Source organism: Limosilactobacillus portuensis (assembly GCF_014838735.1).
GTDB lineage: Bacteria > Bacillota > Bacilli > Lactobacillales > Lactobacillaceae > Limosilactobacillus > Limosilactobacillus portuensis.
In genome coordinates this window covers 57672-115342 of record NZ_JABUXQ010000002.1, presented here as the reverse complement: position 1 = coordinate 115342, position 57671 = coordinate 57672, and the positions used below count along the sequence as shown (strand labels likewise).

At 40.6% G+C, this 57671-nt stretch carries 42 protein-coding genes and 1 pseudogene (2 of these 43 cut by a window edge); 35 read left to right on the top strand and 8 right to left on the bottom strand.

The features are described 5' to 3' along the window. On the top strand, nucleotides 1-291 hold the 3' portion of the coding sequence (gene helD / locus HUK49_RS01250; protein ID WP_191912352.1) for an RNA polymerase recycling motor HelD. It extends 2037 nt beyond the left edge of the window; only the last 291 of its 2328 coding nucleotides appear in the window; its start codon lies beyond the left edge, outside the window; its stop codon occupies nucleotides 289-291. 60 nt (nucleotides 292-351) lie between these two features. Here the strand turns inward: helD and HUK49_RS01245 are convergent, their stop codons facing one another. After that, entirely contained in the window at nucleotides 352-1248 is an 897-nt protein-coding gene (locus tag HUK49_RS01245; protein WP_191912351.1) for a DMT family transporter, read from the bottom strand. Between the two features lie 79 nt (nucleotides 1249-1327). Beyond that, nucleotides 1328-2221 carry a DMT family transporter gene (locus HUK49_RS01240; RefSeq protein ID WP_191912350.1) on the bottom strand — a complete coding sequence of 298 codons (894 nt, stop codon included), beginning with the start codon at nucleotides 2219-2221 and terminating at the stop codon, nucleotides 1328-1330. Nucleotides 2222-2817: 596 nt separating this feature from the next. On the opposite strand from HUK49_RS01240, the gene HUK49_RS01235 reads away from it, so the two are divergent. From HUK49_RS01235 to HUK49_RS01165, 15 genes are all read left to right on the top strand, one after another. Further along, the gene (locus HUK49_RS01235; RefSeq protein ID WP_191912349.1) at nucleotides 2818-4908 is read left to right on the top strand and encodes an LTA synthase family protein; all 2091 of its coding nucleotides are present in this window, start codon (nucleotides 2818-2820) and stop codon (nucleotides 4906-4908) included. 262 nt (nucleotides 4909-5170) lie between these two features. Then, nucleotides 5171-6094 carry a type I pantothenate kinase gene (gene coaA / locus HUK49_RS01230; protein ID WP_191912348.1) on the top strand — a complete coding sequence of 308 codons (924 nt, stop codon included), beginning with the start codon at nucleotides 5171-5173 and terminating at the stop codon, nucleotides 6092-6094. Nucleotides 6095-6244: 150 nt separating this feature from the next. Beyond that, nucleotides 6245-7798, top strand: coding sequence for a glutamine-hydrolyzing GMP synthase (gene guaA / locus HUK49_RS01225; protein WP_191912347.1), 1554 nt, complete (start codon nucleotides 6245-6247; stop codon nucleotides 7796-7798). A 167-nt stretch (nucleotides 7799-7965) separates the two neighbouring features. Further along, on the top strand, nucleotides 7966-8394 hold the full coding sequence (locus tag HUK49_RS11530; protein ID WP_191912346.1) for a DUF5677 domain-containing protein: 429 nt from the start codon (nucleotides 7966-7968) through the stop codon (nucleotides 8392-8394). A 150-nt stretch (nucleotides 8395-8544) separates the two neighbouring features. Further along, nucleotides 8545-8826, top strand: a complete 282-nt coding sequence (locus tag HUK49_RS11525) for a hypothetical protein (RefSeq protein WP_191912345.1) — start codon at nucleotides 8545-8547, stop codon at nucleotides 8824-8826. 22 nt (nucleotides 8827-8848) lie between these two features. Then, nucleotides 8849-10900 (top strand): site-specific DNA-methyltransferase, encoded by a 2052-nt coding sequence (locus tag HUK49_RS01210; protein ID WP_191912344.1) that lies wholly within the window; start codon nucleotides 8849-8851, stop codon nucleotides 10898-10900. After that, nucleotides 10900-13545 carry a DEAD/DEAH box helicase family protein gene (locus tag HUK49_RS01205; RefSeq protein ID WP_191912343.1) on the top strand — a complete coding sequence of 882 codons (2646 nt, stop codon included), beginning with the start codon at nucleotides 10900-10902 and terminating at the stop codon, nucleotides 13543-13545. The genes HUK49_RS01210 and HUK49_RS01205 overlap by 1 nt, the downstream gene beginning before the upstream one ends. 168 nt (nucleotides 13546-13713) lie before the next feature. Beyond that, nucleotides 13714-15027 carry an ATP-binding protein gene (locus HUK49_RS01200; protein ID WP_191912342.1) on the top strand — a complete coding sequence of 438 codons (1314 nt, stop codon included), beginning with the start codon at nucleotides 13714-13716 and terminating at the stop codon, nucleotides 15025-15027. A 115-nt stretch (nucleotides 15028-15142) separates the two neighbouring features. Next, complete coding sequence (locus tag HUK49_RS01195; RefSeq protein WP_191912341.1) at nucleotides 15143-16009, top strand: TrmH family RNA methyltransferase; 867 nt, start codon at nucleotides 15143-15145, stop codon at nucleotides 16007-16009. A 136-nt stretch (nucleotides 16010-16145) separates the two neighbouring features. Then, the gene (locus HUK49_RS01190) at nucleotides 16146-17258 is read left to right on the top strand and encodes an AAA family ATPase (protein ID WP_191912340.1); all 1113 of its coding nucleotides are present in this window, start codon (nucleotides 16146-16148) and stop codon (nucleotides 17256-17258) included. A 17-nt stretch (nucleotides 17259-17275) separates the two neighbouring features. Next, the gene (locus HUK49_RS01185; protein WP_191912339.1) at nucleotides 17276-17908 is read left to right on the top strand and encodes a GyrI-like domain-containing protein; all 633 of its coding nucleotides are present in this window, start codon (nucleotides 17276-17278) and stop codon (nucleotides 17906-17908) included. A 58-nt stretch (nucleotides 17909-17966) separates the two neighbouring features. Then, entirely contained in the window at nucleotides 17967-18890 is a 924-nt protein-coding gene (gene glsA / locus HUK49_RS01180; RefSeq protein ID WP_191912338.1) for a glutaminase A, read from the top strand. A gap of 442 nt (nucleotides 18891-19332) precedes the next feature. Next, nucleotides 19333-20826: a KxYKxGKxW signal peptide domain-containing protein gene (locus HUK49_RS01175; protein ID WP_191912337.1), complete on the top strand. Its 1494-nt coding sequence runs from the start codon at nucleotides 19333-19335 to the stop codon at nucleotides 20824-20826. A 100-nt stretch (nucleotides 20827-20926) separates the two neighbouring features. Then, nucleotides 20927-23338 carry a Rib/alpha-like domain-containing protein gene (locus HUK49_RS11735; protein ID WP_235980905.1) on the top strand — a complete coding sequence of 804 codons (2412 nt, stop codon included), beginning with the start codon at nucleotides 20927-20929 and terminating at the stop codon, nucleotides 23336-23338. Then, entirely contained in the window at nucleotides 23331-32066 is an 8736-nt protein-coding gene (locus HUK49_RS01165; protein ID WP_326515706.1) for an MBG domain-containing protein, read from the top strand. Before HUK49_RS11735 ends, HUK49_RS01165 begins: the two co-directional genes overlap by 8 nt. A 138-nt stretch (nucleotides 32067-32204) precedes the next feature. On the opposite strand, the gene HUK49_RS01160 is transcribed toward HUK49_RS01165, so the two are convergent. Continuing rightward, nucleotides 32205-33620, bottom strand: a complete 1416-nt coding sequence (locus tag HUK49_RS01160; protein WP_191912336.1) for a Na+/H+ antiporter NhaC family protein — start codon at nucleotides 33618-33620, stop codon at nucleotides 32205-32207. Between the two features lie 500 nt (nucleotides 33621-34120). On the opposite strand from HUK49_RS01160, the gene HUK49_RS01155 reads away from it, so the two are divergent. Further along, nucleotides 34121-34648 (top strand): GNAT family N-acetyltransferase, encoded by a 528-nt coding sequence (locus HUK49_RS01155; protein WP_102168228.1) that lies wholly within the window; start codon nucleotides 34121-34123, stop codon nucleotides 34646-34648. A 35-nt stretch (nucleotides 34649-34683) separates the two neighbouring features. Continuing rightward, the gene (locus tag HUK49_RS11440) at nucleotides 34684-34806 is read left to right on the top strand and encodes a hypothetical protein (protein WP_268890019.1); all 123 of its coding nucleotides are present in this window, start codon (nucleotides 34684-34686) and stop codon (nucleotides 34804-34806) included. A gap of 220 nt (nucleotides 34807-35026) precedes the next feature. Here the strand turns inward: HUK49_RS11440 and HUK49_RS11105 are convergent, their stop codons facing one another. Beyond that, the gene (locus tag HUK49_RS11105; protein ID WP_235980904.1) at nucleotides 35027-35464 is read right to left on the bottom strand and encodes a transposase; all 438 of its coding nucleotides are present in this window, start codon (nucleotides 35462-35464) and stop codon (nucleotides 35027-35029) included. A gap of 290 nt (nucleotides 35465-35754) precedes the next feature. After that, nucleotides 35755-36681 (bottom strand): magnesium transporter CorA family protein, encoded by a 927-nt coding sequence (locus tag HUK49_RS01145; RefSeq protein WP_191912335.1) that lies wholly within the window; start codon nucleotides 36679-36681, stop codon nucleotides 35755-35757. A gap of 241 nt (nucleotides 36682-36922) precedes the next feature. Between HUK49_RS01145 and HUK49_RS01140 the strand changes: the two genes are divergently transcribed. The 15 genes and pseudogenes from HUK49_RS01140 to HUK49_RS01075 all read left to right on the top strand — a co-directional run bounded on the left by HUK49_RS01140 (nucleotide 36923) and on the right by HUK49_RS01075 (nucleotide 50756). After that, on the top strand, nucleotides 36923-37375 hold the full coding sequence (locus HUK49_RS01140; protein WP_102168226.1) for a MarR family winged helix-turn-helix transcriptional regulator: 453 nt from the start codon (nucleotides 36923-36925) through the stop codon (nucleotides 37373-37375). 18 nt (nucleotides 37376-37393) lie between these two features. Beyond that, entirely contained in the window at nucleotides 37394-38113 is a 720-nt protein-coding gene (locus HUK49_RS01135; protein WP_191912334.1) for a B3/B4 domain-containing protein, read from the top strand. Nucleotides 38114-38204: 91 nt separating this feature from the next. Beyond that, complete coding sequence (gene glyA / locus HUK49_RS01130) at nucleotides 38205-39443, top strand: serine hydroxymethyltransferase (protein WP_191912333.1); 1239 nt, start codon at nucleotides 38205-38207, stop codon at nucleotides 39441-39443. 117 nt (nucleotides 39444-39560) lie between these two features. Continuing rightward, nucleotides 39561-40602 (top strand): annotated as a pseudogene (locus tag HUK49_RS01125) (zinc-binding dehydrogenase). Nucleotides 40603-40707: 105 nt separating this feature from the next. Continuing rightward, nucleotides 40708-41388 carry a matrixin family metalloprotease gene (locus HUK49_RS01120; protein ID WP_191912332.1) on the top strand — a complete coding sequence of 227 codons (681 nt, stop codon included), beginning with the start codon at nucleotides 40708-40710 and terminating at the stop codon, nucleotides 41386-41388. Between the two features lie 79 nt (nucleotides 41389-41467). Next, the gene (locus HUK49_RS01115) at nucleotides 41468-41845 is read left to right on the top strand and encodes a cupredoxin domain-containing protein (RefSeq protein WP_191912367.1); all 378 of its coding nucleotides are present in this window, start codon (nucleotides 41468-41470) and stop codon (nucleotides 41843-41845) included. After that, the gene (locus tag HUK49_RS01110) at nucleotides 41845-43767 is read left to right on the top strand and encodes a copper-translocating P-type ATPase (protein ID WP_191912331.1); all 1923 of its coding nucleotides are present in this window, start codon (nucleotides 41845-41847) and stop codon (nucleotides 43765-43767) included. The genes HUK49_RS01115 and HUK49_RS01110 overlap by 1 nt, the downstream gene beginning before the upstream one ends. A gap of 171 nt (nucleotides 43768-43938) precedes the next feature. Beyond that, nucleotides 43939-44496 carry an elongation factor P gene (efp, locus tag HUK49_RS01105; protein WP_040530735.1) on the top strand — a complete coding sequence of 186 codons (558 nt, stop codon included), beginning with the start codon at nucleotides 43939-43941 and terminating at the stop codon, nucleotides 44494-44496. 315 nt (nucleotides 44497-44811) lie between these two features. Beyond that, nucleotides 44812-45831, top strand: a complete 1020-nt coding sequence (locus HUK49_RS01100) for a hypothetical protein (protein ID WP_191912330.1) — start codon at nucleotides 44812-44814, stop codon at nucleotides 45829-45831. A 52-nt stretch (nucleotides 45832-45883) separates the two neighbouring features. Next, nucleotides 45884-46447, top strand: a complete 564-nt coding sequence (locus HUK49_RS11100; RefSeq protein ID WP_235980902.1) for an ATP-binding protein — start codon at nucleotides 45884-45886, stop codon at nucleotides 46445-46447. A 198-nt stretch (nucleotides 46448-46645) separates the two neighbouring features. Further along, a complete protein-coding gene (locus tag HUK49_RS11095; RefSeq protein ID WP_235980899.1) occupies nucleotides 46646-47086 on the top strand; it encodes an ATP-binding protein in 441 nt (146 codons plus the stop codon). Continuing rightward, nucleotides 47076-47927: a DNA adenine methylase gene (locus HUK49_RS01090; RefSeq protein ID WP_235980897.1), complete on the top strand. Its 852-nt coding sequence runs from the start codon at nucleotides 47076-47078 to the stop codon at nucleotides 47925-47927. Before HUK49_RS11095 ends, HUK49_RS01090 begins: the two co-directional genes overlap by 11 nt. Before the next feature lie 212 nt (nucleotides 47928-48139). After that, entirely contained in the window at nucleotides 48140-49483 is a 1344-nt protein-coding gene (locus tag HUK49_RS01085; RefSeq protein WP_191912328.1) for a TrkH family potassium uptake protein, read from the top strand. Continuing rightward, nucleotides 49476-50144: a potassium channel family protein gene (locus HUK49_RS01080; protein ID WP_102168213.1), complete on the top strand. Its 669-nt coding sequence runs from the start codon at nucleotides 49476-49478 to the stop codon at nucleotides 50142-50144. Before HUK49_RS01085 ends, HUK49_RS01080 begins: the two co-directional genes overlap by 8 nt. Nucleotides 50145-50162: 18 nt before the next feature. Then, on the top strand, nucleotides 50163-50756 hold the full coding sequence (locus HUK49_RS01075) for a class I SAM-dependent methyltransferase (RefSeq protein WP_191912327.1): 594 nt from the start codon (nucleotides 50163-50165) through the stop codon (nucleotides 50754-50756). 71 nt (nucleotides 50757-50827) lie between these two features. On the opposite strand, the gene HUK49_RS01070 is transcribed toward HUK49_RS01075, so the two are convergent. Next, entirely contained in the window at nucleotides 50828-51856 is a 1029-nt protein-coding gene (locus HUK49_RS01070) for a YeiH family protein (protein WP_191912326.1), read from the bottom strand. A gap of 169 nt (nucleotides 51857-52025) precedes the next feature. Here HUK49_RS01070 and HUK49_RS01065 point away from each other — a divergent pair, with 169 nt between their 5' ends. Next, nucleotides 52026-52736 (top strand): alpha/beta hydrolase, encoded by a 711-nt coding sequence (locus HUK49_RS01065; protein ID WP_191912325.1) that lies wholly within the window; start codon nucleotides 52026-52028, stop codon nucleotides 52734-52736. A gap of 6 nt (nucleotides 52737-52742) precedes the next feature. Here HUK49_RS01065 and abc-f read toward each other — a convergent pair whose 3' ends face one another. Both abc-f and HUK49_RS01055 read right to left on the bottom strand, forming a co-directional pair. Then, nucleotides 52743-54230: a ribosomal protection-like ABC-F family protein gene (gene abc-f, locus HUK49_RS01060; RefSeq protein WP_191912324.1), complete on the bottom strand. Its 1488-nt coding sequence runs from the start codon at nucleotides 54228-54230 to the stop codon at nucleotides 52743-52745. Between the two features lie 382 nt (nucleotides 54231-54612). Further along, nucleotides 54613-55557 carry a Dyp-type peroxidase gene (locus HUK49_RS01055; protein ID WP_102168202.1) on the bottom strand — a complete coding sequence of 315 codons (945 nt, stop codon included), beginning with the start codon at nucleotides 55555-55557 and terminating at the stop codon, nucleotides 54613-54615. Nucleotides 55558-56165: 608 nt separating this feature from the next. Here HUK49_RS01055 and HUK49_RS01050 point away from each other — a divergent pair. Continuing rightward, on the top strand, nucleotides 56166-57671 hold the 5' portion of the coding sequence (locus tag HUK49_RS01050; protein ID WP_191912323.1) for a hypothetical protein. 645 nt of this gene lie beyond the right edge of the window; only the first 1506 of its 2151 coding nucleotides appear in the window; its start codon is at nucleotides 56166-56168; the stop codon falls past the right edge of the window.

Here is a 57671-nt window from a genome sequence, read left to right as displayed (position 1 = left end):
AAACGGCGGAATGTCAAGACAACGCTTATTCGGACAGAAAACCAGCGCTTAGTTGATGGGGTTATTATTGTGCCATCTTTCTTAGCTAAGGGACTAGAATTTGATGCAGTGCTTGCTTGGAACACTAACGAGCAAGAATACCCTGATGACAGTGAACGCCAGTTGCTGTATACGATTGCTTCTCGGGCAATGCACGCGTTAACGATGATTTCCGTAGGTAAGGTTACGCCGTTGCTTAAAGATGTACCAGATGAACTTTATTCATTTGTGAAGCGCGATAAGAATAATTAATTAAAGCAAAGACCTAAGTCTCCGTTTGGCGGGAACTTAGGTCTTTGTCTTAAAGATAGTTTAATCTTGCACTCTTAGCTTTGACTTACGGAAATTAAACTGCATGATCACGTTAGCTATAATAATCAGTAGACCACCAATAACTAACCGTAGTGAAAGCTGGTCGTAGCCGAGAAAAACGGAAATGACGGTTGCAAAGAATGATTCGCTCATCAGAATCAAACTTGCAGAAGTGGCATCAGTGTACTTTTGCGCCCTAATCTGGATTCCCCGAGCGACAAAGGTAATTACCACAGCGATGATTGCTAGTGGAAGAAGTGCTTGGAGCCAATGAATGTGGGTAAGGGATGCTCGTTCTGTTGTTAGTGCTAATGGGGTACCACAAATTACTTGGACAACTCCGATCAATGTAATGATAATCCACGGACTAGATGCCCGACTAGCATATTTACCGAAAATGATAATTTGCAATGCCCAGAAGAAGGCGGAGAAGAAAGTGATTAGGTCGCCTGACCGAAGAGACCAGGAACTTCCGGTAATACCTGTTAGAATTGCCATTCCAGCAAGCGACAGCGGGATCGCAAAAATGATCTTGAGTTGTGGCCGTTCGTGCCAAAAAATCCATAAAATTAGTGGCGTCAAGATAACGTAAGTCACGGTGATAAAGGAACTCTTGGCCGGTGTTGTGAAACGAAGACCGAGCGTTCTTAGATAATAACCGCAAAAGTTAACCAGGCCAACGATTAACCCTACTTTGATGTCAAACCGGGTAGCTTGTTTTAGCTGGCGGTGAAAGAGGATGATTCCGCCAGCCACGCACATAGCACCACGAACCGCATTGATGGTTCCTGATTGCATTCCGGCATTAACCACCATTTTATTGAAAATATAGGTGCTCCCCCAAAGAATGGTTACAAAAACGAGAAGGAGGTTAGCGGCTGTTTTGGAAAGCTTCATCGGCGTACTCCTTTCAGCTTCCAAGAAGTTCTTGGTTAAAAGATAATTGCAGAGTACCAATTGTTGATGCTAAATGCAATTAATTAGTCCGTTTTAAGAACGGGAGACGGTGAAGATCAGTTTGCATAATCGCATTTGCGAGAAGTAAGATTGCTCCACCAATGATCAGCGAATGGGTTAATGAATCATAACCCAAAATTACTGACAGAACACTGGCAAAGAACGATTCAAGCATCAGAAGCAAGCCAGCTGATGTAGCATCGGTATATTTTTGGGCGGTAATTTGCATTCCCTGAGCAATGAAAGTAACGAGAATGGCAAGCAGAGCAACAGGAATTAACGCTTGGAGCCAGTGGATGTGAGAGAAAGTTTGGGCCTCAGTTGCAAAGGAAACACCCCATCCGGCAGCGCCCTGGATTAATCCGATCATAAAGATAATCACCCAAGGACTTGAAGCTTTCGAGGCAATTTTGCCAAAGAAGATTAACTGGAGGGCCCAGAAGATTGAAGAAATAAGGGTCAAAAGGTCACCATAATTTAAGGCTAATCCAGTAGCTGTAACATTAGTTAAAATGCCCATCCCGATTAACGCTAGCGGAATAACAAAGTAGGTTTTCCGTCGTGGCCGTTCGTGCCAAAGAATCCATAAGAGAAGTGGTGACAGAGCAACATACATGGTAGTGATAAAGGCGTTTTTGGCTGGCGTGGTAAAACGGAGACCGTCAGTTTGTAAGTAATAGGCGACAAAGTTAGTAATCCCCATTAATAGACCTGCCTTGAAATCAAACCAAGTCATTTGCCGGATACTTTTATTAAAGACAATCAGGCAGCCAACCACACACATCGTCCCCCGGACAGCATTAATCATTCCTGACTGCATTCCAGCATTGATTGCCATTCGGACGAAGATATAGCTTGCGCCCCAGAGAATGGCTACGGTTAGCAAGAGTAAATTAGTCTTACGTTTTGACATTAAGATTCCTCCCCAAAATATTTACTATCCTAGTATATGATATTTTGTTGCAAATACAACAAAGAATGTGAGTGGTTGTTATTTTTGGTAGCTGGTTAAGAACTGCGCAGTAGCTGATTGACTTCTTTCACCAACAGGTTGGTAGCAAGAAGACTAATCAGCCTTGCGAGGGTTCACAGACGAAAATAAGTTTTCTGGTTCACTCCTTCGCCAGGAACTATCTTCAGTTCTAGGTAACATAGTCAAGAACTGCTCGCACTCTAATTTAAACGTGTTCGCCAGGAACTTGCTAGAGCTAACAACCTCCCTCCCAGATGCTTTCAGCATTCAGTCGGGAGAAATTGTTAGCTTTCCGCAAGTTCTCTGCTGGCTCACACTCTATTAAACGTGCTTCGCCCGAGTTCCCTAGAGCTAGCAACCTCTCTCCTAGGCGCAAGACGCCTTCGTCGAGAGAAATTGCTAGCTTTCCGGGAACTCTTTGGGGCGAAGGCACTCTACTTTATTCTTAATTTTTTTTGAAATAAGTTTTTAAAGGTTGCTCACTCTAAATTGTTGTAATATTGTAGGTATTGATATTTTTTAATGGAGGAACGATTATGAAGACAGCGTTGCAGAAGCTCTGGCACGGCTTGAATACCAAGCTTGGCTTTTTTCTGCTAGTAGTACTCCTGTTTGCAATTAAAAGTTACTGGGCATATAGTACTGAGTTTAACTTGGGTGTTAAGGGGAGCGTTCAGCATTTCCTCTTGGCATTTAATACCATTCCGGGTGCCTTAGTTTTTCTGGGAATTGCGTTATATTTTAGGGGACGGTTATCGTACTGGTTAATGCTGATTATTAATGCATTACTCTCAACCTGGCTGTTCGCTAATATCCTGTACTACCGTGAATTTTCCGATTTTATTACATTTAATATTATTAAGGGGTCAGGAGCAGCCTCTAATAACTTAGGGACGAGTATTCTCGGAATTATTCGTCCAGAGGATTTCTTGGTCTACGCTGATGTGATTATTCTTGCATTAGTACTCCTGTTCCATGTTATTCGGATTGATATGCGGTACTTTAAGATTCGCTATGCGATGACAATTACCGCGTTAGGTTTTGTCTTGTTTGGTGTTAACTTGGGGATGGCCGAATCAAACCGTTCGCAATTGTTAACCCGGACATTTGATAATAACTACATCGTTAAGTACCTCGGGTTACAAGCTTACACTATTTATGATGGGGTAAAGACAACTCACAACAGTGTGGTTAAGGCTAAAGCAAATAAGGAACAGCTAAAGCCAGTGCAAAAGTTCTTAAAGAAGAACTATGCTGGTCCAAATGTTGAGTATGAAGGGACGATGCGGGGAAAGAATATCTTCGTTATCCACTTGGAAAGTTTGCAGCAATTTATGATTGACTATAAGCAAAATGGTCAAGAAGTAATGCCAAACTTAAACAAGCTATACCACTCATCTAATACTTTAGCGTTTGATAACTTCTTCCACCAGGTTGGTCAAGGGAAGACTGCCGATGCCGAAATGATGCTAGAAAATTCCCTTTATGGGTTGCCAGAAGGTTCAGCAATGGTTACTGATGGGACGAATAACACGTTCCAGTCAGCACCTGCTCTATTGCACCAAAAGCTGGGTTACACGACAGCTTCGTTCCACGGGGATGTGCCAAGTTTCTGGAACCGTGACAATGCTTATAAGTCATTTGGTTACCAGTACTTCTTTAGTAAGAGCTACTACCCAAAGGTTAAGGATCAAGAATTGGGTTATGGGTTGAAGGATAAGATCTTCATGAAGGAATCAATGCACTACATAGAGCAGTTGCCGCAACCATTCTATGCTAAGTTGATTACCGTTACTAACCACTACCCATACATTATCGATAAGAAGAATACTTCAATTGATGCCTGGAAGACTGGGGATGACACGGTTGATCACTATATTCAAACCGCCCATTACCTTGATCAATCAATTGGTGAATTCTTAGATTACCTTGATAAGTCTGGCTTACGGCAAAATAGTGTCATTATTTTATATGGTGACCACTACGGAATTTCAAATAACCACCGGCCAGCAATCGCTCAGATTTTAGGTAAAAAGAAGGTTACCAACTACGACTTGGCAATGTTCCAAAAGGTTCCATTCATGATCAATGCTCCTGGCCTTAAGGGTGGAATTGATCATACTTATGGTGGTGAAATTGATGTTCTGCCAACCATCGAGGACTTGTTAGGAATCAGTTCAGACAAGTATATTCAATTCGGACAAGATCTTCTTTCTAAGGATCGCAATCAAATTGTGCCGTTCCGGAATGGCGACTGGGTAACGCCAAAATATACGAAATATAATGGTGATTACTATCACACTGCTACTGGAAAGCAGATTAAGAACCCAACGGCAAAGGAACAGAAGCAGTTTGACAAGATTCAAAAGTACGTCACAACTGAGTTAGGCTTAGCCGATAAGGTAATGAATGGTGACCTGATTCGCTTCTATAATCTTCCAGGATTCAAGAAGGTCAACAAGAAGGACTACACTTACAATATGAAGAAGAGTCTGAAGAACCTGAAGAAGGATCAGAAGAAACACAAGACAAGTGTGAAGGCAGAGAATAATAATCAGAGTACTTATGATGATTACTCGACTGACGCACCGGAATTAAAGGATCAGAATCCTAGTTTCCCAGATTAAGGTGTATATAAACCTGTCAGCAATAAACTGACAGGTTTTTTATTTGATTGAAATATAAAATAAGATAAGCAAATATAAACGAGTATGTTATAGCCGATCAATTGATTCCGGTTCCTCGTCGTGGTTTTGTCCAATTATCATTACCATTCTTTGCTGAATTTGTTGATAAATATAATCAAGAACACTTTCTGATCTAGTCATACTAAATATGGTATGATTATTGTTAATCGCTTACATTATATTAATGAAGGAATCAGTAACTATGAATGAATGGATGAATTATGAGCAATTTGATCGACAGGAGTGGCACAGCTTCTTTCCAACTGATACGGTTCGTTTGAGCCAGGATAATCTTGATGAGATTAAATCGCTTAATGACCGAATTTCAATTGAAGATGTCCAGGATGTCTATTTGCCACTAATTAAGCTGCTTCAGTTGCGCTTTCAAAATCATCTGGAATGGCAGATGCAAAAGGCTAATTTTCTCCACCAGAAAAGTGAACGGGTCCCGTATATTATCGGGATTGCGGGATCAGTTGCGGTTGGTAAGAGTACGATTGCCCGGCTTTTAAGTATTTTGCTAAATAAGCTTCTCCCAGATAAGCGGGTTGAATTAATGACCACGGATGGTTTCCTTTATCCAAATGCCGAATTGAAACGGCGGGGGATCCTGGATCGGAAAGGGTTCCCTGAATCGTATGATATGGAGAAACTGCTGCGCTTTATGAATGATATCGAGGCTGGTAAGGCAGTAGTAAAGGCACCGACATACTCACATCAAGTGTATGATGTAATGCCAGACCAGCCGTTAGTTATTCGGCAACCAGATATTTTAATCGTGGAAGGAATTAATACTCTTCAACTACCATCTAGTCAGCAAATTTATGTTAGTGACTATTTCGATACTGCAATTTATGTTGACGCTGATGCTGAGCAGATTGAAAAGTGGTACCTGCAACGGTTTGGGATGTTGTTAGATACGGCACTTACCGATCCGGATAATTATTACTATTCATATTCTCAGGGACCACGAGAAGAAGCGTTTAAGATGGCGAAGAATGTTTGGCAAACAGTTGATTTACCGAACCTCACTGACTATATTTTGCCAACCCGTAATCGAGCAAATATCATTCTTCATAAGACCGCTAATCACGTGGTTGATCGAATCTACTTAAAACGTGGTTAAAAGTTGACTCTTGATGTATTACTTTTTAAACGGTGCATCAAGAGTTGTCTAGTTTAAAAAACGAACTAATAATGATCATTGACCATTAAACGTTTAGCTTGTAAACTTAGTTGTTAAGAAATAAGAAATTCAGAAAAGGGAAGTGGCAACGTGGCAAAATTAAACTTGGATGCTTTTGATAAGATTATCGTGCTTGATTTTGGTAGTCAGTATAATCAATTGATTACCCGACGCTTGCGTGACTTTGGGGTATATTCTGAACTCCTTTCACACAAGATTACGGCTGATGAAATCAAGAAGATTAACCCGAAGGGTATTATTTTCTCTGGTGGTCCAAACAGTGTCTACGACAAGGATGCCTTTAAGGTTGATCCTGAAATCTTTAAGTTAGGTATTCCAATTTTAGGGATTTGTTATGGGATGCAATTAATGTCATACGATCTTGGCGGTAAGGTTGAGAAGGCCGATAATTCCGAATATGGTCGTGCTGATATTGAAGTCTTAAAAGATGACGCGGTATTGTTCAAGGGCTTGCCAAAGAAGCAATATGTTTGGATGAGTCACGGTGACTTAGTAACCAAGGCACCTGAAGGCTTTGAAGTTACCGCAACCAGCAAGAATTGCCCAATTTCCGCAATCGCTGATAACAAGCGGAAATTCTACGGGATCCAATTCCACGCTGAAGTACGGAACTCCGAATATGGGTTAGACATTCTTCGGCGGTTTGCCTTTGACGTTTGTGGTGCCAAGGACAACTGGACAATGGATGACTTTATCGATCTGCAAATTGACCATATCCGTCAAGAGGTTGGTGACAAGAAGGTTATCCTGGGCCTTTCCGGTGGGGTTGATTCTAGTGTTACTGCCGTACTGATCCACAAGGCAATTGGTGACCAATTAACTTGTATCTTTGTTGACCACGGTCTGTTACGGAAGAACGAAGCCGATCAAGTAATGAAAGCCTTGAATAAGGATCTTGGGGTAAACATTATCAAGGTTGACGCTGCTGACCGCTTCCTCGGTAAGTTAGAGGGCGTTACTGATCCCGAAACAAAGCGGAAGATTATTGGTAAGGAATTTATCGAAGTCTTCAACGAAGAAGCAAAGAAGATTCCTGACGCTGACTTCCTCGCTCAAGGGACCCTTTACACCGATGTGATCGAATCTGGGACTGACACTGCCCAAACAATCAAGTCACACCATAATGTTGGGGGCTTGCCAAAGAAGCTCGGCTTTAAGCTGATCGAACCATTACGAAAGCTCTTTAAGGATGAAACCCGTGAATTGGGTGAAAAGCTTGGGATCCCGCACGAATTAGTTTGGCGGCAACCGTTCCCAGGTCCAGGTCTTGGTATCCGGGTTATCGGTGAAATTACTCCAGAAAAGCTGGAAATTGTCCGTGAATCGGACGCAATCTTGCGTGAAGAGATTAAGAAGGCCGGACTTGATGAAAAGATCTGGCAATACTTCACCGTCTTACCAGGAATTCGTTCAGTTGGTGTCATGGGTGATGGCCGGACATATGATTACGCCGTTGCCATTCGTGCCGTAACATCAATTGACGGGATGACTGCTGACTTTGCGAAGATTCCATGGGATGTCTTACAAAAGATTTCCGTGCGGATCGTTAATGAAGTAGATCACGTTAACCGGATCCTTTACGATGTCACGAGTAAGCCACCTTCGACTATTGAGTATGAATAGTATTGTAATGTAACTTAGTGTTGGAATGGCGATATAACGGCATTTTGGCAGTGTTAAAACTTGACCAACTCACTTAAATCTATATGTTTGTTTGCCAAAGTGTTTGCCATATAAAGAAAGCATCCAGTGTCAAAACTGGGTGCTTTTTGAAGTTAGGGGGAGAATATATGAGTTTAGAAGTAACAATAGATGATAACGAAAAACTAATTGACAAATTATTTGAGGATAATTCTGTATTTTCAAAGCAAAAATTAACACCGAGTGATGTAGCAATTATTTCTTTGTACTATTCTTCATTATCAAATGCCAAGGCAATAAAAATTCTCACAGATAATGGTTTAACTAATGTGACCGATACATTATTAAGGACATTTATTGAACAATCGGTTTATTTGACATATATATTTCAAAAAAATACTGAGGCCAGGGCTGAGTTATTATTCTTTTATGAAAAAATGAATTCACATATTAAGGCATTAAGCATAGTAAAAAGACTAACTGATAAAAAATTAGCCAAAAATATGCAGCGACAAATAGATAATCAAATAAAAAATGATCCTTCAGAGGCATCTAACCTTGAAGAATCAACAAAATAATTTAGAAAGAGATACGATACACTATTTCCTCAAAATATTCCTAATAGGAATAAGATCAAACAACATTGGTATAATGCTGAACCGGATTACAAAAATACAAGTTTTAATCAACTATGTAAAAATCTTAGAATTAAGGATCTTTATTTAGGCATGTATGCCCCTTATTCCGATAATACTCATGGTGTAAACGGAATCGCTAACTTTAAAGTAAAGCCTCATAATAATGAGTTTAATATGATAATCGAAATGTATGACAAAAGCTCTGAATTAGAGATGTTGGAATCGGAACTTAATATGATGTTTATAAGAATGGCTTCTTATTATAAAATTGATGGTGCTAATAGTTGGGCAAAAACCATTGAAACAAAAATCAATTGTAATATATTACTAAAAAGAAATTATCGAGTTCAACAGTTACTTAAGAAAAAGTGAATTTGTAAATAGGAGAACAGGCATGCAAATAGAAACTAAGATAATGGAACAAGTTAAAAATGTTTTACGTCAATTTGGTACAAAATATATAGCAGAGAGTGGGACATTAAAACGAAGTACCGTAATTAGTGATCTTGATAAATATGATCATGATTTAATGACAGCGTTACTTTCAAATCAGTTAATTCATGATGAATATACGGAAATAATTGCTAATACTGAGGTCTTTAAACTTAATCAATTTATTAATATGTTTGAGTACAAAGAATTCTGGGAAGACAGCTTTACTAGGTATGCCAATAGAATAGGCCTCACAAGTGATAATAAGTTTATTTCTGATTCTTCAGATGTTGTGCTAGATTTTCCATATAAAGATACTGTACTAAAAGCTGGAATGGACAAAGAGGATGTTGATGCAAAAGTGGGGGGGGCAGATGAACCCTTCCTAAATGAAACTTTAGCGCATGCAGAAATTAGTGAACTGTTTGAGCCTAAAGTTTTTGTCAATGCCAAACGATATGATAAAGATGGCAAACATGAGGCGACTTCCTTTAATGATCAAGACAATCTAGTTATCAAGGGAAATAACTTGATTGCCTTACATAGTCTTACTAAGAGATATTCTGGGAAAGTTAAGCTTATTTATTTGGATCCACCCTACAATACCGGTAATGACAGTTTTAAGTATAATGATAGTTTCAATCATTCAACGTGGCTGACATTTATGAAAAATAGACTGGAGATCGCCAAAAAATTACTTTCTCCGGATGGCTTAATTTGGGTGCAAACAGATGATGGAGAAATAAACTATCTTGGGATACTTATGGATTCAATATTTGGGCGTGATAATTACATCAATACAATTACAGTGAAAACTAAGATTTCTGGTGTATCAGGTAGCTCAGAAGGCAAAAGCCTAAGAGATGCTACGGAATTTATTCAGCTATATGCTAAAGATAAAGGTTCTATAACATTAAATCCTGTATACGAAACGACTCCTGTTGTCCAATATGTTCACCAATATAAAGATGCAGGCAAAAGTTGGAAATATACGCAAGTTCTGGAGGAACTTGGATCTGCTGAAATCATTGAGGAAAATGATAAATATACTTACAAATACTACCCGAATGCCAAAATGACATCAATAAAACAATTTGCACAGCAACGATCGATTACAGAAGACGAAGTTTACCAGCGATATCCAGAAAAGATATTTCGTACTACCAACGCTCAATCTTCTGTTCGTAAACGCGTAAAGGAAGACTTACAGAACATTCATAATGGGGTCGTAAGCATTACATATACCCCAATTAAAGGTAAAAATGCTAATCACCTGACTGAGGTTTTTTATACTGGCCAAGGTAAGGATATGTTTATGTTTCTTGCTGAGCGATTATCAAATGTTGATGGTAATCTAATGTATCAACAAAAACTATCCACACTTTGGGATAACATTCAATATAACAATCTTAAAAAAGAGGGAGCTGTTGATTTCCCTGCTGGTAAAAAGCCGGAAAAATTATTGTCTAATATTATTGCGCTTTCTTCCAATCCTGGTGATATTGTTATGGATTTCTTTGGCGGAAGTGGCTCAACTGCTGCTGTAGCCATGAAAATGAAAAGAAGTTTTGTCACTATTGAACAAATCTCGTCTCAGATTCAATTAATTCAGAAGAGATTACAGAATGTTGTCTACGGGGACAAAAATGGTGTTTCAAAAGAGGTGAAATGGCAGGGTGGCGGTTCCTTTGTTTACGCCGAACTAATGGAAAAGAACCAGGGATACCTGAAAGACTTACAGAAAGCAACCACTCTAGACGAATTAGACGCTGTTTTTCAACGAATGAAAAGTGGGGCCGACCTTGATTTCCGGGTTGACCTAGCTAAATTTGAAAACGATCCTGAGAGCAAGCAACTATCATTTGAAGATCAAAAGAAGTTATTAATTAAGCTACTGGACAAGAACCAGCTTTACTATAACGAAGCTAATATTGATGATGCTGATGTCCGAGATCTTATTTCTGACAGTGATTACCAATTCAATAAGAGCTTCTATGGGAAGGAGTCAGAGTAATGGCTTGTAAGAAAGAAATTCCGCAAGAGAAAATCGACCTCAAGTTGTTAAACTGGCTTAATGACACGTCACTCTTTAGCCAAGATCACGGTATGCAGAGACTGCCACTATATATTAGTCAAAACCTTAAACATAGTCTTCGTGACTACCAATTCTCGGCCATTCATAACCTAGATGCTGTTGAGAAATTAGATAAGAAAGATGATTCTTATAACCAGTTAATGTTTTATATGGCTACTGGATCCGGTAAAACTGATATTATGGCAGCCATTATTCTGTATATGTATCAAGCACATAATTACCAATGTTTCTTATTCACTACCAGTACCACTGCTGTCGTTAACAAGACTATTGATAATTTAACGAATATAGCTTCTCCAAAGTACCTGTATCAAGATCCGCTTGTTATTAATGGGCAAAGGGTAAGTATTAAGGTTGTATCGGAGTTCCCCATTTCTCTTGAAAAAAACACAATCTATTTGAAATTTTCTGGTATTCACCAGCTTTCAAATGATATCAATTCTCCCCGTGAAAACGGCATAACTGAAGAATCATTGAAAAAGCACAAGCTCGTGATCCTTGCTGACGAAGCCCACCACTTTAATGTCGGTACTCGGAGTAAGAAAGAAGATATCACTAACAGAAGCTGGGAAGCGTTGCTAGATAAAATTAGAGGCCTGAACCCTGATAACCAGCAGCTTGAATTTACCGCAACTATTGATCTCCACAATCCTGATATTTACCATAAATACCAAAACAAGATCATTGCACAATATGACTTGAGTAAATTCATTAACGATGGCTATTCTAAGCGAGTTTATCGGCTTCAAGCTAACAATAGTGATGAAGATAAAATGTTAAATGCCGTTTTGCTATCTCAATACCGAAAGCGAATTGCGCAAAATATGGGTATCCCTGACTTTAAGCCAGTAATTCTTTTCAAATCCAATACTATCAAAGTATCCAAGGACGTTAATGAGCGCTTCTTAACGATGATTGATAATTTAACAGCCGAGTCATTACAAAACTTTGTTCAATCCCAAAATCGTTCAACCCGAAGTGAAGCTCTTAGTTTAGCGTACAAATACTGGCTAAATCAGAACTTTGGAGAAACCGTCGCAGAATTAAAGCGTGATTTCCAAGAATTTACAACGATTAACGCTAACGATTCAGGGAAAAAGGATATTCTTGATAATGGGAGTGTTGCTCAAAAATTAAACACTCTCGAAAGTCCAACAAACCCGATTAGATCAGTTTTTGCCGTTGCTAAATTAAGTGAGGGTTGGGATGTTCTAAATCTTTATGATATTGTCCGTATCGGCGAAAAGAATATTAAGCCAAATGATACCAATGCAGAAGCACAATTAATCGGTCGTGGAGCCAGATATAATCCTTTTATCTATAAGGGTAAGAAATCATATACTCGACGGTTCGATGATCGAAAGCCTGAGATTCAATTATTGGAGCGTCTTTACTATCACACCATTAATAACCCTCAGTACCTGGAAAATCTTCGTAAATCATTGGATGCTATTAACTTACCTGTTAATGAGGACACCAAGTATAAAATTTATACAGCAAATGTTAAGAGCTCATTCAAACGAACAGATGCATATAAGCACGGGAATGTTTACTACAACAAAGTAGAGGTAGTACCAGCAGAACACTACAATTCAATTCTGAAGTACGGCTTTGATCCAGAAACGACAGAGCCTATTGATATGATTAGTACAACTACTGAGCGTAAATTCGATACCGGAGCAGATAAGGATAATCGTTCATTATTTCCAATAGTAAATGCTGCTGTATTTAGTAATCCAGCAGATAAAGCTTTAATTAGGACTGCCATATCATTTAATCCATTCTTCCGATTTGAATCCCTAAAACAACAATGCCCAACTATAACAAGTGTAAGAGAATTCCTTACAAGCGACAGCTGGCTAGGACATGCAGTTGTTAGGGTGCGAGTTGCTAATGAACATCAATTAACTCCTCATGAACGACTAACTGCTGTTGAAAGGTATTTACTTCGCGTTCAGAATGCTTTAGTAAATAACTTCCAGCGCTCTAAAGGTACTAACCAATTTGAGAAGGTCGCTGTTAACGAAGTGGTCAGAGACTATGAGAAACGTGTGGGTGATAACTTTAACGATCCTAAGACAGCTAAAATCGGCCCTTATGAGATGAAAGGTAGAGATTGGTACGCTTACGATTACGCGATTGTGGATCAACTTGAGATGCACTTTATTAATCGAATTGGAGCAGAAATTCCAAATTTCCGAAAGAAGTACGATCAAATTTATCTGTTACGCATTGATGAGCGAAATACTGACTTTAAGCTTCATGACTTTGGTGAGAGTGTTTACCGTTATGAAGGATATATGCCAGACTTTATCATGTACCTTAAAAACGAAAATTATGTTTACCAAATTTATATGGAGCCAAAAGGAACTGCGTTTGTTGAAAAGGACAGATGGAAAGAGGAACTCTTGGAAAGAATCGATCCTAAGAACATAATAATCCTAGAAGATAACGATGATGTAAAACTATTTGGTGTCAAATTCTACGTTGAAGATAAGGGGAAGCAAGACCTTCATTACATGTTTCCAGAATTAAGGGAGAAAGGATTATTGACTGATAATTAAATGTTTTCTAAAGAACTTCCATTTTAAATGATGGGGGTTCTTTTTAATTAAAAGCCAAATCTTTGTAAAAAGTGATAGCAGTGAGCTAATTAATTTACAGACTGTTTCATATTATTTATGGAGTTTGTTATATAATTATTGGTAGTATTTAAGGAGACCGTGTCCCAAATGAATGAAGACAAAAGAATTGAATATAAAAGTGAATTAACTAATAAACTAAAACGTGAAATTGTTAGTTTTTTAAATACTAAGGGTGGAACAATTTTTCTTGGTATAGATGATCAGACTAGAAAACCTTTAGAGGTATCTGATGAGCAAAAGCATCAATGGGAAGAAAAAATAAACCGCTGGTATACAAATGCATTTTATCCAACTCCTTTTAGTCTAATAGATATTTATCCTAATGAGGATATATTTACTATTAAAGTTAAAGCAGGACGACATAAACCATATGCAATCGCAAGCGAAGGATTTACTCCTAAAGGTGTTTATATTAGGTACGGTAGTTCTGCTGTAAGAGCTACTAATGAACAAATTAAGAGGATGCTTCAACAAAATATTGGGAACGATGAATTTGATTCAGAAATGTCTCCTAATCAGGACTTGTCTTTTAGAAGCCTCCAAGGACGAGCTAACTATAAAGATGTTGAATTTAATGTTAAAGCACTTCATATGTTAAAAGAGTCTGACGTTTACAATAATGCTGCATTTTTGGTTAGTGATCAGAATCCAACGATTACTAAGGTAGCAATTTATCAAGGCTTGAATGTGATGGAATTTAGGGATAAGCGTGAAATTAGTGGTTCTTTAACACATCAAATTGACGAATTATTGCACTATATTCAGCTTAATAACCATACTAAAATTAAAATTGATGGTGCCCCACAACGTCATGAAACTAAAGACTATCCAGACACAGCAATTAGAGAAGCAATTGTTAATGCTTTTGCGCATAGAGACTATTTGTTGCATTCTAATATCAAGATTGAAATCTTTGATAATCGGATGGAGATACTTTCACCAGGTGGTATACCTGATGGATTAACTTTGGATGAAGTTAAAGATGGAATGACAGCTGTTCGCAATCCTCAACTTGTTCATATTCTTGATAAGTTGAAGTACATTGAAAATTATGGAACTGGGATTCGGAGAATGTATGAAGCTTATCAAGATACGAATCAGTCTCCAGATTTTGAGGTCAGACCTAATTCGTTTAAGGTCATTTTGCCTAATGTTAATTATAATAATGACACTAAGAATGTAATTGATTCTAAAGTTAAAGATTCGACATTCATTTTAGGCCTTAATGAAGAATCAGTGTTATATATTCTAAGCAAAAATGGCAGACAAACACGAAAAGAGATTCAGCAAGTGTTACGGACAACACCATATCATGTAAGGAAACTACTATCAGGTCTTATAAAAAAAGGAAAAGTAAGGAAAGTTGGTAGTTCTGTTAACACACAGTACGAAAAGCGTTAAAAAGCGTTAAAAAGCGTTAAAAAGCGTTAAAAAGCGTTAAAAAGCGTTAAAAAGCGTTAAAAAGCGTCAAAATAAATCTCATCACAGCGATAACAAATAATAAGGTAAATTCAGCATGCATAACTTAATTTTTCTTACAGATTTAGCAAGACCCGATTTGGATCCTTACGTCCGCCTGAATGAAGCCCAGCTTTTTCATGCCTTAGAACCGCAACCGGGATTATTTATTGCGGAAAGTCCGAAGGTGATTGAACGAGCTTTACGGGCAGGGTATCAACCAGCCTCTCTTTTGGTTGAAGAAAAGGCGCTAGACCGAGACTTGGTCGACTTGGATCACGAAATGGCGGCTAACCAAACAACTGGCTTAGGACAAACGCCAATTTATGTGGTCAGTAGCGCGTTGCTCAGCCAGTTATCCGGGTACAATCTCTTGCGTGGAGCACTGGCGGCAATGCATCGGGTGAAGCGTCCGGACTTAGCCAGCTTTTTGGCAACAATGCCGAAAGATCATCCACGGATTGCGGTTCTCGAAAGTGTAGTCAATCCAACTAATATTGGGGCGATTTTTCGTTCGGCAGCAGCTCTTGGAATAGATGGCGTAGTCGTGACGAGTGATTCTGCCAACCCGTTTTATCGCCGGGCTTCACGGGTATCAATGGGAACGGTTTTTCAAGTGCCGTGGACCTATGTTGACGCGAAACTCTGGCGAGCGGAAGGAATTAGCTTGCTTCATCGGCTGGGTTACAAAAGCGCAGCGATGGCATTACGTCACAACACCGTTAATATCGACGATCCGCAACTGGCTCAAGTGGATAAGCTTGCCATTATTCTTGGTTCAGAAGGTCCGGGGTTAAGAGAAAAAACAATTGCGCAGAGCGATTTTACAATTAAGATCCCAATGGCACCGGGCGTGGATTCCTTAAATGTAGCCGCTGCCTCGGCCCTAGCCTTTTGGGAGCTAGGCAATCGGGAAGGAAAATAGTGCTCAATGCCCAGTAAACGGTATTGGGCATTTTTTATTAACCTTGAAGATATAAACAGATATAAAACTTGAGTCAAGATATAAACAGATATAAAATGAATGTAAAGATATAAACAGATATAAAGGAGGGCTGGCTTTGAAAAATCCATTTAACCCAAGTTTTGGTTCTCAACCAACTGTTTTACTAGATCGAAATGAGATATTGAATAGGTTAGTAACGGATATTAAGGATGTTGATACTCCTTACAGAACTACCCTGATTTACGGAACTCGTGGAGTGGGGAAAACAGTTTTTATGAATAATGTTGGTAAACTAATTTCCCAAGATCCACAATGGCTAACGATTCATTTGATAATTGGCGATAATATGGTTGGACGACTTACCGAGCTGCTATACCAGCAAACCACGACCAAGATTCAAAAACTATTTAATAAAATTTCGGGATTTAACGTCTCTCTTGGTGGAATTAGTGTTAAATATACTTCCGCAGCAGATACTCAACTATCTAATTATCAATACTTATTGAAACAAATGCTAATAATCCTAAAGAAGCACCACCAACACGTCTTGGTAATGATTGATGAAGCCCAAGATGTTCCGGGGATGGTTGAATTAGCTTCAATCTATCAAGTGATGATTAGTGAAGAAATGCCGATTTCTATCATTATGACTGGCTTGCCTAAAAATGTTCAAGAACTTCAAAACAACCATGTTTTAACGTTCCTGTTACGAAGTGGACGGATTGAGTTATCACCGTTGAGTTTTTATGATATTCGAGCACAATATTTACGTGAATTCAAAAAACGGGATAAGGATATTTCACCTGAAGTGATTCGTCAAATGGCGTTACTCGCTGATGGTTATGCGTATGCATTTCAGCTTCTTGGTTACTTATTATGGCAGGTGCCAGATCAGCACATTACTCAGCAAACAATTGATGATATTTTACCAGAATATCAGGCTCAGCTAAGTCGGAATGCGTATAGTAAGATGTTTGAAGAACTTTCTTCCGTGGACCAACAGTTTGTGATTACAATGGCACTGGCAAAAGAATATCCGATCTCAACAACTTATCTCGGTAATCAGTTAAAGAAGAAACCTGGGTATATTGGGATGTATCGACGGCGGTTAATTGATAGTCAGATCATCATGCCTGCTGGATACGGAAAAGTTAAATTTAGTCTTCCACTATTTCGTAAATTTGTAATTGATGATGGACAATATTTAATTGGTATTAGCGAGCTATAAAACTAAGGGATGAAACAATGACATACGACTTTAAGAAAGAACAACCGGAACTTTATCGTCCAGGAAAACGACCAGCAGTAATAAAGGTTCCGTCAATGAATTACCTTGCAGTTCAAGGGAAAGGTGATCCAAATGCTGAAGATGGTGAATACAGTCAAGCTCTTCAGCTCCTCTATGGAATTGCCTACACAATTAAGATGAGTAAAAAGGGTGATTATCGAATCCCCGGCTACTTTGACTTTGTTGTTCCGCCACTGGAAGGAATGTGGTGGCAGCCGGGAATTAAGGGCGTTGACTACCAGCATAAGGAGCAATTTAACTTCATTTCGTTGATCCGGATGCCGGACTTTGTTACTCCTGCGATCTTTGATTGGGCGGTTAAGACGGCTACTGAAAAGAAGCAGGCCGACTTTTCTAAGGTTGAGTTGCGCTCCGTTGATGAAGGCTTATGCGTTCAAGCACTACACGTTGGCGCATATGATGACGAACCAGCTACCGTTGAAAAACTGCATGAGTTTATTACTAACAACGACCTTCAGCTAGATATTAATGATCACCGTCACCACCATGAGATTTACCTGTCTGATCCGCGACGCACTAAACCGGCTAACCTAAAAACCGTTCTTCGCTTGCCAGTGAGAAAACAATAGTAATCGAATGCTTTTGGTGTATGATAATTAATAAAATTTGCAGGACGGGGATGATTAAATGGCATTAAATTTAAACGATGCAATTCAAGCGTGTTGGAAACGGATCGATGAGGGGCAAGTAGCAACCTATATCCCCGCTTTAGCAAAGGTCGATTCTTACCAGTTAGGGGTGTGCCTCTATGATGTCGATAGTGGAAAGAAAAACTGTGCTGGTGCTGCCAATGTTCGCTTTGCGATTGAGAGTGTCTCTAAAGTAATTACTCTCCTTTATGCGATTGAACGATTAGGGCTCGCCACAGTAGAAGAGCAGGTAGGCACCCGGCAGACTGGCTTTGCCTTTGACACGATTTTGAACATGGAGATCACTAAGGAAACTAAGCCGCTAAACCCGTTTGTTAATAGTGGTGCGATCTTGGTTTCATCACTGATTGAAGAGGAGGATCACCGTTCACCGTTTGACCAGATTCTTGATTTTACTCGAGAAATTTGTCATGATCCGCAAGTTACTCTAAATGAAGAAATCTATCAATCTGAATTACGGACAGGAGATATGAATCGCTCGCTTGCATATTACTTAAAGGCCAAAGAAACCCTGGCAAATGATGTGACCACTAGTCTTGAGACCTACTTTAAACAGTGTTCGATGATGGTTACCTGTGAAAGCTTGGCTAATTTAGGCGCAGTTCTTGCCAATGACGGAATTGCTCCCTGGAGTGGCGAACGTTTAATTTCAAGTGATGCCGCGACCTATGCTAAATCGGTAATGATGACAACGGGATTATATAATGAATCAGGAACCTATTCGGTTAAGATTGGAATTCCAACTAAGAGTGGTGTCGGTGGGGGTCTAGTTGCCAGTGCACCAAAGTATGGGATCGGAATTTTTAGTCCAGCACTTGACCCGGCTGGTAATAGCGTTGCTGGACTAGCACTGTTGGAAATGATTAGTCGGGAGTTAAAACTTGATATTTTTAATTATTAAGAAAGACTTCATTTACGGCCTCGTCGTTACATTTTCACTGCCGAGTAGTTATTTTATCAAATTTCAATTAATGGATTGATTCCGATATTCAACCGGAGTCAATCTTTTTTAATTTTCGATTTTGTAGAAATTTACGTTAACATCGCTGATACTAAATTATTTTATTTTTCATTTAAACCTTTTGATATATAGTATAGATAACGATAATTAAAAATTAGTTCATGGTATAATCTATATGTAGATAGATGGCTTCTATTTGACTTTTATCACTAAATAACCTGTCGTTGAAAAATCATGTTAACCAAGGTCAGTTAGCGTCTTGAACAGTTAGTTGTAAGATCGTAATCTTAATTTTAAACTGAGTTAAGTATGATAAGTGGAATTGCAGTATAGTTAGAAAATAGATATTAAAACGCGAATAAATAGAGGGAAGGAAGATATTATGGGGAGAAACAACCAGCGAAGAAAAACAAATATCGAACAACGAAACTTCAAATTATATAAGCATAAGAAGCAATGGATGACCGCGTGTGCAACCTTCTTACTGACTTTTGGCGCAACCGCGGTAATGAACGTTAGCGCAAGTGCTAATACCGATAATATTAATAACGGGAATAGTACGCCTAAAAATGCTGAAGTAGTTAAAGCGGCTTTAACGAATGAGGAGCAGTCTAACAATGCTCAGCCAGTTAATGAAATGCCCGCTGACTCTAAGAAACAGACTGCCACCGCTTCAACAGCCGATCAGTCAACAGCTAAGCAAACGACAGCCGTAAAGGATCGTCAAGAACAAACTGTCGCTACCCAGCCAACTGAATCAGTAAATTCCTCTAAGGATACTAATCACTCCGCAACAGTTGCCACCTCTCCTGTTTCCTCCGCAACTCACCCAACAAGTTCTGCTGACACTACTCAGAGTAACGGTGAACAGTCAGAGTCAACGGTTGCTACATCACAGACTACCTCTGGTAAGACGGCAGAAACAAACCAGGCTGATAATAAAAATGCTGAGACGACTACACCTAAATCTGGTAGTACTGCTTCTCAGAAAGCTAAACCTGTCACTCCTCATGCTGCTTCAACTGAAAACATTGCACCGATTCCTTATACTCTCGATGGCGAAGAACCTCCCTATGTAATTGCGGGGACTAACTTAACCGACCTTGCTTCAAAGTTTATTTCAAATGCGGATGTTTTAGCTGAAAACGGAGCAACTTTTTCTTGGGTGGGGGATGTGCCAACTCCAACTCAAGAAGATGCATCTGCTGGTTCAACAATAAGCGGGACCATTAAAGTGACGTATGCAGATGGTACAAGTGTTGAGGTGCCGATTGAATCTATGGTTGAACCACAATCTCAACTTCAGCCAAATACTTTTTACTATGTAAATAAGGTTGGTGATACTCCAGACTTTAATACGGCTGATGCGAATGGCAATGATTTATCTACGATTCTTTACAATCAAAATGTAGGTAATTCCAGTGCCTTTTCTTACAATGTGGTGGGGACAGTTGATACGAATGAGATTGGTATTCATTGGGCTAACGTTCAAGTTACAGATAACAATACCTTTAATAGTGCTAAGTCAGATTCTCCAAAAGTGATTGGTGGTCCTTACGTTGTTCAGATTCCTTACGTAGTTCAAGGATTAAAGCTCCGTGATGATATTCCAGTCGATGCTAGTGGCAATCCGATAATTAATGCTCAGCTGGCAACAATGCCGGAATCGACGACTGCTACACCGACAACGCCGCGGCTTGCTTTTGATCCTACTGGTAATGCTAATGGTGTGCCCAATACAGGTCTATGGGGACAGTACTTCTACCAAGACTATGCTTTAGCTTACGCATTAGGGATCAAAATATCAGCAAGCAATTGGACTGCCCCAACTGATTTAGTAAATACTAAGACCAATCAGTTCACGATGACTTTTTAGTAATCTGCCTAATGCTACCCAGCAAGAAGTTGCAGTAAATTACGTTGCTAGTCCTAAAGCTGATGGTATATATATCTATAATGCAGCAAAGAGAAATTACATGACTGCAAACGGGCTTAACAAAAATAAAATTGGCGAGCTGCTTGCTGATGGCTATCTGAATGATAAAGTTTGGGTAACGTTAGCCGATGGCACTAAGGTTTATGCTTCTAAACTTAGCTTTATTGACAACAGTCAAGGATTTTTTGTTAATGGTACAAGAACAGGTAAGTACAACATTAATTTCAATGCTAGCTTTGCTCAAACTAGTCCTAATGGTCAACCACTGATTTTTTCGAATAGTAACTTCGATGCAGCAAGCACAGAATTTAATAACGACTTAAATAATTGGTATCAAAAGACTAACAACTCAGCTGTCGCTAATTATTCGGCAGGAACGCCTGCAACATGGGGTAGTGTTTCAGCTACGGGGATCGCTTTAGCACCATCAATGAAAGCAAAAGAAGAACCTTACGACCAAGAACTGACCAATGGCCCATTTACTTTTGATAATAATGCACTTGGAGAATTGGTTAGAAATCCAAGTGCTCCTAAAGAAGTACATGCCATGCTGCCTACTTGGCCGGTCAATATGCAGCCTAACCCAATTCTGGACAATAACACAACGTGGCCAGAGGGTACTAAATTTGATTGGCTAGGAAATGATGGCAGTACAAAATTAACTTTTGATAAGGCTGGTGAAAGCAAGACTGGGGATGTAACGATTACACTTCCTGGTGGTTCATCATACACGGTTAAAGACATCACAGTCATTTCTAAAGCAAATGTGATGGCAAAGAGTGAAACTGTTGACTATGGTACCACTCTGACAGCAGCTGATTTAGTAACTAATAAGGATGTTTTCCCAGAAGGTACTACTTATCAATTTGTGGATGGTTCAGAACCAACCTGGGGCAAAGCTGGCTCATATAATAATGTTAAAATCACGGCTACTTACAAGGATACTAGTGGAGCGTCAGTTACTACTCCTGTTGCTGACTGTGCAGTTGCAATTAATGATGCACGAAGCATTACGGTATTAGCTGGTAGTGATTCTCCTTCAGTTGATAGTATTTTGAGCTTGCCAAGTAATTGGGAAGAACATACTGCATCTTGGACTACCCCGATTAACACTAGTTCAACTAATCAAGGTGTCATTACCGTTCACTATAATGCCAGTGGCCTTGATCAGATTATTAAAGTTTACGTTTCAGTAATTCCAAAGCAGACAGCTGTTGACGGACAAAACTTCTTCACTAACGGCAATCTTTATAATGGTCAAACTGGCAGTATTGCCAACGGAACAACTACTAGTACGGTCTTAACATCAAACGGTACTAAGGAAGTTTCTTATAGTGCTTACAATAAGAGCGGCAATCCAGGTCAGCAAACCACTTTCACCCAAGGCACCGACAGTTATCAGCCAAACTATATTATTTCCGGCTTGCAAACAAATGCTGATGGCTTAGTGAGTGGCCCGCAAACTGCTACCATTCGCGTTACTGTTCCTGCCAATACTGTTGGTGCTAAGTATGATGCAGATGGTAATTATTATTACTACGAACTGAATGCCAACGTTAATGTTGCGCAAAAAGTGACATTTGAATTTGTAGACCAATACAACAATAATGCGGTTGTCGGGCAAACTTATTCACAAGAATTTATTCCTGGTGCTCAAACTCACCTCAACTTTAATATGACCATTCCAACTGATCCAGAAGGTTATGGTTATGAATTAGCAACTGGTACGTCAATTCCATCGCAATATACTTTACCTGCCTTTACGCAAACTCCAGCTGTTGTCCAAGTGCCAATCCATCAAAAGATGCACTTTACAATTGTCTACCACGATGATGATTCTAATGTGGATCTTTTTGAGAAAACATTGAAAGATCCGGGTAATGGTGCATATACTCGGTTTGGCGCAGACCTAAATCATGGTAACTTCTCAAATGGTGTTTCAGTAAATAATTACTATTCAGTTGGTTATACAAGCAGTATTGATGATAAAAATATAACTATATCTAGCGATCCAAATAGTGATAGCGACATCGTATTCGCTACTAGTTATTGGCATAGCTTTAAGGATAATAAAGATTCTAGTCAATGGTTAACTCCAAATTATAAGTGGCAAACGAAGGATCCTGTACAACAAGCTTTAACTGGTGCAACGTTCACCGTTCACTTGAGACACAAAATTCAAACTACTCAAGAGCAACAAACGCGGACTGCGACAGTTAACTATGTCAAAGCTAAAGTTAATGCTGATGGTACCTACACCCAAGATGGTAATGTTACACAATCAGCAGTTCTTGATGTCTACTACAGCCGTAATAAATATGAAGATCAGGTTACTAAGAAAATAACTTATTCTCCATGGCTCTGGGATACTAAACAAGGTCAAAATGGTTATCATGTAGTATCTGGCAAGTGGACAAGCCTGCCAACAAGTTGGGGGAGCCGTTGTGGCTGATGTGCCAACTGTAGATGGTTATACTGCTGCTGTAATTACTGATAAATCTGATAAACCGGCAAATGAGTTTGTTTACCCAGCTTGGAATACTGCTGGTGCAGATGGTAATACAGATCCAGCTCAAGCTTCACAAGCATACACTAAAGACGCTACTGCATATGAAGCTCAGCCTGTTCATACTGTTTTGTACATTCCAATTCAATCTGAGGCTAGAACAATAACCGCTAAATTTATCATCGCTGGTGGTGACAAAGATGGTCAAGATTTTGCCCCAGCTTCTCAAGTACAAATCTTTTACAATCGAACTGGTAGCTTAAACATTGACGATAACACCATTACTTATGGTAATTGGCAATGGGATAACGCAGCTGGTAATTCAACCACTCCTGGATTTAAAGTGCTTTCTGGATCGTGGAGTCTTCCTACAGAATCAAATCAAAGCTGGAGTGTAAATACCCCTAGCGCTGGCTCAGATTATGTAATGGCTAATATTAATTCTGCAGGTTCCTATAGTACCGTTACTTTTGGCGCTCCAGATTATAATTCAAATACTACTTTTACTAATTCAACTGCAAATCAATGGTTTATGCGGAATGAACTAACCACGTACTATGTTCCTAAATTTTTAGTAAATAAGACAGTAACTCGTACAATTACAATTACTGAACCGGGAGAAGCAACTCGAACTTTTTCTACTGACACAGCTGTGCTAAATCGTCAAGTGAAAGTCAATAATGATGACACTGGTGTAGTCTTTGCTGGTTTTGATGGAAGTGGCTGGAATACTCAAAGTTGGACGGCAATAACCAGTTTACCAGCTCATGAAGGCTACACTATGTCCGCGACTAAAACAGTTAATGGCGTTACTACCCCAATTAAGCTAGTTAATGGTCAAGTTCCAGCTGAAACAGTAACTGACGCTACACAAGACACGACTATTAATATCACTTGGGGCGCTGTAGCTACAGCAACCTTAACTGGCAACGGTGAAAGCACATATAATGGTCAAGCAATTACTAATAATGAACTTAATGATGGCTTGAAAGTAACAGTAACCGGACCTACTGCAAGTTCAGGTACTTATACTTTGCAAAATGGGGATGTTGAATTTTCAACTGACGGCACAACTTGGTCAACCAACATGCCAATTAATGCTGGCAAGTACCAAGTTCGTTTAACCACGCAAGGTGAAAATAGCATCAAGAACCAGTTCGGCAATAACAGTATTGTCTGGACTAATGACGGAAAATCAACAATTACCAGCAATGCAACCTACACGATTAATAAGCTTGCTAGTGCGGCCACAATGGCTAATGCCCAAACTGGCAATTATGAAATGACCTACAATGGTGCAGCGCCAAGCGCAATTGATCCAGCGAAGTTCCAATTTACGGCTATTGTAAATGGACAAAACGTTGTCTTAGATGCAACTGGCTTAACAAGTAATGACTTTGATTGGGTTGATGGTACTGCCCCAGTAAACGTTGGTACTTACCAAGTTGAGTTGAATGCAGCTGGTTTAGCACAACTGCAAAAGAACAATCCAAACTTTACTTTAACTAATGCGGGCAACGGAACGTTCACCATTAATCAAGCTAATGCGTCAGCTACTTTGTCTGGTAGCGGTACACGTCCATACAATGGCAATGCTGTTACAGTTGATGAGTTGAATGTTAGCGATGATCATAACAACATTACTTTGACCTTGCATTATCCAAAAGATGGTAACGCAGATTACTCAACTACGGTTAAGTTAAACGCGGGCGACTTTACTTGGAATACACCAAATGGTCAAGCTCCGGTCAATGCAAGCAGTCAAGCTTACACAATTACGATTAATCCAGCAGCTATCCAAAAGATCATTGAAGATGCTGTTGGCACTGGTCAAAACGATGTAAGTAACGTAAAGTTTGCCAATGGTGCAATTACGGGCACTGCAAACTTTACGATTACACCATTAAATGCCGATGCTACCCTAGCTAACGTTACTAAAGGTAATTACACTAAGGTTTATGATACTCAAACTACTAACCAGATTGATCCAGCTAAGTTCCAAGTTACTGTGATGGTTGATGGTAAGAAGGTAACACTGAATACCCAATCACTTACTGGTAACAGCTATGAATGGGTTGATGCTAACGGGAATGCGTTAACTGAAAATCCAAAGAATGTTGGTACTTACTACGTTAAATTAACTGATGCAGCATTTAATGCTCTCCAAGCTCAGAATCCAAACTTTACTCTAACTAACACTGGTTTAGGTGTTTATACGATTACGCCAGCTGAAGCAACTGGAACTTTAAGTGGTTCTAATAGTAAGGTTTATGATGGTCAGGCAATCAGCGATGTTCAGCTTAACTCAAATGATGATATTAAGGTAAGTCTTAACTTCCCAGGGGTAAATGGTCAAACTTACACGTTGAAGCAAGGCGACTACACGATTAGTGGCAACGCAACGGATGCTGGTAATTACACCATCACTTTGACCAAAGCAGGGATTACTAATGTTGAAAACTACATCAAGTCGTTAGCTGGTAGTGGTCAAAATGATCAAAGCAATGTCCAATTTGCAAGTGACGCAATTAGTGGACAAGCTAGCTTTGAAATTACCCCTTCCGCTAATGTAATTAGTGTCAGTGGTACACAAACTGAAACTTACAATGGCTCTGCAATTAACGTTGTTTACAACGCTAACGGCAACAACAGTATAGTAGTTTCAATTGCTAAAGCTGATGGCAATACTACTGGTGCATTGGCAAGTTTGACGAACGTAACTCTTGATTCAGGCGACTTTATGATTGTCAATGGACCAGCTGTAAATGCTGGTAGCTATGAAGTTCAATTGACTGCTGACGGCTTAGCTAAGGTTCAACAAGCTCTTGGTAAGAATTACAGCATTAGTCTTGGCAATTCAACTGGTAAATTGGTCGTTAATAAGTACAAAGCAAGTGCTGAATTTAGTGGCGATCCAGAATACACTTATACTGGCACTCAAGTAAGTAGTGATGATTATCTAGGTCAATACTCAATTAAATTGAATGAACCAAACAATCCAACTTACAAGTTAGTTGCTGGTGATATTGAATTTAATGTTAATGGTACTTGGACAACTGAGGCTCCAGTGAATGCTGGTCAATACCAGGTTCGGTTATCGCAACAAGGCTGGAATAATATTAAGGCCATTAATATCGCCAATGTTGAGTGGTCGGCTACAGCTTCTGCAGGGACTGGTACTTACACTATTAATCAGGCCAAAGTTACTACTGAGCTAAGTGGTAACAATTCAATGGTCTACAATGGATCAGCTGTTACTACCGCTGAGTTGTATGCTAAGGGTTCAACAATTCAGGTCGTAATTAACGGCACTGGCATTGCTAACTTGCCAACTACCTTCACTTTGAGCGATGGTGACTATACTTGGTCAACTGAAGATGGTAAAGCACCTGTAAATGTTGGCAACTACACTATTAAGTTGACTGAAGCAGGGATTAACCATATTCAAGCCCAAATTAACCAAGCTGTTGGTCAAGGCAACGTTGCTCTAACTACGACTGCTGATAAGGCAGGAACTGCTAGCTTTGAAATTAAACAAGCGGTGGCTTCAAATGTCCAATTATATGGTAACGAGCAATCAACATATAATGATCAAGCAGTTGTCTTCAATCCAACCAATAGTGAAACGGCTAAGAACTTTGGCTTCCACAATGTTGAAAACTTAACGCTTCCTACTTTATCTACAAGTGACTTCACTTGGTACGATGCTCAGGGTAACGAGATTTCTGCACCAACTAATGCAGGAACTTACTACTTGAAGTTGAATGCCGCTGGTGAACAGGCATTTGCTAAGGCCAACCCTAACTATACCTTTGAAGATCAGGGTAAAAGCACAATTAGCGGACAAATTACTTATGTAGTAAACCCGGTCGAGCTTGTAATTGGGGTTGCTGGTAGTGCTTCGAAGGTATTTGATGATAAAAATGCAGCAATTACGCAAGATCAGATTAATAAGGGCGATATTAAGCTGGTCTGGGGCAATTCGGATACTGAGCCTACTGACTTAGGTAAGTTCAATTTAACGCCAGATGATCTTGAAGTAGTAGATGCTCAAGGTAACCCAGCGCTTCATGCTAATGCTGGTATTGGTGTCGATGGGAACCCTATTAAGGGCACACCTTATATTGTTCGTTTAACTGCTAGTGGTCTTGAAAAGATTAAGCAATTAACTGGTGCAAGCAACTATGTAATTAGCCAATCAACTAATAAGAGCGGTCAGTACTTCATCTATGAACATAAAGCTGAATTAACCTTAACTGGTAATCAGACCACTGTTTATGGAACCGCAATGCCATTTGATCCAGGTGCATATGAACTAGACTTTACTAATTGGTTGAATACTGATAAACCGATTCCAAATCTTACTTGGAAAGACGGTAAGCTTTTAAATAATGGCAAGGATACTGGACTTACATGGACCGCTGGTGACTTATATGTTGAAGGCTATCCAGATGGCGGCGTACCAACTAATGTCGGGACTTATCGTGTCAAGATTTCTAAGCAATTGACTGATAAACTGCGTCAGTTGTTCCCAGACTATGACTTCTCGGGCAATGTTGGTAAAACTACTACTACTGATAGCAATGGCATTCTTAGTGAAAAAGATGTGGTGGAGCCTAGTCATACGCCAGCTTCCTATGTCATTACGCCAGCGCAAACTACAGTCACGATTAATGGTGCTGAGCATATTAAATATAGTGAAAATGCAACCATTAATTACGGTGGCAATAATGGTTACTCAATTTCAATCACTGCTCCGGTTCATAATGGCAGCGTAGATAATAATGCTGAGCCAATTTACACCAATGTAACTTTGAGTGATGGCGATCTTGAATTTGTGAGTGAACCAGGTGCTGTTGGTCATTATCAGGTTAAGTTATCAGCACAAGGTTTAAAGAAGCTGCAAAACTTAACCAACGCAGGTAACTATGATTGGACTCAAGCAGCTAGTGCACGAGCAAGTTTCTATGTCGATCAGATGCCAGTGACGATTGCCGTTTCAGGTCAATCAAGTGTTGATTATGGTAGCCCAGAATGGCTGAACGTAATTGGTAAGAATCCAGCTGGCTACACTTTGACGGTTATAACTGAAAATGGCACGGCTTTAAATTACACTGCTAAAGACGGTGACTTAGTATTTAACCAAACTCCAGGCAATGTCGGTACTTACCAAGTTGAACTGTCTGCACAAGGTTTAATTAACATCGAAAATGCCCTTGGCACTAACTATGCATATCCTCAAGTAGCCGCTGATGTAACTACGAAAGGCACGCTTACAGTTAACCAAGGTGCGGTTACGGTTACCCTTAATGGTAATGATGGCAAGACTTATGACGCTAATGAGGCCCTGCCAAGTAACCTTGATTTAAGTAAATACAATGTTACTTACTCAGTTCCTGTTTACTCAGCAGACGGTAAGGTTCAAACTCTTACATTGACAGCTGACGATTTACAAATTGTTGGTAACGCTACAAATGTTGGTACTTATCAAGTTGAATTATCACCAGCAGGTCAAGCAAAACTTGAACAGTTAACTGGTAATAACGGCGCTAACTACAAGTGGACGTTTGCTACAAATGCTGACTACAAGATTACGGCGGCAACTGCTACAGCTGAACTTAGCGGCTCCAATGAAAAGACCTTTGATGGTTCAGCGGTAACTACTACAGAAATTAACAGCAATGGTCAAATTTTAGTTCACTTCACTTACCCAGGCTCTAACGCTCAAAGTACTTACACTTTGCAAGACGACGATTACACTTGGAGTACTAAAGATGGCAAGGCACCAACTGTTGTAGGTAACTACATAATTAGTTTGAATAAGGATGCTATTTTGGCTCACTTGCAAGAAGCTTTGAATAGTCAAGCAGGTAGTGGCAACGTAACGATTGCAGCTGATGACTTATCGGGACAAGCCAGCTTTGACATCACGCCAAAAGAAATTAGCAATGTCACTATTTCCGGCAGTGATCAAAGCAAGACTTATAATGGTCAAACAGCTGATCTTGATGTTAATGGCGTAACGCTTTCTGCCGATGGGACATTAACTGATACTCCATTAGTAAATCCTGGTATCACTGCTAGTGACTTTGACTGGTACGATGCAGATGGTAATAAGCTTGCTAGTGCTCCAGTTAATGTAGGTACTTATACAGCTCGTTTGAAGGCAAGTACGTTAGCTGCATTGCAAAAGGCAAATCCAAACTACACGTTTAGTTCAGTTAGTGGCGTAATCAACTACACGATTAACCCGGCTGCTGCTACTGTAACAATTGGTGGTAGTGATAGTCGCACTTACAATGGTCAGACTACTTCAATTGCTGATGTAGTAAATGAAGTAACTTGGAGTTCAACTGGTTTAATTGAAGGTCAAACTCTTAATACAGCTGGCATTACAGCTAATAGTTATGGCTGGTACACTAAGGATAGTAATGGTAACTACCATGCAATGACTGGTGATCCGGTTAACACTGGTACTTACTACTTGAGATTGACTGATAGTGCAATTAGTCAACTTCAAAAGGACAATCTAAATTACAAGTTTGCTGGTAATGCAATTGGTGGCGAGTTTACTTACACAATTAATGCTGTTGCCGGTCAAGCAACGCTTAGTGGTCAAGCTTCAAAGACTTATGACGGTCAGGCGGTAACGACTGCTGATGTAGACAGTACTAACGGCAATATCATTGTTCACTTCACCTTCCCAGGTTCTAACGCTCAAAGTACTTATACTTTGCAAGCTGGCGACTATATTTGGGAAAATGATCAAGATCCAGTGAATGTTGGTACTTATACATTGAAGTTGAGCGATAGCGGATTAGCTCATTTACAAGCAGCACTAGATAAGTATGCAGGTAATGGCAACGTAACGCTTAGCGCTAAGGATCTGTTAGGATCAGCTAAGTTTACGATTAATCAAAAGCCTCTTGATGTAACTTTGGATAACCAAGCAGGCACTTTGCCGGGCAAGGCTTATGATGGTCAAGCCGGTTCAATTAATCCAAGCGATGCTAACTTTACGGCTAGTGGCTTAGTTGCAGGTCAAACGCTTAATACTACTGGATTAACTGCCGATGACTTTGAGTGGGTTGACGAAAATGGTAAGCAAATTGCTGCGCCAACTAATGCTGGCACTTACTACGTTGACTTAAATAAGTCTGGTTTAGAAAAACTGCAGAGCAACAATCCAAACTATGCAGTTTCTGAAAGTGGCCGGTTCAAATACGTAATTAGTCCGGCTGAAGCTAACGTTACAATTACTGGTAGTCAGGAAAGTACTGAAGTTAAGATTGATAGTGCAAACTTCAAAGTTAACGTTCCAAGTGGTATTACAGTTCCAACGGGGATGACGTATCAGTTTGCTAGTGGAACTACTCCATATCAATCAGGCGTTTACTTAATCAGTTTGACGCCAGACAGCTTAACTGCTTTAGAAAAAGCAAATCCAAACTATAAGTTGAAGATTTCTTCAACTGCTGAATTCACGTTAGACGCAACCTTGAAGATTGTGTTTGAAGACACTCAAGATGGCAATAAGCAGGTTGGTAAGACGATTACGGAGACTGGTGTTGCAGGCTCGACTATTGATGATCTGGGCTTAGTTGTTCCAGAAAATTATGAGCTGGCTCCAGACCAAACGTTACCTACGAGCTATACCTTCACGAAAGCCTTGAATCAAAACTTGTACATTAAGTTAGTTCATAAGACTGCGGAGATTAATCCGCTTGACCCAGCAACTAATCCAGATCCAAAGAATCCAAATTGGTTCAAGGATAATGGGTTGGTTAAGGACGTAACGAGGACGATTAATTACGAAGGCTTGAGCACTGAACAATTGGCTCAGATTCCAGCAGATCAAAAGCAACAAACTGTTGAATTCACGAGAACGGCTAAGTACGATTTAGTTACTGGCAAGATCATTGCTAAGAGTGAAGGTGCTTGGACAGCGGTTGATGGCAAAGATACTTTTGCCGGATTTACCCCAAAGGCCTTTGCTGGATATACAGTAAGTCCTACTTCTGTACCAGACGTTACTGTTACTAGTGAATCTCCAGACATTACAATTACGATTACCTACAAGCCGGTGGTAACCCCACCTGTAACGGAAGACGCCACTGAAATTGTTCAGTTCGTTGACCAGGCAACGGGTAAGGTAGTTGATAGTCAACTTTACAAGGGTAAACTCAATCAAACGCAGTCGGTAAGTCTTAAGCTGCCAGCGGGTTACAAACTGGCAAAGGGGCAAAGTCTCCCAACACAGATTGTAATCAGCAATGGTAAAATAACGATTTATGTAGAGGCTGAGGGTTCTGATCACCCAGTAAATCCGGACCATCCAGATAATCCGGATCAGCCAGTAAATCCAGATCATCCGGTAACACCGGATCACCCAGAAAACTCTGGTCAGCCGACTACTCCAGATCAGCCTGCTCAACCAGGTAATCCAGGTGAGAATAGTACTGTTCCGGCGGCGAATGACCACGTTCCTGGCCACATTGCTAATGATCAATCGCTTTCTTCTCAGATCGCTCACCATGTCAATGGAACTACCCAGGCTCGTCAATTACCACAAACTGGTAATGGAGAAAACGAAAAGGCATCTACACTTGGATTCCTCTTCGCGGGTCTTGCAAGTATCTTTGGCTTAGCTGGGTACAGAAAGAAGAAACACTAAAATTTAGGCTAGGGTTTATATCCTTTCAAAAATAAACGCCTCCTAGTATTCGTTAATCCGAGTACTAGGAGGTGCTTTTTATATCTCAATTTTATTATTTCTAATCAATAACATGTCTATATCGTTGAATATAAGTATTTACTGTTCGAGAATAGCAACCCCCTGCTTCTGGGGAACCTTGACTAACATTCCGGCAACTACCGTAAAGATTGTTACTAAGAAGGGGAAGAAGGCCCAAGGAATAAACTGAAGCGGGTTAACTTGCAGGGTCGTTGCAATAAAGACGCCGGAAACACTCCAGGGAACAATTGCGTTGACCGCGGCCCCAGCATCATTAAGGATCCGAGTTAGATCAACCCGCTTTAGACCAAGCCGATCAAATGATGGTAAGAATGATTGTCCAGGAAGGATGATTGCCAGGTAGTGCTCACCAACCATGAGGTTAACGCCGATACAAGTGATTGCCGTTGCGAGTGATAGCCGACCAGGAGTTTTAACGATTCCGGTAAGGTGGTTAATAATCGTGCTGATAATATTGAACTTGATCAGGAGACCACCGAGGGCAAGAGCAAAGACGATCAAAGCTAGTGAAGTCAGCATACTGGCGATTCCCCCCTTGGAAAGCAGGGTATCAATGGTCTTGTTCCCGGTATGGGAGACGAACCCGGTCATAATTGTCTTGGTAATTAAGGAAATATTCGTACTTGGAGCGTGTAACCATCCAAGGACAATGGCAAAGAGTGAGCCAAAGCCGAGTGACGGAATTGCCGGAACCTGGAAAATAGCTAGAATAACCAGGAGCAGGACTGGGAGTAATGCCCATCCGGAGATCCAGAAGCCATTAGCGAGTCCATTCATCATTTGATGAACCGTATTCAGGCTGACATTTTTAGAATTCCAGCCAAGAAATGTGTAAAGGATTAAGCAGATTGCCCAGGCAGGAATATCGGTCGTTAATAACGATTGGATATGCTTGTAAATACTAATCTCACCGACACTCGCAGCGAGGTTAGTGGTCCCGGAAAGTGGGGAAATATTAGAACCGCAGAAGGCACCGGAAACGATTACCCCGGCGGTGAGGCCAGGATTAATTTGTAATGTAGCACCGATCCCGATAAAGGCAATCCCCATTGTGGAAACGGTCGTAAATGAACTTCCGCAAGCAACCCCGACTAAGGTACAGACGATAAAGACGGTTGGTAAGAAGAATTTAACCGAGATGATTTTAAAGCCGAAGTACATGATTGTGGGGATGGTTCCAGAAAAGATCCAGGTGGCAATCAGGACCCCAATTGACAGAAAAATTACTAGCGGGTCAACCCCGGCACGTAGTCCTTCACGTATTCCGTCCATTACGGTTTGCCACTTAAAGCCTCTGAGGTGACCGTAAAGTGCCAATACCATAAATGATATAAACAGTGGTGCTTGTGGTTCTTGTTTCTTAACAATAATTAGGTAACCGAGAATGCATAGAATCCCAATGAGGACGAGGATGCTTTCCCCAAAGCTAAACTGGGGTTCGGTATTGTCATTCTTTTTCTTCAATAAACTCATTATCTTTCTCCCTTTCAATCTAAAAAGCCACTAACTAGCAGACAAGCAATGCTCAACCTAGGTTAGTGGCTTTTTAAGAAAGATAAGATAATCCTAATGACCACTATTGCTAGACGACACCTAGCAATGGTACACATTAAATACAACCATGCTGAGGTGCGAACAAGCTTGTCCGCACCATTACAATGCAGACATTAAAGCTGACGAGCATAGTTATAATACTTAGTATTTAATGTGTGAGTAGTCATATTATTATTCCCCTTCGTTAAATGATGATTTTATTAAAACATTCTCATTTTAATTTGTCAATTCTTAATTTTAAATTATTGAATTAAACCGTTGTCAAAAGTCTTTTCTTTTTCTAAAGAATAGTTGTAGTGACGGTAACTTCACATATTCTTCACAGCCTTCATGCTATACTGCGAATATTGAAATGATGAATTATATTCTCATTTTTACTAGTCAGGATACGTGGCCATACTGGAAAGAAGGGATGAATAATGGCAACTTACATTCGTCGAGCACAAGAAGCGGATTTATTTAAGGTTGAAGCTCTGATTGAAGACGCAAAACAGGTATTAAAGCTCCATGATAACCCGCAATGGCAGGATGGGCATCCTGAGTTAGCAACTCTCAAGAATGATATCCAAAATGGCAATAACTGGTTATTGATTGACGATGATCATATTGTTGGCACCGCTGTTCTTCAGTTTCAAGCCGAACAAAGTTATGATGAAATTACCGCAGGACAATGGGAGAACCCAGATGAACCATATGCAATTATTCATCGGTTAACAATTGATCGGCGAGTAAGCGACCAACATTTAGGTAAATTATTTTTAGCTAATCTTATCTCGGTAGGAATTCTCCAGGGGATTCGCAATTTCCGTTATGATACGCATTTAAAGAATATCCCAATGCAAAAGCTGGGCGAAAAGATGGGATTCGTTAAGCGGGGAGTCGTCTATATTAAAGATCAAACCGATCCGAAGCATTTAGCTTATGAACTACAGTTAAGTGATCGGTAGCCGTTAACAAGGGAATAGTAAAGGAGCTGAATAGTATGCGTAAATGGCAACAGAATTTAGTCCGTTCGGCAATGGTTCTCATTGTCCAGATGGTTGCTACTAAAGCAGTTTATCGTTTATTTAACCAGTCAGCTAGCCGTAGAAGCCGGACTAAGTAAGCAACAGAATTATAATATTTGGCCGATCTACTTCTTTCTACGCTTAGTCAAGTGGGATTACCGACATTAATTGTTTTAGTGTTGGTAATCCCACTTTTCTTTAATTTAAATTTAGTAATTGAATGCGTGCAAAGTTGATCTGGATCCACGACAAAAAAGCCCAATGTTAATGCTGATTTAAACAGTGGACTGAACTTGATCCTATATCCAATTCTGCTGGTTATCCTTTAGTAGCTAAGGAGTAATCATAGAATTGGTTATTGATGACGAGATGATAAATTGTTCGAATTAGTCGGTGAATTGCCGCGATTGCGATCTTTTTAGTTCCATACTGCCCAGCGTCCATTTTTCGTCGCTGGTAGTAATCATTAATATGGTTAGGGTGATAATGAGCTGCTGAAGCAATGTTTTGAATTGCCTTAAAGAGGATCTTCCTGGCAACCGTATTCCCCCGTTTACTAATATGATCGTTTGCGACATAGTCACCAGATTCATAATGACGTAGATCAATCCCAATGAAAGCATTTAGCGCGTTACTATTGCGAAAACGCCGAATATCACCAAGTTCACCGATTAAAGAAACAACGGTTCGGGCGCCTAATCCAGGAATGCTAAGGAGTTTATTATATTCGGGTAATTCCCTCGCCAGCGCGGTCATTTGTTCAATGATCTTGCTTTTAAGCTTGGTTTCCTCCTGAATTTGACTTACCAGATGATTAACTTGCAGATAGACAGGTGAATCATCATCAACTGCTGAATACGAGAGGCGAGCCGCTGAATAAAGGCTATGAGCAATCTGTTCAGCACGAGCTTTGGAAATGTTTTTATGGGTTCCTTTAAGGATGCTATCAACGACTTCATCAAAAGTGCATTCTCTAGTAACCCGAGTTGCTTGAGAGAATCGACTAACTACCGACCAGTACAGTTCATTATTAGTATTGCTTTTATTTAACTATAACTCTTTCTTTTGAGGTAAATTGCAATGATAATTACCAAGCTTACCGAAATAGTGACGGTAAACCAAAAGCCAAACTGAGTATTTTTCCACGGGAGTCCACCAACATTCATTCCCATGAATCCAGAAACTAATGCTGCCGTTGCAATTACTAGTCCAGCTGAGTCAAGAAATTTCATCAGATTATTTAAGCTGGAATTCATCATTTCGGTAAATAAGCCGCTAATCGAGTCAAGAAGATCACGAAAAATATGAATTGTTTTAGCAAGCCGCCGCTGTTGAATGTCTAATTCAAAACAAAGGGCCTTTTGATGAATGGTTTCTAATAGTGGATTTTTAATAAAGGCGGTAATTGTTTCTGACTGATCATTCATGGTGTGCTCAAAGAAAACTAATTTTCTGGTTAGGTTAGTTAATGATCTTAGTTCATCATTGTTGAATGATTTTTGGGCAGCAGCATCAAGGCGGTCGATTTCCGGTTTATATTTTAAGAGAGCGTTCATTAGGTTTTGCTGGCATTTTAAGAGATAGCCTGTAATGAAATCAATAATTTGTGACTTCCTTTCGGCAAGCTGTCGTTGGCAAGTTTCGTCATTATCCGTGCAAACGATTAAGGTATCCTGATTAAAAATCATAATGGCGGGAGTTAGCTGGTTTTCAATTTTTTCTGGTTCGGTAATAAAATCATAGACTACCAAAATATGTCCTTCTGGAAGAGCATTGCTGATAAGCGGGTGGTAACGTGAAACCTCTTCGGGAGATGAGCAATAATCAAACGTTAGGGGATCGAGATCAAAGGTACGACAAACTTGGCGAAGTTCTTTTTTACTCGCTCGTGTAAGCAAAATCAAATTACAGTCTTTGAGGTTTACAGGAGATTTTTCTGAGCTATAAGTCGAAAGCTGGTATTTTGTTAACATGGGTCACCTCACAATAATTATTGGAAACATTATAGTTTGATTCTAGCATAACCTTGCGTTTAACGAGCTTTAGCTATTAAAAGTTAATGGACTTCTTACCAGTTTATGAATCTCTTTAACTTTGTTCAGGGATGCAGGAGTTTATTCCAAAATTGCTGTGAATTAGGTAAGATAATTTTTGGATTTTTGTTGCATTTGCAACGAAAATAAATATAATAGAAAGGGTAAGGAGATATTTATCATGATTGACATTTTGCGTGAGGTGGGAATGATTGAGCGAGCGCTTGATTCAATTTCCAACATTGAATTTAAGGACATTAACTTATCTAATCTGCAATTTCTTTATGTGGTACGGATTTATGAGCACCCCGGAATCATCGCTGAGCAACTTGCTAATCTGATAAAGGTCGATCGGACAACCCTTGCCCGTGCTGTACGTCGCCTAGAAAAACAGGGTTATGTTTATCGAGAAAACGATCCAGATAATAAGAAGATTAAGCACCTTTACGTTACCGAAAAGGGGAAAGAGATCTATCCATTTATTATCCGAGAGAATTCGCATTCTAATGAGGTGGCTTTGAAGGGCTTTACTTCAGAAGAAGCGCAACAGGTTCATGATTACTTGGTGCGAATTCGTCAAAACATTGATGCTGATTGGAAGTTCGTCAAGCATGGCGGCAAGCGAGAATACTAATCAAAGGAGCGATTTAAGATGGATCAAGTAACAGTCGATCAAGGCTTCTGGGATCTTTTCCCAGATGCTCAAGTAAATATTTTGTACGCAGACGGGATCAATAACCACGATAACGACGAGAACGTTGCGGAACGACGGAAATTACTCCACAACGCGACCGAAGAAGCGCAGAAGTTTTTAACAAACGAAACTTTCCGGTTGAACCCGGTAATTGATCAATGGCGTCAGGCTTACCAACAATTTAAGAAAAAGAAGGGTGCGCGTTCATCAGTTGAAGCATTGTTAAAGCGAGCAAATCAAGGACGAACTTTTGAACCAATTAACCCGCTAGTTGATATTTACAACAGTGTTTCGATGACTTATGGCGTTCCTGTAGGGATTGAAGATCGGGATAAGATTTCTGGAAACATGCACCTTGGAATTGCAAAGGGCGGTGAGGCGTTCGATTCAGTTGGTGATGGGAAGAACGAGCCAGCCCTTGAAGGTGAAGTCCTCTGGTACGATAACGATGGTGCGGTTTGTCGTTGCTTGAATTGGCGTGACGGTGAACGGACGATGCTGACTGAGGAGTCACAAAATGTAGTTGCCGTAATTGAATCAGTTAACGCTGAACAAATCAAACGCGCTAACGAAGCAATAGAAGAATTAAGTAAGTTAATCAACCATTACTTTGGTGTTGAATCAAGTCAGGTATTCCACCTTACTGAGGACAACCCAACAGCAGTGGTCCCAAAGTAATTAATTTAAGTAAGACTAGGAATGTTCCTGGTCTTTTTTTGATATAATCAATTTAGTAATGTTGTGTTGAAACGATTAAGGAGTGATCTTGATGGAGTATGCAGGAAAGTCACCAGAATTATGGGCAGCAATAAAAAATGAAGAACAGCGACAACAGGAAACAATTGAGCTGATCGCTTCCGAAAACATTGTTTCTAAGGAAGTACGAGAAGCTCAGGGATCAGTATTAACTAATAAGTATGCGGAAGGGTACCCGGGCAAGCGGTACTATGGTGGTTGCCAATACATTGATCAAGTTGAACAATTAGCAATTGATTACGCAAAGAAACTTTTCGGTGCTAAATACGCGAATGTTCAACCCCACTCCGGTTCACAAGCCAATATGGCAGTTTATCAGGCACTCCTTAAACCAGGAGATAAGATCCTTGGAATGGGAATGGATGCTGGTGGTCATTTAACCCATGGCGCAAAGGTAAACTTCTCGGGGAAAGTTTATGAATCATATAGCTACGGCTTAAACCCGACAACGGAAGAACTTGATTTTGATCAAATCGAACAATTAGCGTTGGAATTTAATCCGCGCTTGATCGTAGCTGGAGCTTCTGCTTATAGTAAAATTATTGATTGGCAACAATTCCGTAAAATCGCGGATGAAGTTGGCGCATACTTAATGGTTGATATGGCGCACATTGCTGGGCTGGTAGCCACGGGTGCTCATCCTAGTCCAGTACCGGTAGCGGATGTGGTGACAACGACTACTCATAAGACTCTTCGTGGTCCTCGTGGTGGAATGATCCTTTCTAAGTCGTTAGAAATTGGCAAGAAGATCAACTCGGCGCTTTTCCCTGGAACTCAGGGTGGCCCGCTGGAACACGTCATTGCCGGGAAAGCTCAAGCATTTTATGAGGATCTTCAGCCGCAATTTACTGATTACATTAATCAGGTTGTCAAAAATGCCGCAGCAATGGCTGATGAATTTAATCAGTCTGACACAATTAGGGTTGTATCTGGTGGCACTGCTAACCACCTAATGGTAATTGACATTACTAAAACCGGTATTACCGGTAAGGATGCTCAAGACCTGTTGGATGAGGTTCACATTACAACGAATAAGGAATCAATTCCCAACGATCAGCGCAGTCCGTTTGTGACGAGTGGTTTGCGGATTGGAACTCCAGCGGTAACTAGTCGCGGATTTAAGGAAGCAGATGTTCGTCAAGTAGCCGATTTGATTATTCAATTGCTGGAACATGCTGATGATCAAGCGGTCAAGGAAGAAGTTGCCCAGCAGGTTCATGAGTTAACTAGTAAGTACCCAATTGAGGAATAATTAAGGCAAAACTATTCTGTAAACGAATAGTTAGTGATAGAAAGAAAGCATTTTCATTTGTGGCGCTTTTTCCTTATAATAAAGGGGAATGTTATTGCAAGGAAAGGAGTCCTCAAAATGAAAAAGGCATTTTTTGCTAAAGCAGGACAAATGGAATTAAAGGACGTCGAAAAGCCAACAGTTCAAGCGGCCGACGATGTAATTTTAAAGATCGTGCGGACTTGTGTTTGTGGGTCAGACTTCTGGAACTTCCGGGGAATTAACCCGCTCAAGGGCGGCGAAGAAAACTCTGGTCACGAAGCTTTAGGAATTGTTGAAGAAGTCGGGGATGACATTACTACGGTTAAGCCCGGTGACTTTGTAATTGCTCCATTTACTCATGGCTGTGGTCAATGCGCTGCTTGTCGTGCGGGATTCGACGGCTCATGTGAAGCTCACGCTGATAACTTTAGTAATGGTGTTCAAGGAGAATACTACCGCTTCCAGCATGGGCAATGGTCTCTTGTTAAGGTTCCTGGTCAACCAAGCGATTACAGTGAAGGAATGCTGAAGTCGCTTTTGACTCTTGCTGATGTAATGGCTACTGGTTATCATGCCGCACGAGTTGCCAACGTTAATAATGGTGATACTGTTGTTGTTATGGGTGACGGTGCCGTTGGTCTTTGTGCAATCATCGCTGCTAAGATGCGTGGCGCTAAGAAGATCATTTCTACCAGTCGGCACGCAGATCGGGAAGCCTTAGCGAAGGAATTCGGGGCAACTGATAACGTTGCGGAGCGTGGTGATGAAGCTGTTGAGAAGATCATGGAATTGACTCATGGTGACGGTGCTGATGCTGTTCTTGAATGTGTTGGGACTGAACAATCAACAGACACGGCAATGAAAGTTGGCCGACCAGGTGCCATTGTTGGTCGGGTTGGTCTGCCACACACTCCAAAACAAGATATGATTACCCCCATTCTACAAGAACACGATTGTTGCTGGTGGTCCGGCTTCAGTTACTACTTATGATAAGGCTGTTCTTCTTAAAGCCGTTCTCGATGGTGAGATTAACCCTGGTAAGGTCTTCACTAAGACGTTTACCCTTGACCAAATTCAGGATGCATATAAGGCAATGGATGACCGTCAAGTTATTAAGTCTTACGTTGTAATTGACTAAGTAAATTAAATAATTCAACCGTCCTTTAATTCGTCAGTTCATTATCCTTGACGAATTGAAGGACGATTTTTTAAATTAAGGACGAATATGAAAGGAGGGGTGAAGATGCGTCGTTATTTTTTATTGTTATTGACGCTAATGACAGTTGGTTTAGTTACTCAGCCGGCTAGTGCTGATGATAATAATTCATCACTACCGACAAGCTATTTCAACCAGGATGCTGAAGATACTAGCACAAACGATTTTAGCTTTAATGATTCTGATCAAACGCCAAACAACCAGAAACTAGCAATCCCTCAGAATACCCCAACACCCCTTGAAGGGATCAGGTGGCGGAAACGGACGATCCTGATCTATATGCGGACGACTGATCCCCAATTAAAAGCCGCTTTTCGCGGTGCGGTTAAGAAGTGGAACCAGGTTAAAGTGATTAAGCTTAAGTGGACGAAGAATGAGGACAAAGCCAATATCATTGCCACAGATAGTGATCTCTCGGCTCATACCAGCAATAATGGGGTCGGTTACCAGACAGCCCAGCTAGGAGAAACCAAGACAGAGTATAATCCTGATACCCATGAATTACACAAGGCGACTTCGATCCTTGATCCTTATCAGCTAGACTATACTAACCCAGAATTTCGGAGTGAGGTTGCCCAACATGAACTGGGACATGCCTTAGGGTTAGCCCACGCTCCGGAATATGCGCATAGTGTCATGGTACCGCGGAACATTCGTAACGGAATTACCAAGCAGGATCGGAAAAGCATTTGCCTCCTTTATCAATGATTTTTTATTGTTGACAAATGTAAACAATGATTTACAATAGAATTATAAATTACATTTGTAAACGACAGAAGCGGAGGAAATTATCATGGCACAAATCATTGTTTTAATTGTGGCGATTGCGTTAATTGCGGGAATTATTTGGTGGTTCTTTGGTAAACATACCGAAAGCAGCGAAAGAGCAACGGTTAATGATCAACATCAAACTGCAACGGTAGTCGTTCACGGTGGCTATTCCCCAGAAAAGGTTGTTTTGAAGAAGGGGGTTCCAGCAACTGTTAACTTTGAGATGAAGGACGGAACAGCCTGTCTATCCCACGTTGTTTTTAGTAAGTTGGGAATTGATAAGGACCTTACTAAGCAACCGGTAACTTCAATTAAGATTCCTACTGATAAAGCTGGTGAATACAATTTTGCTTGTGGGATGGACATGTTCCATGGAAAGGTGGTTGTTAAGTAATGAAACTTTCTAGTATCCAGCGTTTTTGGATTTCATTTATTCTAACGATCCCGATGATTATCCAAATGCTGGCAATGCCGTTTCATTGGATGATGCCTGGATATAATTGGATCGCTTTAATTACAACAACCTTGGTAATGCTAGTGGCAGCGGTGCCTTACTGGACGAGTGCGTGGGTTGCCTTTAAGAATCATCATGCGAACATGAACACTTTGGTTGCGTTAGGAACGGGAATTGCTTATTTCTATAGTATTTTTGCAATGATAACGGGACGGGCAGTCTACTTTGAAAGTGCTGATTTTATTGCTGTTTTCGTATTGCTCGGTGATACGATGGAAGAACGGATGCATAACAACGCGTCAAACGCTCTCAAAAAGCTTCTCGATTTACAAGTAAAGGAAGCTGACGTTTTACGGGACGGTAAGTTTGTCCAAGTACCATTAAGCCAAGTTAAAAAGGGTGACATTATTCGGGTTAAACCTGGACAGAAGATCGCCGTTGATGGTGTCATTACGAAGGGATCGACAACTGTTGATGAGTCAATGGTGACTGGTGAAAGTATGCCAGTGAGAAAAAAGGTTGGCGATAACGTAATCGGTTCAACGATTAACGGTGACGGGGCAATTGAGTTTCGTGCCACGAAGGTTGGGGATGAAACTGTCCTTGCCCAGATTGTTGAGATGGTCAAGAAGGCCCAAACTAGCCATGCGCCAATTCAGAATCTCACTGACCGAATTTCAGGAATCTTTGTTCCGACAGTCTTGATCATTGCAATTATCACCTTTGTAGTGTGGTATGTTTTCCTCGGGGCAACGGCGGTGAATGCAATGCTTTTTGCGGTAGCCGTGATTGTAATTGCCTGCCCATGTGCATTAGGATTAGCAACCCCAACTGCTTTAATGGTTGGAACAAGTCGAGCCGCCAAAATGGGTGTTTTGATTAAGGATGGTCAGGCACTTGAAGAAATTAATGCTGTAAAGATAATTGCCTTTGATAAAACTGGAACAATTACTATTGGTAAGCCAACTGTTACTGACGTGATCGGTGAGCAAGCTAAGACTTTACAGGTTGCCGGAAGCTTAGAAGCGTCATCCGAACACCCGCTTGCTAAGGCAATTGTGGAAAAAGCTCAACAAGAAAAAATTAAGCTTCTTCAGGTAACTGATTTTAAAGCGGTTGAAGGTCAAGGGGTAACAGCAAAACTTGATGGTCAGCCAGCATTTGTCAGGAGCTTGAAATTAGCTAAAAACGAACAGTTAGCAGAAAAGCTGAAAGAACAGGCAGGTAAACTTCAAAGCGAAGCCAAGACGGTGGTTTATGTTGGCCTTGGCGATGAGATTGTTGGGTTGATTGCTATTCAAGATACGCCAAAGGAGAGTTCTGCTACGGCAATCGCCCAATTAAAAGCACGGGGACTTCGGACGGTAATGATTACCGGTGATAATGAACAGGTTGCCCAAGCAATTGCAAAGGAAGTTGGTATTGATGATGTCGTTGCCGGAGTGATGCCAAATCAAAAGTCAGCTGTAATTGAATCGTTGCAAAAGAATGGGAAAAAGGTTGCTTTTGTTGGTGACGGAATTAATGATGCACCAGCTTTGACCACGGCTGATGTCGGAATTGCGATGGGTTCAGGAACTGATATTGCGATTGAATCAGGAAGTATTGTCCTTGTTAAAAATGATTTACGTGGCGTTGTCCGGGCATTGTCGATTAGTCAGAAAACCTTTAATCGGATTAAGCTAAATCTCTTCTGGGCATTAATCTATAACGTTATCGGGATCCCAATTGCTGCTGGTGTCTTTGTTGGTGTTGGCTTGACCCTTAGCCCAGAATTTGCCGCATTAGCGATGGCCTTTAGCTCCGTTTCCGTTGTTACTTCTTCGCTGTTATTAAATTGGACGAAAATTGAGGACGCCTAGAACTTAATTTTTGATTTTAACTAAATTGCTGTGGTAGGTGTGATACAATAGGAACCGAATACTTTATGAGCAAAATTACGAACGAAGCCATGAGGACGGGATTAATGTGATCCTGGATCATACTCTCATTGCGAGAGCGTAGTTCAAAAATACGTGAAGGAGTTTTTAGTTATGATTCAAACAATCGATCTGAAAAAAGGAATGGTTTTTGAACGCGGTGGCAAGTTGCTCCGGGTTCTTCAAATCAACCACCACAAGCCAGGTAAGGGTAACACTTTGATGCAAATGGACATCCAAGACGTTCGGACTGGTTCTATTGTCCACACTACTATGCGTCCATCCGAAAAGGTTGAACAAGTTAACGTTGACAAGCGCCAAGCACAATACCTTTACGACCAAGGCGATGCTTCAGTATTTATGGACATGGAAAACTATGACCAATACGAAGTTTCTGCTAGTCAACTAGGCGATGACAAGAAGTACTTGGTTGAAAATATGAAGGTTACTGTTAACTTTGTTGATGGTGAAATCGTTGGGATCGAATTACCAACCACTGTTGAACTTGAAGTTGCTGACACTCAACCAATGATTAAGGGTGCCACTATTGATGGTGGTGGTAAGCCAGCTACAATGACTACTGGTTTAGTTGTTAACGTTCCTGCCTTCATCAAGAACGGTGACAAGCTGATCATCAACACTACTGATGGATCTTACAAGTCACGTGCCTAGAGTGTGAGTCAGCAAAGAACTTGCGGAAAGATAACATTAACTCCCGACAAAGGCGACTTGCGCCTAGGAGGGAGGGTGTTATCTCTAGCAAGTTCCTGGCGAGCACATTTTGACTGTGAAGTCTGGAACGTCACGGCGAAGCGCAGTAGTTGAGTGGGTTCACAGACGAAATTGATAAATTCAAAAAAGACTAAGCTGAAATTTCAGCTTAGTCTTTTTTACAAGTTAGTGTTATCACTTGAACAAGAATTTGACTTCGAACAATTGTTCTAGTATATTTAGATAACAATTTATTTTAGTGGAGTAGTGACGATTTTGAAAAAGATAGTTACGATGACGGCTGAACACAGAGCTGGCATTTTACAACAATTAAATGAACGACAGATCGAAGCCCTAAGTGAATTTACCCGCTTCACAATGCTTTCGCAGTTTCACACTTGTCACTATTTACAGAATACTGATTGGCAGTTTGTGGGGATGGTTGTTGATCCTTGGTATCGACGAGCGCACGGTCACCATGGCGAAAACCTTTACTGTGATTGTGGACGCCGGTTAAAGAACCAGTTTATTCTTCGCTCACGTTCGACAGGAAAACGGCTATGTTTAGGAATTACCCATTTTCAACAGCATGCAAGTATCCCAATGGCAGTTGCTAAGGAGATTCAGCGGGGGATTAATGAGGTTCATCTGTACATGGATAGCATCCTGTTGAAGTACCAATCTGGACAACGCTTCCCTGAGAAGTTATTTGACTATGCCTGCCAACATAATGGGTTTAAGAACCGGGAAAGTACAATTTTGTTTCAACGCTGTCAGCTCTTTAGTCAGGTTAATTTACCACTATATAAAACTGACGAGCATGACTTACGTGTCCTGGTTGAGCAACTGCAATCAGGAAACCGGCCACGGCTAACTAAAGAGCAGATCCAGCAGTTATTAGCATCAATTGCCGACGATTGGCGACAGATAGAGCAACAGATTACATTACTCACGTATCAGCTAAGTGAACAGGGTTTAGGACAACAGGAACTTCACCGGGTAAAAAGCAACGCGACAAATTATGCCCTCCAAAGAAGGAAGAGTCGGTTCTTGATCCAAAATTGGAAAGCACTTAACACATTAACCCTGACTAAGGCGCGGACCCAGCTAGCAATCAAATTACGTGAGCTGGCATTCTACGTTTTAATAACTGAGCCGCTTGCAGAACAATTAAGGATTAACCGGACACAAGCACTGCAGATTTTAAAGACGCATCGTTATCCAGTAAAATCATCTCATTCATTTGGCGTTCGGGAAGCCAGACAGCTGGTGGCGACTATCGTAAGTGAACGGTAAAGAGTAGAATAGGGAGAGGATAGACGCGGATCAAATTGGAGGGCTGCATCATATGACTCAAACAACATTTGCAATAACGAGCGCTGGAAAGCCAGTTCAGGATATTCATCCTTTAGTTGCCCATCATTTACTTGTCGTGGGACAAACGGGAAGCGGTAAAACCACGAGTACGTTATCATTACTTGATCAATTGCAACGTACTAACTACACCACGATTATTTTCGATCCAACTGGTGAGTATTCAAAACTTCCTAACTCAGTAACCTATAAATTAGGCGAAAATGCTTATCTTGAGGCTGGACAGTTAAGTGCTCATCAACTACGAGAAGCATTGCGGATTCATGGTAATCAGCTTCTTAACGATAAATTAGCGCAGGCCGTTGATGCGCTACGAATCCAGCAAAACATTGTTCAGTCGAATAAACCGTATGTTAAAATTGGGGTTCCAATTGCAGATTATCAAAAACAATTAGCAAAGCTCAGCAACTGGTCCCGTTCATTTGCACCCCAGCAGTTAGCTGAACAATTAATTGCGGAATTCGTAATCCCGTATCCTGATGAACGAGCTGATTATGCATTGCTTGGGCAACAGTATGATCGGCCAACGATTAATTGAGAATGGAATGCAATTGCGACAATTCGTCAACGTCTTATCAGCGATGCCTTTCGGGTATTATTTGATCCGGAGCCACATCCAGGAGTTTTTAAGACAGAATTAAATTTTGTCATTAAAATGTTTTTGGAACATCGGAGCAGTCACCGGACATTAGTAATTGATCTTTCAAAATTGAAGCAATATGAGGAGAGTCAACGGGTGGTGATCTCGTTGCTGCTAAAGAACCTTTTGACTACTCGCTTGCAAAAATCTAATAATTTTCCGGTTAATATCGTTCTTGATGAAGCCCACCGATACTTACCACGAGATGAACACCAGCTTGCGGATAACGGCATTTTCCAGGTTCTCCGCGAAGGACGCAAAGTTGGCTTATCAATGACATTGACTACCCAGTCGCCGTTAGACTTGCCGGCCCGCTTACGGTCACAATTTGCTAACCTCCTCCTTCATCATTTGACGAGTCCAGAGGAACTTTTAAGCCTAGCAATTGCTGATGGGCTTGATTTACACGAAATCAGTTGCTTATCAACTGGGGAGGCAATCTTGTTGCTAGCGAATACACCACAACGAAAAATAAAGGTTAACCTGCCAAAATGGTGGGAAAATAATCATGATGGGATTGAAGAGAATGGAGACTGAAGGACAAACAACTGCTGTGCCATTTGTAAAATGGGTTGGTGGTAAACGACAATTACTAACCGAATTAGCATCCTATTATCCGAAAAAATTCAATCGATATTTTGAGCCGTTTATCGGGGGCGGGGCTAATCTACTTAACCTTCTCCCGAAGAAAGCAACGGTTAATGATTTTAATGAGGAATTAATTAATGCTTGGCAAGGGGTTAGAGAACAGCCTGAGAAGCTAATTAGTCTGGTTAGCGAACATGCAGATAATGATAGTAAAGAATATTATTTGGATATTCGGTTAGCTGATCGTGACGGTCGTTTGTCAAAAATGTCTGCAGTTGAACGGGCAGCGCGCTTTATCTATTTGAATAAGGCTGGCTTTAATGGATTATGGCGGGTTAATTCTAAGGGACAAAATAATGTTCCTTATGGTGCTCACAAGAAGGTTAATATTCCAGTCAATGCGATTCGAAATGATCACCATTATCTAGCTACTCATGATATTAAAATCCTTCAGGGTGACTATAAGGTTGCGGTTGCTAGTGCCCAAGAGAATGACTTTGTTTATTTTGATCCGCCGTATATTCCTGTAAATCAAACAGCTGCATTTACGAGTTATACCAAGGACGGTTTTGGTTTAACCCAGCAAGAGGAATTGCGTGACTTAGCACTCCAATTAGCTGATCGCGGTGTCAAAGTAATGTTATCGAATTCTGATGTGCCGCTGATTGAGCAACTATACACTGATCGGCAGTTTCATATTCACCATGTTCAGGCACGGCGAAGTGTTAATTCAAAGGGAAATAAGCGGGGCAAAGTTGGCGAAGTGATTATTACGACTTATGGAGATTGAACGGATACAATAAGTCAATTGAAAAGATAACGGGACAAAATTTATATTTTATGGTATAACTAGTTATGGATTATTTTATCCAATTAATTACTTTGAATCACAAAAAGGGCGACGGTATTATACCGTTGCCTTTTTTGTCGGAAATTGTTAATGTGATCAGTAGTTAATGTTAAGATAGAAAGCATACTAGGTGAATTAGGCGGTGGTCGTTAATGATCGAGATTTTTAACCATAAATATTCCTTTCCCAAGATACTAACTTGGGGCTTTTTAGCGATCATTTTTCTCGGGACGATTTTATTATCATTGCCGATTGCAACGCGTTCTGGGCGGAGTGATGATATTATGACCGCCTTTTTTACTTCTACTAGTGCAACCTGTGTGACTGGCTTGACGTTAGTACCAACGGCAACTTACTGGTCCTTCTTTGGTCAAGTGGTAATTGCGATCCTAATGGAAGTTGGTGGATTGGGTTTTATGACATTTGCGGTAATGATGTCCTTATTAATCCATCAACGAATGCGGATGTCGACACGGTTATTAACTCAAGAGGCCCTCAATCTTGACCATCTTTCTCAGTTAAATGTGGTTAACTTGATTATTCGTCTATCGATTATTATCCAACTTGCAGGAATGGGCTTGCTTTTTATTGACTTTTATCCTCGCTACGGGTTGAAAAAGGGACTGTGGTTTAGTGCTTTTTATTCTATCTCGGCGTTTTGTAATGCTGGGTTTGATTTGACCGGGAATAGTCTTGAAGATTACGCAAAGGATCCTTATATGCTAACGGTAATGGCTGTGTTAATCATTACCGGTTCATTTGGGTTCCTGGTTTGGCAAGACCTGCTTCAATTTCCTAAGCGTCACCACTTGTCGCTTCATACGCATTTAGTTCTCCGGACTGGAGCAGTTATCTTTGTTATTTCAGCATTGGTTTACTTTTTGACTGAACATAATTTAAGTCAGTTTAGTAGGGAGTTAACCTACCCGCAGCGACTGTTTAACACGATTTTCATGGCAATTACTCCCCGGACAGCTGGACTCGTTACCGTCCCGTATACAAAATTGAGTGCTGCCGGAATTAGTACAACAATTATTCTAATGTTTATTGGTGGTGCACCAGGGTCGACTGCTGGAGGGATTAAAACCACAACAATTGGGTTACTAACGCTTCAAAGTATTGCAACCTTACGTGGACGAAGAGATACGGTTTTTGACCATCGCCGGTTTACGGATGAAAATGTCTTTCGGGCCTTGACGCTGCTGTTTGTTGCGTTTGCGATTTTAATGATTTCAATTTTGATATTAGTCGAAACCCAAGCACTTCCCCGACATGATTCGTTAACATACGTTACTTTTGAGGCTACAGCGGCCTTTGGAACAACGGGAATTTCTCTTGGAATTACACCAAGTCTAAATTTTGTTGGTAAATTGATTATTATGTTTTTGATGTTTATTGGTCGGGTTGGGATCTATACGGTCATGTATTCAATTCTCAATGCTCAGCCAAAACAACGGGAATACCGGTATCCAAAGGAAGGTGTCTTAATTGGTTAAACGAGAAAGCTATGCTGTCATTGGTTTAGGACAATTTGGTTCGTCTATTTGTGATGCGCTTGTTCAGGCGGGGCAAGAAGTCCTTGCAATTGATAGTAATGAAGAGGTAATTAATGAATACGCTGACTCTGTTATGCGAGCGGTAATTGCCGATGCTCAGGATGAGGACGCCCTCCGCGATCTTGATATTGGGAGCTTCGATCATGTTTACGTTTCTATCGGAAAGAACGTTGAAGCCAGCATTATGGTAACATTAATTGCCAAAGAATTAGGGGCAAAGGATGTTATCTGTCGAGCAGAGAATGCGAACCATGCCCGGGTCCTTGAGAAAATCGGGGCCGATCAGGTTGTACGACCAGAACATGATTTAGCAAAGCGGCTTGTCTTTCAACAGTTGAATCCAGGTGTAATTGATTATGTCCAGCTCAGTAAGAAGGTCACGTTGGCTGAGGTTAATATTAATAACCCAAAGTTCTTTGGTAAGACTTTAGACGAGCTTGATTTTCGGAATCGGTTTAACGTTAACGTCATTATTATCGTAAATGCTGATGATGAGGTTAACCAGATGCCTCAAGCTAGTGATGTGATCAAGCCACATGATAAAATTACAGTAGTGGGTGACTTAAAGGACATTAAGAAACTTAATAGTATTGTTGCTTGACCGAAAAGAGGGTAAATCATGAAGGTATTATTAGTGATTATTATTATCTTAATCTTGTTAGTGATAGGGATTTATTGCAATACGCTATTTCGGGGACGGAGTTTAATTTGGGGACAAATTCTTCGGGAACTAAAGATGCCTGAGAACGCTCAGGTTACAATCCTAGGGCTAAACTATGCGGGTCTATTTATCGATGTGGCAAAGCGGTTAAAGGCTCCAGGAAAGGTAACGGGAGTCAACATTGGTAATGAAAACGTGACAAAGCAGGAAAGTGAGCGGATCAAGGAAAATCGGGTTGCCGATCGGGCGAAACTGGTTGATGGTAGTTTGCTGAACCTTCCGTTGGCGAGCCGCCACTATGACTATGTTCTTTCAACATTTACTTTTCATAGTGTTTCTCCCGCAATTAACCGGGGACGGGCAATTCAGGAAGCAGTTCGAGTAATGAAACCTAATGGTACCCTAATCATTGTTGATTTTGGTAACCTTCAACAATACCGTCCACTTCTGAATAACCTCGGTTTTCAAGACATAAGAGTAGTCCCAACCGGTATCAATGGTTGGTGGGGCGGTCCATGGTTAAAGACCAGCGTCCTAATGGCGAGAAGATAAGAATAACAGAAAAGCCTTTAGCATTCGGTATTAGCCGAATGCTAAAGGCTTTATCAGTTTAAAAGTAATTTTTAGAAGAAGAGGCGACTCATAACAATCATAAAGATTAGTAAACAGGTTGAACTGATGATGGCAGCGCCAAAGACAGCACCACCACGTTTGAAGATAACCCGGAAATTAACTGAGATTCCAAGAGCTGCCATTGCCATTCCCAAAAAGATGTAAGCTGCTTGAACAAGACCATCAAGGAGTCCAGCAGGAAGTGGCAGAAATGTTCCCAAAATACTGGTAAGGATGAAACCACCCAGGAACCACGGAATCGGCAATTTCTTTGGTGCCTGTTCGTGTTCTTCAATGCTTTCACGGATAAGCCGCCGTTGGTACCAGTAACCGACAATTAAAGCTACCGGGGCAAGAAGAAGGACCCGAGAAAGTTTCATGATTAACGCATTATCTAGACTAGCTTCACCAAAGGCTCCTCCAGCAGCGACTGCATGGGCAATTTCATGAAGTGATCCACCAGCAACAATGCCAAATTGGGGATCGGTTAAGCCAAGAAGTGGTTTAAGGCCAATTTCAATCAGGGTAAAGACAGTTCCCATGACACAAACAACTGCTACCGCGAGGACCTCATTTTCCCGTTTCCGTTCTTCATCGGTAGTTTCGATCTGTGGTGAAACTCCCATGACGGCAGCGGCACCACAAATTCCACAACCACAAGCTGATAAAATTGCTAATTCATCTTCAGCACCGAATTTTCGGCTGAGCCAGTAAGTTAGGCAGATCGTTCCGGTAACCCCGACCATCGCAACTAAGATTGTTTTTACCCCAGCCTGGGCGAGTGATTCGAGATTTAACCGAAAACCAAGAAGGATAATCCCAAGGCGAAGAAACTTGTTTGAGATGAAGCCCATTCCAGATTTAGCATCAGTTTGTAATTTACTTGGTGTCAGCTGCATTGCAATCCCAAGAAGCAACGCAATTACTAGGGCACCAATTAGGTTAACATATGGTAGTTTTGCTAAAAGAACTCCCGCAACTGCACAGATGAGTGTCATTACAGCTGCTAGCCAGAAACTCTTTGTTTTAATAATTGACATTATTTAATAATTCCCCTCTCTTTAATCCTGTATAACTTTAGCAGATCCATGAGTATAAACAAGGGGATTTATTAAGAAAGTTAAATGTAAACGGTTGCCGCAGTCATTCTGCTTGAAGTTGTCTTCAAAAAGCATGAAAATAAAGGTGTCAAAAAATGGAGGGATATTAATGGATATTCAAAATGTTTCACTATTTCAGTCTTTTTCTTCGTTAGATATTTATCATAGTAATAGTGATGAGCCGCTACCCGGAATCGTAATTATCCCCGGAGGCAGTTACAACGAGATTATGGAGCGTGATTCTGAACGGGTGGCAATTACTTTTGCGAGTCACGCTTTTCAGACATTTGTGGTTCGTTATCCGGTAGTTGAACATAAAGATTACCAAGCAGCTAAATCAGCAGTTGCTCAGGCATTTGACCATATTGTTGCTCATGCTGACGAACTAAACGTTGATCCAGAGCGGTTAGGAATTATCGGTTTTTCAGCTGGAGGACAGTTAGCGGCTGCGTACAGTAATATCGCTCACACGAAGGCTAAGTTTGTTGGTCTTGGCTATCCAGTAATTAAACCGACGATTGACGATCGAATGGGCGTGGTAACTGAGGATGTTACTCGACTTGTTAACGATAATACTCCGGCAACGTTTATTTGGGGGTCGTTTAATGACCAAGTAACACCATTCAATGATCATATTTTGCCATACGTTCAAGCATTGAGAGCTCATGACGTTTCAGTCGAACTTCACGAATTCTGCACTGGTAACCACGGACTGGCACTTGCTAATAAGTATACGGGAATCGTTAATAATGACCGGACGGATGAACACATGAGCGAATGGTTTAACCTCTTTCTTAATTGGCTGAAAGCAATGAATTAGGGCGGTTTACTCATCTTTATTTAATTGAATAATCTTCGAACCTACCTGCTCAATGAAATGGTGATCGTGTTCCACAAAGAGGAGCGGTGGTCGGTATGTTTGAATTAAGTCAATTAGCTGCTCCTGATTATATGTGTCCAGGTAATTTAATGGTTCATCCCAGATATAGAGATGGGCAGGAGTAGCTAGTGATCGTGCCAATTCAACCTTCTTTTGCTGCCCCATGCTCATCGTCTCAATTTTGTTATTAAAGGCTGAGCGGGGAACCCCTAGCTTGTGAAGAAGGTTAAGAAATAGCTTGAGATCAAGATGATTATTCTTTGCAAATTCAGTGAGGCTTCCTGAATTATCTGAATAGTCTTGACGAACCGTACTAACCGTAATATTGCTGGCAAGCTCAATCGTTCCGTTAATATTCCCGGAAAATTGCTGACAGATTGCCTGGATTAAGCTGGACTTTCCGGTACCGTTTCTGCCGCTGAGAGCGACCTGTTCATTTTGCTTAACGGTAAAATTCAGCGGGGCAAAGAGCTGCCGGTCAGAAAACGAGAGCGTTACGTCCTTAATCGTTAATAAAGTTTGGTGATGATCTTGTTGAAGATTAAGCGAGAGTGGTGTGATGGAATCGATGTTGTTAAGCAATCCTTGTTTATCATTGATTGCTTGTTCAATTCGGTTATTAATGGTCACTGATTTCTTCATCATTTTTGCGGCCTTAGCGCCAAGAAATCCTTTATCAGCGTGGGAGTTATTCTTTTTCTCACCTTCAGCTCGCTTGGCCCATTGCTGGCGTTGCTGTTGACTCTGTCTAAGTTTTTTAATATCAGTTTTCAATTGCTGATTAGTCGTGATTGCTTCTTGGTCACGACGCTTTTTTTGTTTAAAGTAAGTTGAATAATTTCCGCGTTCTAAAACTAGTTGGGATTTTTCGATTACTAGAGTATGATCAATGATTTGATCAAGAAATTCTCGATCGTGACTGGTGATGATGAAACCGGTAGTTTTTTGCCGGAGATAGTTAGCAACTTGTTTACGACCAACCTGGTCAAGATGGTTTGTTGGTTCATCGAGAAGGAGATAATCGTAATCACTGGCAAAGAGGGCTGCTAGCTGGAGCTTTGTCCGTTCGCCACCGCTTAATGTTGAGTAAGGTTGCCATAAGATTTCAGGATTGGTTGCCATCAAATTTAGCTCTCGCTCTAATTGCCAAGGCTCAAGAAACGAGTTTGGAACTGCTTCAATTACCGCGTCTCCAGCAAGGAAAGCCGGATCCTTAATTGTTAGCGGGAAATATTGCGGTTTTAGATTAGTAATGATCGAACCTTGATAGTTGACAAGGCCACGGAGAATCTTCATCAGAGTAGTTTTTCCACGACCGTTTCTACCAAGTAAGCCCAATTTCCAGTCACCATCAAGATCTAAATTACAGTGATCGAAAAGGGGAGCTTGCCCTGGATAAGCAAATGAGAGGTTTCTGATTGTTAAGTTTTCCATTAAACTCGTCACGTCCTTTCGATGGACGCAAAAAAGGCCTACCACACGGGCAGACCTTTAAAATGGTATTCTCCTACCATTAAATTTATGATCTTCACATTGAAATAATAATTCTACCCGTGAGCAACCTTTCTGCGTCATAGATACAGATTAGTTGCAGTAAATTGTGTAGAATTAAAACTTCAATGGATGATCCCTCCTCAAAATTGTTAATCAGAGCATACCAATTTTAAGAAGAGTTGTCAAATGGTGATTTTGCTGCGATAGAGTAGAAATGTGTTCGCCCTAACCTTCCTCGAGCTAACGACCTCCGACTCCGACGGCAAAACGCCGTTCGTCGGAGAAATCGTTAGCCACCGGAAGGTTTTAACGGGCTCACACTCTAATTTAATTCCCCATCCGCAATTTTGTCTAATAGGGGACGAGAAGGAATAAAGAAGAGCTGACCGGAAAGAATATCAGAGAATGATAGCAGGTAATCATTCTTCTTGAGCATGTTTTCAAGCATTGTCTTGGTGACCTTCCAATAACGGGAATAACCGATGAAGTAAGTTCCAGTATTTCCGGCAACGGGATCGGAGTATGGAACGTTCATCCGGACGATCTTCTGTTCTACACCGTTAATTGTTGCTTGTGAGGCAACATTGTGAGCGTTAGCAAACTTTTCGTGATCTTCAAGTTCAAGGTCGCTAAACTTCTTTCGACCGACAGCCTTCTCTTGATCTTCAGTAGTTAATTGATTCCAGATGTCCATGTGGTGACGCCATTTTTGAGCAAAGGCATATGAGCCGTTTTCAAAAAACGGGTCTTCATCGCCAATGATTGCGTAATGGGCGGCATCTTCAACTTGTGGCGCTTCAGTACCATCAATAAAGCCGATAATTGCCCGTCCCTCAAAGTAACGGAAGCCCTTCGTTTCGTCGACAACGGTAGTAAAGTCCTTCAGGAAAAGACGACACTGACGAAGGAGCTCGTATACAACAGCCTCGTCATTTGCCCGAATATGAAGGAAGAGATCTCCCTTAGTGGCTGGCATTGTATATTTCTCACCGGAAAGAGTTTGGTATGGTTCAAGTTCCTTTGGCTTAGGAGCATTTGGAAAAAGATAATCCCAAGCATCACTGCTAAAGCCTAATGAGGTTTTCAGGTTACCACCATTATCGCGGATTCGTAATGATCTGATAATTGCCTGATAGCGATCCACAAATTCTTGAATTGCCTCTTGTTCTTTTGCTTGATCTTTGCGGTTTAGTTCAAGAACCGTAAACTGAACGTGCTCTCCTGCGTCTTTCCAGACATCTTGAGCTTTACTTGGATTCATGACCATTTAAATTACTCCCTTCACAAAAGACCGATAAAATACTATTAATTTCACTTTTATTGTATCATTTAATCTTCGGAGGAACCTGGTAGAGGTATAATAAAGTTAAATAATAATAAACTTAGTTATATAGGGATAAGTGTATGATAATAATTGCATTTACGTTAAAATAGATATACGATTTATTTTGAGAGTTTAAATTAAGAAATTTAAAATTTGGTTATCAGGCGAATGTTATTCTAACCCCATTAGCACAACCTTTCACAAAAGAATCTTGTGAATGAGGAAGAGTAACAATTGGGAATAGAAAATGAATTATACCGTTACAATCAATAATCGGGGGTAATACTTTTATAATTAATGGTTGTAACAGGCTGGTCAATAAGGCAAAGTGACGGTGAGACAATGAATATTAATGAGCAAAATCAACCAATGGATCCAAGTCAACTGACTGCTGCTAATGAATACTTCGATGAAGGTGAGCAGGGACACTACGGATCCGTTGTTTTACATAGTTAAAGCAAGAAAAATTACGGTCAATTCCATACACCCAGAACGAGGATGGCTCATTTAAGAAGATTCATATCCCCGTCGAAGGTGGTTATGCTTCGGTATTGAGCGATGGTAACGTTGTAACTACGTTTGATCCGGCAACCTTAAAGGATCCTACTAAGGACACTGATATCTATTACATTGTTTACTACAGTTTAGTTGGGCAAAAAACGGCTAACCTTTCTAACCAGCCACAAAGTATTGAGCTGGACAACTTTTATAGTGTTAGTACGTCAGGGGATGAAATGTGGCCCGCTACATTTGGTCCCATTACGCTAACTAATAATTTAAACCAGATTTTTGGTAAGAATACCTCTATTTGGGTTGAAGGAAACTACATTGATACTGGGCGAAATTCTGTTAAGATGGTTGCTCAGAAGATGGATGAAAATGGTGAACCGGTTCCAGATACCAACATTGGGACATACACGTTAACCTCTAAGGGTGCCCACCGTGGTGCTGAGGTTAGTTTTGAGTTAACTGACAGCACTTATAATGGTCCGGTTGCGCCAGCTTACGTGATCCTATCAGACAGTAATTTTGAATATATTGGTTTTGTTCGGTTCCAACCACAAATTATTCGTGGTGAGGTTTCTAACCCATCAACTGTTGGTTGGCAAGGTAAGGAACAACATGCCAAAATTTCAATTAAAAATAATCTGCCCGTGATTACCCAAAACGATAACCCATCAACTGATCTGTTTTATCAACGGACTAATCCTGAGAAGAAGATTGAAGAGAAAAAGCCATCAAATATTGATGTAAGGGACATTAAGTTCTGGGTTAACGGAAGTGCAGCTGGTGCTCAATCACTTGATGCAATCTTGAACGATGAAAAGATTGGTGTTTACCGGCTTGATCGAGGAAAGAATGAGATTATCTACCAACCAAGCGGAACGTTTGTTGGTCGTCCGCAACCAATCGAATTTATTGCTTATGGTTCAGATGGACATAGTTATCTTGGTAATTTCAGTCAGACTGTTTTAGGAATTCAGTTGCAAAACACTCATGATATCCAAGGAGTTACCCAGACTTCACAGATTACAATTATTTCTAGTCCTAATGAACCAGGAAGACCGCTCGATAGTAAGTGGCCAATTGAGTTTATTAGTAATGGTCAGGCAAGTAAGCAGCTTAGCGCAACTAAAAATGGTCAGACTGTTGGTCTATATCAAATTGACCCTAATACAGGAACGGTATCATTTGCGCCAGATAAAAACTTTATTGGTCAACCAGATAAAGTAACTATTCGGATAACGTCTGCTAGTGGCGAACAGACCAACCTTCAGTACCAGCCAACAGTTGATGCTGTTCGGCCAAGTGCGCGGATTGCGCCAACAATTGGTGAACAAGGTCAGAGTCAAACTTCTAAGGTTCGGATTACTAGTGGCAGTGATCAAGTAATGGCGCGGATTGATGCTAACCACCCGGCACGATTTATTATTAATGGTCAGGTAAGTAATGCTGAAAAGATTTCCATCTCGGGAATTGGTAGTTATATTTTGGAACCAAGTACCGGATTAGTGACCTTCTCACCTGATTTTGAATACTTTGGTAAACCAAAAGGG

Excerpts from the sequence above, each read along its gene's own strand:
- HUK49_RS01110 (WP_191912331.1), top strand. The coding sequence starts at position 41,845 with ATGAAACTTTCTAGTATCCAGCGTTTTTGGATTTCATTTATTCTAACG.
- HUK49_RS01065 (WP_191912325.1), top strand. The coding sequence starts at position 52,026 with ATGGATATTCAAAATGTTTCACTATTTCAGTCTTTTTCTTCGTTAGAT.
- HUK49_RS01140 (WP_102168226.1), top strand. The coding sequence starts at position 36,923 with ATGATTGACATTTTGCGTGAGGTGGGAATGATTGAGCGAGCGCTTGAT.
- HUK49_RS01185 (WP_191912339.1), top strand. The coding sequence starts at position 17,276 with ATGACATACGACTTTAAGAAAGAACAACCGGAACTTTATCGTCCAGGA.
- HUK49_RS01210 (WP_191912344.1), top strand. The coding sequence starts at position 8,849 with ATGCAAATAGAAACTAAGATAATGGAACAAGTTAAAAATGTTTTACGT.
- HUK49_RS01055 (WP_102168202.1), bottom strand. The coding sequence starts at position 55,557 with ATGGTCATGAATCCAAGTAAAGCTCAAGATGTCTGGAAAGACGCAGGA.
- HUK49_RS01155 (WP_102168228.1), top strand. The coding sequence starts at position 34,121 with ATGGCAACTTACATTCGTCGAGCACAAGAAGCGGATTTATTTAAGGTT.
- HUK49_RS01075 (WP_191912327.1), top strand. The coding sequence starts at position 50,163 with ATGAAGGTATTATTAGTGATTATTATTATCTTAATCTTGTTAGTGATA.
- HUK49_RS01070 (WP_191912326.1), bottom strand. The coding sequence starts at position 51,856 with ATGTCAATTATTAAAACAAAGAGTTTCTGGCTAGCAGCTGTAATGACA.
- efp (WP_040530735.1), top strand. The coding sequence starts at position 43,939 with ATGATTCAAACAATCGATCTGAAAAAAGGAATGGTTTTTGAACGCGGT.
- HUK49_RS11530 (WP_191912346.1), top strand. The coding sequence starts at position 7,966 with ATGAGTTTAGAAGTAACAATAGATGATAACGAAAAACTAATTGACAAA.
- HUK49_RS11105 (WP_235980904.1), bottom strand. The coding sequence starts at position 35,464 with ATGACCGCGCTGGCGAGGGAATTACCCGAATATAATAAACTCCTTAGC.
- coaA (WP_191912348.1), top strand. The coding sequence starts at position 5,171 with ATGAATGAATGGATGAATTATGAGCAATTTGATCGACAGGAGTGGCAC.
- HUK49_RS01135 (WP_191912334.1), top strand. The coding sequence starts at position 37,394 with ATGGATCAAGTAACAGTCGATCAAGGCTTCTGGGATCTTTTCCCAGAT.
- HUK49_RS01235 (WP_191912349.1), top strand. The coding sequence starts at position 2,818 with ATGAAGACAGCGTTGCAGAAGCTCTGGCACGGCTTGAATACCAAGCTT.
- HUK49_RS01200 (WP_191912342.1), top strand. The coding sequence starts at position 13,714 with ATGAATGAAGACAAAAGAATTGAATATAAAAGTGAATTAACTAATAAA.
- HUK49_RS01145 (WP_191912335.1), bottom strand. The coding sequence starts at position 36,681 with ATGTTAACAAAATACCAGCTTTCGACTTATAGCTCAGAAAAATCTCCT.
- HUK49_RS01160 (WP_191912336.1), bottom strand. The coding sequence starts at position 33,620 with ATGAGTTTATTGAAGAAAAAGAATGACAATACCGAACCCCAGTTTAGC.
- HUK49_RS01240 (WP_191912350.1), bottom strand. The coding sequence starts at position 2,221 with ATGTCAAAACGTAAGACTAATTTACTCTTGCTAACCGTAGCCATTCTC.
- HUK49_RS01120 (WP_191912332.1), top strand. The coding sequence starts at position 40,708 with ATGCGTCGTTATTTTTTATTGTTATTGACGCTAATGACAGTTGGTTTA.
- HUK49_RS11525 (WP_191912345.1), top strand. The coding sequence starts at position 8,545 with ATGTATGCCCCTTATTCCGATAATACTCATGGTGTAAACGGAATCGCT.
- abc-f (WP_191912324.1), bottom strand. The coding sequence starts at position 54,230 with ATGGAAAACTTAACAATCAGAAACCTCTCATTTGCTTATCCAGGGCAA.
- HUK49_RS11440 (WP_268890019.1), top strand. The coding sequence starts at position 34,684 with ATGCGTAAATGGCAACAGAATTTAGTCCGTTCGGCAATGGTTCTCATT.
- glsA (WP_191912338.1), top strand. The coding sequence starts at position 17,967 with ATGGCATTAAATTTAAACGATGCAATTCAAGCGTGTTGGAAACGGATC.
- HUK49_RS01245 (WP_191912351.1), bottom strand. The coding sequence starts at position 1,248 with ATGAAGCTTTCCAAAACAGCCGCTAACCTCCTTCTCGTTTTTGTAACC.
- HUK49_RS11735 (WP_235980905.1), top strand. The coding sequence starts at position 20,927 with ATGACTGCAAACGGGCTTAACAAAAATAAAATTGGCGAGCTGCTTGCT.
- HUK49_RS01090 (WP_235980897.1), top strand. The coding sequence starts at position 47,076 with ATGGAGACTGAAGGACAAACAACTGCTGTGCCATTTGTAAAATGGGTT.
- HUK49_RS11100 (WP_235980902.1), top strand. The coding sequence starts at position 45,884 with ATGACTCAAACAACATTTGCAATAACGAGCGCTGGAAAGCCAGTTCAG.
- glyA (WP_191912333.1), top strand. The coding sequence starts at position 38,205 with ATGGAGTATGCAGGAAAGTCACCAGAATTATGGGCAGCAATAAAAAAT.
- HUK49_RS01195 (WP_191912341.1), top strand. The coding sequence starts at position 15,143 with ATGCATAACTTAATTTTTCTTACAGATTTAGCAAGACCCGATTTGGAT.
- HUK49_RS01175 (WP_191912337.1), top strand. The coding sequence starts at position 19,333 with ATGGGGAGAAACAACCAGCGAAGAAAAACAAATATCGAACAACGAAAC.
- HUK49_RS01085 (WP_191912328.1), top strand. The coding sequence starts at position 48,140 with ATGATCGAGATTTTTAACCATAAATATTCCTTTCCCAAGATACTAACT.
- HUK49_RS01205 (WP_191912343.1), top strand. The coding sequence starts at position 10,900 with ATGGCTTGTAAGAAAGAAATTCCGCAAGAGAAAATCGACCTCAAGTTG.